52 protein-coding genes, 9 tRNA genes and 1 pseudogene (2 of these 62 only partly in view) are annotated in these 56,065 nt (G+C 65.4%); 26 read left to right on the top strand and 36 right to left on the bottom strand.

Going from position 1 to position 56,065, the window contains the following annotated elements; genetic code table 11:
* On the bottom strand, nt 1-1,038 hold the beginning of the coding sequence (locus tag QMX81_RS01255) for a hypothetical protein (RefSeq protein WP_282257609.1). 1,161 nt of this gene lie to the left of the window's left edge; the window shows 1,038 of its 2,199 coding nt (coding positions 1-1,038); it begins with the start codon at nt 1,036-1,038; its stop codon lies beyond the left edge, outside the window.
* Nucleotides 1,039-1,141: 103 nt separating this feature from the next.
* Nucleotides 1,142-2,290: an NAD(P)/FAD-dependent oxidoreductase gene (locus QMX81_RS01250; RefSeq protein WP_282257606.1), complete on the bottom strand. Its 1,149-nt coding sequence runs from the start codon at nt 2,288-2,290 to the stop codon at nt 1,142-1,144.
* A 50-nt stretch (nt 2,291-2,340) separates the two neighbouring features.
* Here QMX81_RS01250 and QMX81_RS01245 point away from each other — a divergent pair, with 50 nt between their 5' ends.
* Nucleotides 2,341-2,793, top strand: a complete 453-nt coding sequence (locus QMX81_RS01245; protein WP_121037128.1) for a MarR family transcriptional regulator — start codon at nt 2,341-2,343, stop codon at nt 2,791-2,793.
* Nucleotides 2,794-2,816: 23 nt separating this feature from the next.
* Here the strand turns inward: QMX81_RS01245 and QMX81_RS01240 are convergent, their stop codons facing one another.
* Nucleotides 2,817-3,209: a hypothetical protein gene (locus tag QMX81_RS01240; RefSeq protein ID WP_121037130.1), complete on the bottom strand. Its 393-nt coding sequence runs from the start codon at nt 3,207-3,209 to the stop codon at nt 2,817-2,819.
* A 220-nt stretch (nt 3,210-3,429) separates the two neighbouring features.
* Between QMX81_RS01240 and QMX81_RS01235 the strand changes: the two genes are divergently transcribed.
* Together QMX81_RS01235 and QMX81_RS01230 are read left to right on the top strand one after the other, a co-directional pair.
* Nucleotides 3,430-4,554 (top strand): histidine kinase, encoded by a 1,125-nt coding sequence (locus QMX81_RS01235; protein WP_152151277.1) that lies wholly within the window; start codon nt 3,430-3,432, stop codon nt 4,552-4,554.
* Nucleotides 4,551-5,327, top strand: a complete 777-nt coding sequence (locus tag QMX81_RS01230; RefSeq protein ID WP_121037134.1) for a response regulator — start codon at nt 4,551-4,553, stop codon at nt 5,325-5,327. Before QMX81_RS01235 ends, QMX81_RS01230 begins: the two co-directional genes overlap by 4 nt.
* Before the next feature lie 29 nt (nt 5,328-5,356).
* Here QMX81_RS01230 and map read toward each other — a convergent pair whose 3' ends face one another.
* The 10 genes from map to QMX81_RS01180 all read right to left on the bottom strand — a co-directional run bounded on the left by map (nt 5,357) and on the right by QMX81_RS01180 (nt 16,347).
* The gene (map, locus tag QMX81_RS01225; RefSeq protein ID WP_282257602.1) at nt 5,357-6,124 is read right to left on the bottom strand and encodes a type I methionyl aminopeptidase; all 768 of its coding nucleotides are present in this window, start codon (nt 6,122-6,124) and stop codon (nt 5,357-5,359) included.
* Nucleotides 6,121-6,333, bottom strand: a complete 213-nt coding sequence (locus QMX81_RS01220; protein ID WP_088433419.1) for a ParD-like family protein — start codon at nt 6,331-6,333, stop codon at nt 6,121-6,123. The genes map and QMX81_RS01220 overlap by 4 nt, the downstream gene beginning before the upstream one ends.
* Nucleotides 6,334-6,407: 74 nt before the next feature.
* The gene (locus QMX81_RS01215) at nt 6,408-6,839 is read right to left on the bottom strand and encodes a RidA family protein (RefSeq protein ID WP_282257596.1); all 432 of its coding nucleotides are present in this window, start codon (nt 6,837-6,839) and stop codon (nt 6,408-6,410) included.
* Nucleotides 6,840-6,953: 114 nt separating this feature from the next.
* Complete coding sequence (locus QMX81_RS01210; RefSeq protein WP_152151273.1) at nt 6,954-7,856, bottom strand: cation diffusion facilitator family transporter; 903 nt, start codon at nt 7,854-7,856, stop codon at nt 6,954-6,956.
* Between the two features lie 28 nt (nt 7,857-7,884).
* Nucleotides 7,885-10,173 carry an Orn/Lys/Arg decarboxylase N-terminal domain-containing protein gene (locus QMX81_RS01205; protein ID WP_282257594.1) on the bottom strand — a complete coding sequence of 763 codons (2,289 nt, stop codon included), beginning with the start codon at nt 10,171-10,173 and terminating at the stop codon, nt 7,885-7,887.
* 21 nt (nt 10,174-10,194) lie between these two features.
* Nucleotides 10,195-11,544, bottom strand: coding sequence for an arginine/agmatine antiporter (adiC, locus tag QMX81_RS01200; protein ID WP_121037144.1), 1,350 nt, complete (start codon nt 11,542-11,544; stop codon nt 10,195-10,197).
* A gap of 51 nt (nt 11,545-11,595) precedes the next feature.
* A complete protein-coding gene (locus tag QMX81_RS01195) occupies nt 11,596-13,029 on the bottom strand; it encodes a DcaP family trimeric outer membrane transporter (RefSeq protein WP_282257593.1) in 1,434 nt (477 codons plus the stop codon).
* Between the two features lie 487 nt (nt 13,030-13,516).
* The gene (dsbG, locus tag QMX81_RS01190; RefSeq protein ID WP_121037148.1) at nt 13,517-14,329 is read right to left on the bottom strand and encodes a thiol:disulfide interchange protein DsbG; all 813 of its coding nucleotides are present in this window, start codon (nt 14,327-14,329) and stop codon (nt 13,517-13,519) included.
* A 39-nt stretch (nt 14,330-14,368) separates the two neighbouring features.
* The gene (locus tag QMX81_RS01185; RefSeq protein WP_282257592.1) at nt 14,369-15,169 is read right to left on the bottom strand and encodes a TlpA disulfide reductase family protein; all 801 of its coding nucleotides are present in this window, start codon (nt 15,167-15,169) and stop codon (nt 14,369-14,371) included.
* Between the two features lie 113 nt (nt 15,170-15,282).
* Nucleotides 15,283-16,347 (bottom strand): helix-turn-helix domain-containing protein, encoded by a 1,065-nt coding sequence (locus QMX81_RS01180; RefSeq protein WP_121037152.1) that lies wholly within the window; start codon nt 16,345-16,347, stop codon nt 15,283-15,285.
* A 205-nt stretch (nt 16,348-16,552) separates the two neighbouring features.
* On the opposite strand from QMX81_RS01180, the gene QMX81_RS01175 reads away from it, so the two are divergent.
* The 10 genes from QMX81_RS01175 (at nt 16,553) to QMX81_RS01130 (ending at nt 20,635) form a co-directional block, all read left to right on the top strand.
* Nucleotides 16,553-16,951, top strand: coding sequence for a heavy metal-responsive transcriptional regulator (locus tag QMX81_RS01175; RefSeq protein WP_121037154.1), 399 nt, complete (start codon nt 16,553-16,555; stop codon nt 16,949-16,951).
* Nucleotides 16,948-19,281: a heavy metal translocating P-type ATPase gene (locus tag QMX81_RS01170; protein WP_282257586.1), complete on the top strand. Its 2,334-nt coding sequence runs from the start codon at nt 16,948-16,950 to the stop codon at nt 19,279-19,281. The genes QMX81_RS01175 and QMX81_RS01170 overlap by 4 nt, the downstream gene beginning before the upstream one ends.
* An 82-nt stretch (nt 19,282-19,363) precedes the next feature.
* Nucleotides 19,364-19,439, top strand: a tRNA-Ala gene (locus tag QMX81_RS01165).
* A gap of 53 nt (nt 19,440-19,492) precedes the next feature.
* Nucleotides 19,493-19,568, top strand: a tRNA-Glu gene (locus tag QMX81_RS01160).
* 224 nt (nt 19,569-19,792) lie between these two features.
* A tRNA-Ala gene (locus QMX81_RS01155) sits at nt 19,793-19,868 on the top strand.
* 51 nt (nt 19,869-19,919) lie between these two features.
* Nucleotides 19,920-19,995 (top strand) — tRNA-Glu (locus QMX81_RS01150).
* 134 nt (nt 19,996-20,129) lie between these two features.
* Nucleotides 20,130-20,205 (top strand) — tRNA-Ala (locus QMX81_RS01145).
* Nucleotides 20,206-20,254: 49 nt separating this feature from the next.
* Nucleotides 20,255-20,330, top strand: a tRNA-Glu gene (locus tag QMX81_RS01140).
* A gap of 104 nt (nt 20,331-20,434) precedes the next feature.
* Nucleotides 20,435-20,510: transfer RNA gene (locus QMX81_RS01135), tRNA-Ala, on the top strand.
* A 49-nt stretch (nt 20,511-20,559) separates the two neighbouring features.
* Nucleotides 20,560-20,635, top strand: a tRNA-Glu gene (locus QMX81_RS01130).
* 49 nt (nt 20,636-20,684) lie between these two features.
* Here the strand turns inward: QMX81_RS01130 and QMX81_RS01125 are convergent.
* Nucleotides 20,685-21,101 carry a GNAT family N-acetyltransferase gene (locus QMX81_RS01125; RefSeq protein WP_282257584.1) on the bottom strand — a complete coding sequence of 139 codons (417 nt, stop codon included), beginning with the start codon at nt 21,099-21,101 and terminating at the stop codon, nt 20,685-20,687.
* A gap of 105 nt (nt 21,102-21,206) precedes the next feature.
* Between QMX81_RS01125 and QMX81_RS01120 the strand changes: the two genes are divergently transcribed.
* Complete coding sequence (locus QMX81_RS01120; protein WP_282257583.1) at nt 21,207-22,163, top strand: SOS response-associated peptidase family protein; 957 nt, start codon at nt 21,207-21,209, stop codon at nt 22,161-22,163.
* A gap of 7 nt (nt 22,164-22,170) precedes the next feature.
* Here the strand turns inward: QMX81_RS01120 and QMX81_RS01115 are convergent, their stop codons facing one another.
* Nucleotides 22,171-22,551, bottom strand: a complete 381-nt coding sequence (locus QMX81_RS01115) for a response regulator (protein ID WP_121037162.1) — start codon at nt 22,549-22,551, stop codon at nt 22,171-22,173.
* 124 nt (nt 22,552-22,675) lie between these two features.
* On the opposite strand from QMX81_RS01115, the gene QMX81_RS01110 reads away from it, so the two are divergent.
* Nucleotides 22,676-22,762 (top strand) — tRNA-Leu (locus QMX81_RS01110).
* Between the two features lie 253 nt (nt 22,763-23,015).
* Here the strand turns inward: QMX81_RS01110 and QMX81_RS01105 are convergent.
* Nucleotides 23,016-24,011, bottom strand: a complete 996-nt coding sequence (locus QMX81_RS01105; protein ID WP_282257577.1) for a DUF4238 domain-containing protein — start codon at nt 24,009-24,011, stop codon at nt 23,016-23,018.
* Nucleotides 24,012-24,114: 103 nt separating this feature from the next.
* On the opposite strand from QMX81_RS01105, the gene QMX81_RS01100 reads away from it, so the two are divergent.
* The 5 genes and pseudogenes from QMX81_RS01100 to QMX81_RS01080 all read left to right on the top strand — a co-directional run bounded on the left by QMX81_RS01100 (nt 24,115) and on the right by QMX81_RS01080 (nt 31,752).
* Nucleotides 24,115-24,825 carry a recombinase family protein gene (locus tag QMX81_RS01100; RefSeq protein ID WP_282257575.1) on the top strand — a complete coding sequence of 237 codons (711 nt, stop codon included), beginning with the start codon at nt 24,115-24,117 and terminating at the stop codon, nt 24,823-24,825.
* A 43-nt stretch (nt 24,826-24,868) separates the two neighbouring features.
* On the top strand, nt 24,869-26,419 hold the full coding sequence (locus QMX81_RS01095; RefSeq protein WP_282257572.1) for a class I SAM-dependent DNA methyltransferase: 1,551 nt from the start codon (nt 24,869-24,871) through the stop codon (nt 26,417-26,419).
* A 10-nt stretch (nt 26,420-26,429) separates the two neighbouring features.
* Complete coding sequence (locus QMX81_RS01090) at nt 26,430-27,641, top strand: hypothetical protein (RefSeq protein ID WP_282257571.1); 1,212 nt, start codon at nt 26,430-26,432, stop codon at nt 27,639-27,641.
* A pseudogene (locus tag QMX81_RS01085) lies at nt 27,638-30,817 on the top strand (type I restriction endonuclease subunit R). Before QMX81_RS01090 ends, QMX81_RS01085 begins: the two are co-directional and overlap by 4 nt.
* A 53-nt stretch (nt 30,818-30,870) precedes the next feature.
* Nucleotides 30,871-31,752, top strand: coding sequence for a hypothetical protein (locus QMX81_RS01080; protein ID WP_282257570.1), 882 nt, complete (start codon nt 30,871-30,873; stop codon nt 31,750-31,752).
* A gap of 427 nt (nt 31,753-32,179) precedes the next feature.
* Here the strand turns inward: QMX81_RS01080 and QMX81_RS01075 are convergent, their stop codons facing one another.
* The 11 genes from QMX81_RS01075 to QMX81_RS01025 all read right to left on the bottom strand — a co-directional run bounded on the left by QMX81_RS01075 (nt 32,180) and on the right by QMX81_RS01025 (nt 44,208).
* Complete coding sequence (locus QMX81_RS01075) at nt 32,180-32,614, bottom strand: DUF4189 domain-containing protein (protein WP_282257569.1); 435 nt, start codon at nt 32,612-32,614, stop codon at nt 32,180-32,182.
* A 72-nt stretch (nt 32,615-32,686) separates the two neighbouring features.
* A complete protein-coding gene (locus tag QMX81_RS01070) occupies nt 32,687-34,549 on the bottom strand; it encodes a methyl-accepting chemotaxis protein (protein WP_282257568.1) in 1,863 nt (620 codons plus the stop codon).
* A gap of 280 nt (nt 34,550-34,829) precedes the next feature.
* Nucleotides 34,830-37,028, bottom strand: a complete 2,199-nt coding sequence (locus QMX81_RS01065) for a PAS domain-containing protein (RefSeq protein ID WP_282257567.1) — start codon at nt 37,026-37,028, stop codon at nt 34,830-34,832.
* A 250-nt stretch (nt 37,029-37,278) separates the two neighbouring features.
* On the bottom strand, nt 37,279-39,654 hold the full coding sequence (locus tag QMX81_RS01060; protein WP_282257566.1) for a Tex family protein: 2,376 nt from the start codon (nt 39,652-39,654) through the stop codon (nt 37,279-37,281).
* A 207-nt stretch (nt 39,655-39,861) separates the two neighbouring features.
* Nucleotides 39,862-40,077 (bottom strand): hypothetical protein, encoded by a 216-nt coding sequence (locus tag QMX81_RS01055; protein WP_282257565.1) that lies wholly within the window; start codon nt 40,075-40,077, stop codon nt 39,862-39,864.
* A 159-nt stretch (nt 40,078-40,236) separates the two neighbouring features.
* Nucleotides 40,237-40,695: a hypothetical protein gene (locus QMX81_RS01050; protein ID WP_282257564.1), complete on the bottom strand. Its 459-nt coding sequence runs from the start codon at nt 40,693-40,695 to the stop codon at nt 40,237-40,239.
* A complete protein-coding gene (locus tag QMX81_RS01045) occupies nt 40,692-40,895 on the bottom strand; it encodes a PspC domain-containing protein (protein ID WP_282257562.1) in 204 nt (67 codons plus the stop codon). Before QMX81_RS01045 ends, QMX81_RS01050 begins: the two co-directional genes overlap by 4 nt.
* Before the next feature lie 47 nt (nt 40,896-40,942).
* Nucleotides 40,943-41,314, bottom strand: coding sequence for a YfeK family protein (locus QMX81_RS01040; protein ID WP_282257560.1), 372 nt, complete (start codon nt 41,312-41,314; stop codon nt 40,943-40,945).
* On the bottom strand, nt 41,311-42,381 hold the full coding sequence (gene phaC / locus QMX81_RS01035) for a class III poly(R)-hydroxyalkanoic acid synthase subunit PhaC (RefSeq protein WP_282257559.1): 1,071 nt from the start codon (nt 42,379-42,381) through the stop codon (nt 41,311-41,313). The genes QMX81_RS01040 and phaC overlap by 4 nt, the downstream gene beginning before the upstream one ends.
* Nucleotides 42,378-43,541 (bottom strand): class III poly(R)-hydroxyalkanoic acid synthase subunit PhaE, encoded by a 1,164-nt coding sequence (gene phaE / locus QMX81_RS01030; RefSeq protein ID WP_282257558.1) that lies wholly within the window; start codon nt 43,539-43,541, stop codon nt 42,378-42,380. Before phaE ends, phaC begins: the two co-directional genes overlap by 4 nt.
* A 52-nt stretch (nt 43,542-43,593) precedes the next feature.
* Nucleotides 43,594-44,208, bottom strand: a complete 615-nt coding sequence (locus QMX81_RS01025) for a CDP-alcohol phosphatidyltransferase family protein (protein WP_070474651.1) — start codon at nt 44,206-44,208, stop codon at nt 43,594-43,596.
* Nucleotides 44,209-44,584: 376 nt separating this feature from the next.
* On the opposite strand from QMX81_RS01025, the gene QMX81_RS01020 reads away from it, so the two are divergent.
* Nucleotides 44,585-45,235, top strand: a complete 651-nt coding sequence (locus QMX81_RS01020) for a methyltransferase domain-containing protein (RefSeq protein WP_282257552.1) — start codon at nt 44,585-44,587, stop codon at nt 45,233-45,235.
* 19 nt (nt 45,236-45,254) lie between these two features.
* Here the strand turns inward: QMX81_RS01020 and QMX81_RS01015 are convergent, their stop codons facing one another.
* From QMX81_RS01015 to QMX81_RS01005, 3 genes are all read right to left on the bottom strand, one after another.
* Entirely contained in the window at nt 45,255-45,743 is a 489-nt protein-coding gene (locus QMX81_RS01015) for an 8-oxo-dGTP diphosphatase (RefSeq protein WP_026069931.1), read from the bottom strand.
* A 71-nt stretch (nt 45,744-45,814) separates the two neighbouring features.
* On the bottom strand, nt 45,815-46,324 hold the full coding sequence (locus QMX81_RS01010; protein ID WP_121037347.1) for a DUF1249 domain-containing protein: 510 nt from the start codon (nt 46,322-46,324) through the stop codon (nt 45,815-45,817).
* Nucleotides 46,325-46,469: 145 nt separating this feature from the next.
* Entirely contained in the window at nt 46,470-47,291 is an 822-nt protein-coding gene (locus QMX81_RS01005) for a pyruvate, water dikinase regulatory protein (RefSeq protein ID WP_019184148.1), read from the bottom strand.
* Nucleotides 47,292-47,434: 143 nt separating this feature from the next.
* Here QMX81_RS01005 and ppsA point away from each other — a divergent pair, with 143 nt between their 5' ends.
* Nucleotides 47,435-49,813: a phosphoenolpyruvate synthase gene (gene ppsA, locus QMX81_RS01000; RefSeq protein WP_282257543.1), complete on the top strand. Its 2,379-nt coding sequence runs from the start codon at nt 47,435-47,437 to the stop codon at nt 49,811-49,813.
* 71 nt (nt 49,814-49,884) lie between these two features.
* Here the strand turns inward: ppsA and QMX81_RS00995 are convergent, their stop codons facing one another.
* The 5 genes from QMX81_RS00995 to mntR form a co-directional block, all read right to left on the bottom strand.
* Nucleotides 49,885-51,006 (bottom strand): alkene reductase, encoded by a 1,122-nt coding sequence (locus QMX81_RS00995; protein WP_282257539.1) that lies wholly within the window; start codon nt 51,004-51,006, stop codon nt 49,885-49,887.
* Nucleotides 51,007-51,124: 118 nt separating this feature from the next.
* Nucleotides 51,125-51,985, bottom strand: a complete 861-nt coding sequence (locus QMX81_RS00990; protein ID WP_121041096.1) for an EcsC family protein — start codon at nt 51,983-51,985, stop codon at nt 51,125-51,127.
* 114 nt (nt 51,986-52,099) lie between these two features.
* Entirely contained in the window at nt 52,100-52,669 is a 570-nt protein-coding gene (gene orn, locus QMX81_RS00985; RefSeq protein ID WP_152151230.1) for an oligoribonuclease, read from the bottom strand.
* Nucleotides 52,670-52,769: 100 nt separating this feature from the next.
* Complete coding sequence (gene tadA, locus QMX81_RS00980; RefSeq protein WP_088435395.1) at nt 52,770-53,294, bottom strand: tRNA adenosine(34) deaminase TadA; 525 nt, start codon at nt 53,292-53,294, stop codon at nt 52,770-52,772.
* Nucleotides 53,287-53,745, bottom strand: coding sequence for a manganese-binding transcriptional regulator MntR (gene mntR, locus QMX81_RS00975; protein ID WP_121037359.1), 459 nt, complete (start codon nt 53,743-53,745; stop codon nt 53,287-53,289). The genes tadA and mntR overlap by 8 nt, the downstream gene beginning before the upstream one ends.
* A 241-nt stretch (nt 53,746-53,986) precedes the next feature.
* On the opposite strand from mntR, the gene QMX81_RS00970 reads away from it, so the two are divergent.
* The 4 genes from QMX81_RS00970 to QMX81_RS00955 all read left to right on the top strand — a co-directional run bounded on the left by QMX81_RS00970 (nt 53,987) and on the right by QMX81_RS00955 (nt 55,373).
* A complete protein-coding gene (locus tag QMX81_RS00970) occupies nt 53,987-54,601 on the top strand; it encodes a TlpA disulfide reductase family protein (RefSeq protein WP_282257522.1) in 615 nt (204 codons plus the stop codon).
* A gap of 106 nt (nt 54,602-54,707) precedes the next feature.
* The gene (locus QMX81_RS00965) at nt 54,708-54,902 is read left to right on the top strand and encodes a hypothetical protein (protein ID WP_121037365.1); all 195 of its coding nucleotides are present in this window, start codon (nt 54,708-54,710) and stop codon (nt 54,900-54,902) included.
* Between the two features lie 54 nt (nt 54,903-54,956).
* Nucleotides 54,957-55,136, top strand: a complete 180-nt coding sequence (locus QMX81_RS00960; RefSeq protein WP_121037368.1) for a hypothetical protein — start codon at nt 54,957-54,959, stop codon at nt 55,134-55,136.
* Nucleotides 55,137-55,193: 57 nt separating this feature from the next.
* Entirely contained in the window at nt 55,194-55,373 is a 180-nt protein-coding gene (locus tag QMX81_RS00955) for a hypothetical protein (protein WP_121037371.1), read from the top strand.
* A gap of 45 nt (nt 55,374-55,418) precedes the next feature.
* Here the strand turns inward: QMX81_RS00955 and QMX81_RS00950 are convergent, their stop codons facing one another.
* Nucleotides 55,419-56,065: the 3' portion of a hybrid sensor histidine kinase/response regulator gene (locus tag QMX81_RS00950; protein ID WP_121037374.1), read on the bottom strand. 472 nt of this gene lie beyond the right edge of the window; 647 of the gene's 1,119 nt are visible here — the last part of the coding sequence; its start codon lies off the right edge, out of view; the stop codon is at nt 55,419-55,421.

The raw sequence follows: 56,065 nt of genomic DNA, 5'->3' as shown, positions 1-56,065 counted from the left end.
GCCAGACAGCCGTGGAAGCAGTTCGGCCGGGGCCTGGAACGGAATCTTCCGGCCGGTCACGCGCAGATCGGCATTGAGTTCGCTGCCCGTTTCCGGGTCACGCGGGAGCCGCGCTTGGACCCGCATGTCCTGCGCCACGTCCAGCTGCAGTGCCAGCAGACCGCGGTCATCGGCGTGGACGCCGGCATGCAGCGGCAGCCGCCAGACCAGTCGGCTGCCGGGGCGCAGCGCGCCTTCCTCCAGCGTTACATCCGCGGTCAGGCGCGCGTTGGAAACCGCGCTGCCCACCTTGACATGCGGGCCACCCGTATCGATGCGAAGGCCCTGGCTGCGCGCGTCGATCTGCAGCTGCGCCCAGGTGATGCCGAGTTTCTGCAACCCCGGCGCGTCGTCACGATAGTGCCGCGGGAAGTGGAAGCGCGCGGCGATCTGGGCATCGTCCAGCACATTGACCCCGTCGAAACTGACCTGGGCATCATCGAAGCCGGCCGTGGAATCAAACAGCTCCGACGGCCCGCCCTTGAGCTGCTTGAGGAAACCGACATTGCCGCGCCCCTGGCCGACGATCAGCAACTTGCCGAAGCGCCCACTGCGGATCGTCTCGCTGTGGATCGCATCGAAGCGCAGGGTCCAGCCGCAGTCACCCCGCGGCGGCGGTGGGATGGCCTTTTCGACACGCTCGACCTCGGCTTCAACCCCCGTGGCATCAATGCGCGGAATGCGCACTTCCTTGCGCAACAGCGCTGGCAGATCGATCCAGGCACTCGCCCGGTCGGCGCGGAACACATACTGCGTTCGATTGGCCTGGCCACGCATCCGGATATTCCAGACCACGGCCTGCCCGGGCATCAGGGTCAGCGCGGGCCCGGTCTGCATCGTGAATTTTTCAGGTTTGCGGTTGGTCACCGCATCGAACAGCGGCGTATTGAGGAACACATTGCCCGCCAGCAGGTACAGCGCATACAGCGCCAGCAGCGACAGCAACGCCACGCGCCACGGCCGGGGCCAGCGCTGCACGCGCTCGGGAATCAGGGGCATGTGGGTCCGCAACAGGAAGCAGGATGACGGCCCACTATCGGCAAGATGCAGCCGTCATCGCGTGAAGGCCCTGCCGCAAGACCTTTCATGACCCGACCACGGCTCAGGAACGTCGTGCTGCCTGCTGCGCCTGGAAGAACGCTACCGTCGGGGCCAGGCCCAGATGCGAAAGCTGGGTCGCAGCGCCCTCGGCCGAGCCCTGCGCAGCCTCGATGACGCGCTCGAACATGTGCGCCTCGTAGGCTGCCACGGCGCGCTGCCAGTCCGGCCCCTGACCGAGTTGCGCGGCCAGCTCCGCGGCATCCAGCATCGCCGCGTTGACACCCTCACCGCCGAAGGGGGACATCAGGTGCGCCGCATCGCCGATCAGGGTCAGCCCCGCACGTGGATTCCAGCGGTGTCCGACCGGCAGCGCGTGGATCGGACGCGCCACGAATCTGGTGTTGCAGGCCCGGAACAGGTCGCGGATCGTTTCGGCGAATCCCTCGAATTCTTCCAGCAGTGACGTGCGCATCGCCTCGGGCGAGGTGAAATCGAACCGCGTCGCCGCCCAGTCGACGGGGACGCGGAACACCGCGTAGCCGCGCACGTGCGAATGGCCGTTGCGCTGGGCGATGATCATGCGGCCGTCGCCTTCGATGCCGACCTTGCCGCGACCGACCAATGCAGCCAAGCCGGGATGGGCCCGGTCGATGTCGTCGATGCCGAACTCGATGAAGGTCAGCCCGCTGTACTGCGGCCGATAGGGCGAGAGTAACGGGCGCACCCTGGACCAGGCGCCGTCGGCGCCGATCACCAGATCGAACGGTCCTTCCACACCGGTGTCGAACACCAGCTCCCAGCGGTCGTCCGCACTGCTGCGTACGTCCACCAGTCGCCTGCCCCACTGAAGGGTGTCGGCAGGAAGCGAATCGATCAACAGAGCGCGCAATGCCGTGCGATCGACCTCGGGGCGGCTGCGATCGGCGCCTTCGTTGTCCTCGAACAGCACCTGACCGGTCTTGTCGAGGAGGCGCTCGCCCTGGTCGTCGTGCCGTGCGATCGCCTCGAATGCCGCGCTGAGTCCGGCACGCTCAAGCGCCAGCAGGCCGGACTCGGCGTGCAGGTCCAGGCTGCCCCCTTGCGGGCGTTCATCGGGATCGCGCTCGGCCTCATAGACGGTACTCGGCAGACCGTGGGTGTGGAGAATCCGCGCCAGGGTCAGGCCTGCGGGGCCGCCGCCGACGATGGCAATACGAGGGGGGCTGGGCATGGCATCCATCCGGGACTAACATAGGGGCCTATATTTATAGATAGCCACCTATGGAAAGTCAATCCTCACCTCCCCCGCTGTCCACCGACAAGCCCCTCAAGCTGCTGGGCGTGGCCTACCGCGGCTTCCAGAGGATCGTGGATGCACCGTTGCGCGAACTGGGTTTCGCGATGAGCCAGCTCCCCGTCCTGGTGTCACTGAAGCATGGCAACGCCCTGCCGCAGAGCGAACTTGCCCGGATCGCCGGTGTCGAGCAGCCGAGCATGGCGCAGCTGCTCAATCGCATGGAGCGCGACGGGCTGATCCAGCGTCGCCCGGACCCGGACGACCGCCGCAGCCGGTTGATCGCGCTGACCCCGCAGGCACGCGAACGGCTGCCTGCCGCACAGGCGGTCATGGAAGCGGCCAGCGCAACAGCGACCGCCGGTTTCAGCGCCGCCGACATGGCGCAGTTGCAGTCGCTGATGGTGCGCCTCAACGCCAACCTCGAGGCGAGCGGCTGATCAGGCCAGGCTGATCGCATCCATCAGCGCGGCCGTTGCTGATCGGCCACCCGGAGGTCGGGACGCGCCTGACCCGCACGGTCCTGCGGCCAAGGCTGGATCGCAAGCCTGCTGCCACGGCAGGCATCCACGTCCTGGTAGACCTGGGTCCTGCCGTTGACGAAGGTGAAGCGCAGATCGAAGCGGCAGCCCTCGCCAGCCAGGTCCACCGTCACCGCATCGCCGCCCCCGGACAGCCTGCGCACCAACGCACGGGGCGCGAACGCGTCACTGCCGGCAGGCGCGACCTCCACCGCACTCACGCTGTCATGCGCGCGGTTGACCAGGGTCAGATAACGGGCGTTGGCAGCGCCGGCAAGCGGTACCGTCATGGTGGAGAGCAGTCCGGCAAGGGCAACGGCGCGGGTCAGGGTCATGGCAGCGGTCTCCAGCAAGGAAGGGATACCGGCAGCGGCTGCATCGCAGGGCGCGTTCCGGTCGTCCCATCTCGCCGTCGCGACGGCGGCCCGGCAACCGGTCCGGGACCAATCGTCGCCACGCGCGGACCAATCGTAATGAGGCCTCATGGCGCTTCCCGCACGCACGTCCGCCTGCCTAAGATGACGTCCGCCAGAAGCGCCTGGCCCGGAACCCACCATGCACATTCGCCTCGGCAGCACCCGGATTCGCCTGTCCCGCTACCTCGCCCTGTGGACGGCGGTGGCCGTGGTGTTCGCCCTGCAGACCTCGATCAACGCCGGCCTGCCGAACAGTCAACAACCCCTCTGGGATCTCCTGCGCTGGTCGCTGATCCAGTGGTACACGTGGGCTGCCCTGGCACCCACGGTCTTCCGCCTCGCCGAGCGCTTTCCAGTACGCGGCAGCGGGCGCCTGCACGGGCTGGGCGCACAGGTGGTGGCCAGCCTGTGCATGACGTTCATTGCGATGGTCGTGGGTGCGATGGTCTCCACCCTGTTCGAGCCCAGCGGTTTCTTTCAGCAGTTGGGCTACTTCCTGGAGCAGCACTTCGCCATCGGGCTGCTGACCTACTGGACGCTGTTCGCGATCCAGCAGGCCATCCATTTCCATGCCGAAAAAGCCCGGCGCGAACTGGAAGCCAGCCAGCTGGCCACCGAGCTGGCGCAGTCGCGGTTGCTCTCGCTCAAATCCCAGCTGCAGCCGCACTTTCTGTTCAACACGCTGCACGCGATCATTACCCTGCTCGACGAGGACAAGGTCTCGGCCGAAGACATGTTGCTGCGCCTGAGCGAACTGCTGCGCGCCTTCCTGGAAGACTACGACGGCCAGGAGATCAGCCTGCGCCAGGAACTGGACCTGATCGAGCTGTATCTGGGCATCCAACGCACCCGCTTCAAGGATCGGCTCACCACCCGCACGTATATCGCCCCGGACACGCTGGCCTGCGCGGTGCCCAGCCTGATCCTGCAGCCGCTGGTGGAGAACGCGCTACGCCATGGCATCGGCCAGCGCGTGGGCAGCGACACCATCGAGATCGAGGCTCGCCGCGATGGCGACACGCTGTGCATCGAAGTGCGCAACCGCAACAGCACCCTCTCGGCCGAACCGACCGCATCGGCGGGGCACGGCATCGGCATGTCCAACACTCGCCTGCGCCTGAAGGAACTGTACGGCGATGCCGCCGAGGTAAGGCTGGACCTGATGTGGCCGGAAGGTGTCGTGTGCCGCATCCGCGTTCCGTTCCGGGAACTGGAGATCGCCGACGATGCACCGGAATTCTTCCCGGGCACTGCGCCGGCATGAGCCTCACCGTCCTCGTGGTCGATGATGAGCCGATCGCGCGGCATGCGGTCATCCGGTTGCTGCGCGATGATGCGGATATCGAGATCGTCGGCGAATGCGGCGATGGCGTATCGGCGGTCAACGCCATCCGCAACCAGTCGCCGGACCTGGTGTTCCTGGACATCCAGATGCCGGCGATCACCGGCCTGGACGTGGTCGCCACCATCGGTGCCGAGCGGATGCCGGCCACCGTGTTCGTCACCGCCTACGAGCAGTACGCCGTGAAGGCTTTCGAAGCCAATGCCGTGGACTATCTGGTCAAACCGTTCAGCCGTGAGCGCTTTGCCGCCACATTGCAGCGTGCCAAAGCGCGGTTGTCCACATCCGCCGCGTTGGGCGCACAGGCCTCGACGCAGATCCTGCAGGCGTTGGATGCGCTGCGGCAGCGTGACGACTACCTGCAGCGCATCCCGGTGCGCGTGGATGAGCATGTGGTGCTGGTGGCGGTCGATGACATCGTCTGGATCAAGGCGGCGCGCAACACGGTGGAGATCCACCTGGTCGGGCACATGCATGAGCTGCGCGAGACCATGGCCACCCTCGCCGCCCGGCTGGACCCGCGGCACTTCGCGCGCGTGCATCGCTCGGCGATTGTCAATGTGCGCCGGGTCAAGGCGATCCACCCCTGGTTCAACGGCCACCACGTGGTGACCATGGACACCGGTCAGCAGCTGCGCATGAGCCGCTATCAGAACGAGGCGTTTCTCAAGCTGGTGTCCACCCGTAGCGAATGAGGCCGCCGAGCATGGCCCGGCGGCCCGGCTCAGTCGGGCATCCGCTCGCCCGTGCGCAGAGTCAGGACCTCAACGCCATCGGCGGTCACCAGCACCGTGTGCTCGGCCTGCGCCGACAGCTTTCCATCACGGGTGGTCACGGTCCAACCGTCGTCGCTCATGTCGATGGCGGCGCGGCCCTGGTTGATCATCGGCTCGATGGTGAAGGTCATGCCTTCCTCCAGTTCCAGCCCATCGCCACGCCGACCGTAGTGCAGCACCTGCGGCTCTTCGTGCATCTCCTGACCGATGCCATGACCGCAGAATTCGCGCACCACGCTGTAGCCATGCGCTTTTGCATGCTGCTGGATCGCAAAACCGACGTCGCCCAGCGTCGCGCCCGGGCGCACCACGCCGATCCCCTTCCACATGGCTTCGCGGGTCACACGCACCAGCCGCTTGGCCGCGTAGTCCACCTCGCCGATCAGATAGGTCTTGCTGGAATCGGCGATGTAACCGTCCTTCTCCAGGGTGATGTCCAGGTTGACGATGCTGCCGCTGCGCAGGATCACATCCGCTGAGGGCACGCCGTGGCAGACCACGTTGTCGATCGAACTATTGAGTACGTAGGCAAAGCCGTACTGGCCCTTGCTCGCCGGGCGGGCGTGCAGCTGATCGACGATGAAACGCTCGACCCAATCGTTCACCTGCAGCGTGCTCATGCCCTCCAGCGGCAGCTCGTCCAGCGCGTCGAACACCTGCGCCAGCAGGCGTCCCGATGCGCGCATCAGCGCCTGTTCTTCAGCGGTCTTGATCATGCTTCGGCCACCCGCAACGCGCCCGGTTCGACCCCGGCGGCACGCAGTTCACGGCTGACGATCTCCTGGTAGCTCATACCCGGATTCATCTCGCACAGCATGCCGATCTTGATCCAGAACCCCGCCTGGGCATTGATCGAGCGGCCCGAGACGCCGCTGGCGCGGCGCAGGTTGTCGTGCAGTTCGTCATCGATGTTGACGATGCCCATGGGCGAGCCCTCTGAAGTGATATACACATCATATATGTTTCGTATATCGCATGAGAAGGCCCGCCCCGGATCGCTCAGCCGGTGTAGGCCGTTGCCTCGATCTCGAACAGCATGCCGTCCAACGCAAGCCGCGGCACCGGGATGAGCGTGCAGGTCGGCGCACGACCCAAGGGCCAGCGGCGGCCGATCTGATCCGAGAGGATGCCGAGCCGGTCCTGATCGTGATCCACCACCAGCACGGTCAGCTTGGCCACGTCGGCCAGGGTGGCACCGGCCGACGCCAGTGCGAGGCTGAGGTTGTCCAGCGCCTGGGCGACCTGCGCCTCGAAGCGCGGCGACAACGCGCCATCGGCGGTCTCCCCGCCCTGCCCGGCGATGTGGATCACGCGGGCCGGCAGCCGTATCACCGCAACGTGGGAATAGCCGTTCGCGGTCGGGTCGTACAAACCGGACGGATTGATGAAGCCGAACAGGCCGGCGGGCGCAACAGGGGCATAGGTCAACATGGGGGGAGACGTCGTCGGGGAGTGGGTGCGCAGTCTCCGGCCTCAACCGAGGTTGAGGTCAACGCAGCGCCTTGGAACGCTGCGGCGCTGTCGTTGACGTTCCGCTTGCGCGCCTCAGGTCCAGGCCGGATCGGCCGTGAAATCGATGGTCAACCAGAACTCACTGCCGCGCGCATCCAGGCGCTCGGCGATCTCATCACGCAGCCGATCCACATTGCCGATGTTGCCGATCACCGTTTCCGGGTGAGTGAGGATGTGAATTTCGACGAACCGCATGCGGCCCATCTTGGCCACGTGGCTGGTGAAATCCAGATAGCCGTGCTCGGCGACGAAGTCCTTCATCACCGCCTGGACGCGCGCATCCAGCGTATCCGGCGCCACCTGCAGCACTTCGCGCATGGCCTTCCAGGCGCTGCGCAGCGGTACCGGCAGCACCGCGACACTGATCGCGGCCAGCACCAGTGGATCCAGGTAGGGAATCCAGTGGGCATGCTCACCACCGCGCAGCAGCAGCGCGATCGCAAACGCCAGCACCACGGCCAGGCTCATCAGCCCGCTGAGCAGCCAGGCGCGCACGTCCAGCCACAGCAGGGCCGAATGCAACTGCATCGCACGGGTACGCACGAACGCCGCCATGGCCAGATTGCTCACGCACAGTACGGCGGCCCACAGCAGCGCAGGCCCCGCCTTGACCTCATGCCCCCCGGTGGTCAGCCCGATCACCGAGTTGGCCAACGCATAGATGCAGGCCAGCGACAGGATCGCCCCGCCAAGCGCCTCCACCATCGGCTCCAGGTGCCAGTAGCCATACTGGAAGCGCGGGCTTTCTTCCCGCGCCACCAGCCGCAGCACCGACAACGCCACCAGGGTCAGCGCCACGTCCACCAGGCTGTAGACACCGTCGAACAGAATCGCCTGCGACCCCACCAACAGGCCGCCGATGAAGCCGATGGCGCTGACCGCCATCGTCACCCCGATGGAGAATGTGAGGACCCGCTGCTCGCGTGCTGTATCCATCGCTGGCCGAGGGTCCTCCGCGCGGGCGTCAGACCTTCAGCACCTCCACCTTGTAGCTCGGCGCATCGCCGTCGGTATCGATGATAAGCCCGTGCACATCCGACTCGAAGCCCGGGAAGCGCGCATTCTGCTCGCGGGCGATCCGCAGCGATTGGATGATCGGCTCATCGCTGGCGCCGAAGCGCTCGCCCGGCATGATGGTCGGGATGCCCGGCGGGTAGGGCACCAGCATGGTGCCGGCGATGCGGCCGCTGATCTGCTCGATGTCGACCCGTTCGATCTGGCCGCGGACCAGATGGTCGTAGGCCTCGGCCGGGGTTATCACCGGCTCGGGCAGGTCCACGTACATCGCGCGCATCACCTGGGCCACGCCGAACTCTTCGTTGAAGGCGTGCAGCGCATCGCACAGATCGCGCAGACCCCAGCCGGCGTAGGCGATCGGGAACTCGGCGGCGAGCTGCGGCAGCGCACGGGTCAGCGGCGCGTTGCCGTCGTAAAGCTCCTTGAACGCCATCAGCTCGGTGACCAGGGTGCTCCACTTGCCCTTGGTGATGCCCATCGAGAACAGGAACAGCACCGAGTACAGGTTCGTTTTTTCCACGGTGATGCCACGCGTCCACAGGAACTTGCTCAGTACCGCAGCCGGGATACCCCGCTTGCCCATTTCGCCGTCCATCGACAGCCCGGGCGTGAGCAGGGTCACCTTGATCGGATCGATCAGCACGTAGTCGTCGACCAGGCCATCGAAGCCGTGCCAATGCGCATCCGGCTGCAGGTACCACTCGCTGCGCTTGGCCACCATCGGGGCCGGGGCATCGCCCTTGGCCAGCGAGCGCTCCAGCTTGTCCGGCTGCCAGACGCTGAACCACCAGTCGTCGCGGCCCAGGTCCTCGCGCACGTGCAGCATCGCGCGGCGGAAGGCGATCGCTTCGTCATGCATCTCCTGCACCAGCGATTCGCCTGCCGCGCCCTCCATCATCTTGGAGGCCACATCGCAGGCCGCGATCACCCCGTAATGCGGGCTGGTCGTGGTGTGCATCATGAAGGCTTCGTTGAAGCGCTCGGCATCCAACTCGCGGGACGCCGCATTGCGCACGTGGATCATCGAGGCCTGCGAGAACGCGGCCAGCAGCTTGTGCGTGGAGTGCGTGGTGAAGATGATCGCATCCTGCTCGCGCGGCTTGCCCTTGGCCATGCCGTAATGGTTCTCGTAGAACGGATGGAACGCGGCGTAGGCGTACCAGGCTTCGTCGAAATGCAGGAAGTCCACCGCGCTGCCGATCTCCTCGGCGATCTTCTCTGCGTTGTAGCAGAGCCCGTCATACGTCGAGTTGGTCACCACCGCGATGCGCGGCTTGGACCCGGCCTTGTACGCCTTGCTGGCCAGCGGGTTGGCGGCGATGGCCTGTTGCAGCGCCGCGGGGGTGAACTGATCCAGGCTGATCGGGCCGATGATGCCGTGTGCGTTGCGGCTCGGGGTGAAGTACACCGGAATTCCCCCGGTCATGATCAGCGAGTGCAGCAGCGACTTGTGGCAGTTGCGGTCGACGAACACCACATCGCCGCGCCCCACGGTCCCGTGCCAGACGATCTTGTTGGCAGTGGAGGTGCCGTTGGTGACGAAGAAGGTATGGTCGGCGCCAAAGTTGCGCGCCGCCTCGTTCTCGGCCTCCTTGATCGGGCCGGTGTGGTCGAGCAGCGAGCCCAGTTCCGGCACCGAGATCGAGAGATCGCTGCGCAGCGTGTTCTCGCCGTAGAACTGGTGGAACGCACGCCCGACCGGCGACTTGGTGAACGCCACGCCGCCGGCATGCCCCGGCGTGTGCCAGGAGTAGTTGGACTCGGCGGTGTGGTGGATCAGGGCCTTGAAGAACGGCGGCAGCAGATTGGCCATGTAGTCTTCGGCCGCACGCATCACCTGGCGCGAGATGAAGCTCTTGGTGTCTTCGAACAGGAAGATGTAGCCGTGCACGAACTTCAGCAGCTTGCTCGGTACCTTCTCGATCGTGCGCCGTTCGCCGTACAGGAAGACAGGCAGGTTGGCGCGGCGGGCCGTCTGTTCGCGCAGGAAGCCCAGCAGGCGCTGGAACTGCTCCGGATTCTCCTCGGTGCCATCGATGGAGATCAGCACTGCCGAGGCCGCCACATAGGTGCGCGCACCGGCCTGCGCGTCGGCCAGGGTCAAGCCGCACAGCACGCGCTGGTCGTTCTTGCGCAGCTCGTCCACCAGCGCACGGATCAGGATGCCGCCGATGCGCGGGGATTCGTAGTCGTCGTCGATGACGATGATCGGGTAATCAAGGGACTTGAAGTACACAGGGATTCTCCTGGGGGAAGATCACGAAAGCGTCGTGCGGACGGCGGCGTCGAGCGCGGGCAGCTGGCCGCGCTGGCGGCGACGCTCCTCGCTGAAGAACGGATAGAACACCGTGATGAACAACACGAACAGGAAGGCGTACTGCACGATGTTGCCGGCCGAGCCGAAGATCGCCCACAGGCAGTACACGACGGTGACACTGGTCAGCAGCCAGAACGCGCCGGTATGCACCAGCGTGTGCGAGCGCTCCACCACGAAATAGCAGGCCACGCACGAGTAGATGTAGGGCAGCAGGGTCAGCACCACCGCGGCCGAGGTGATCACGTCGAACTGGGCCGAGGCGGTCTTGGAGGTGGAGGTGACCAGTACCGCCAGGGTCATCAGCACGGCCACGATCAGCACGCCTTTGACCGGCACATCATCCTTGTTGGTCTTGCTGAAGATGCTCGGGAACAGGCCGTCATCGGAGGCCGCCTTGGCACTCTGCGCGGTGAGCAGGATCCAACCGCCGAGCGAGCCGGCCGCACCCACGAAGGCACACAGGCTCACCAGCGCACCGCCCCAGCCACCCACCGCATTGGCAGCAGCCAGTGCAAACGGCGCATCGGAGACCTGCAGGTCGCCGTTGGGCACCATGCCCATGATCACCGAGGAGCTGGCGATGTAGGCGATCGCCGCCAGGAACACGCCGGCCAGCGTCGCGCGGGCCACGTTCTTCTCCGGGTTCTCCACCACCCCGGCGGTGACCGAAGCCGATTCCACGCCGATGAAGGCCCACAGCGTCAACGCCGCTGCGCTGGAGATCGCGCCGAAGTTGGATTCACCGGAGACGTTGTAGGCGCCCTTGAAAATGGTCGGATCGAAGAAGAACCAGCCGAAGATCGCGATGCCCAGGATCGGTACCAGGGCGAAGCTGGTGGTCACCGTCTGCAGCTTGCTGACGAACGACGGGCCGATGACGTTGGCGAAGCTCAGCGCCCACACCAGTGCCAGCACCGCGATGCAGCGCGGCAGCGGCTCGGAGAGGATCGGGAAGAAGTAGCTGAAGTAACCCACTGCCGCGATCGGGATGGCAACGTTGCCGATCCAGTTGGCGAACCAGTAGATGGTGTTGGTCTGGAAGCCCATGTAAGGGCCGAACCAATCGCGTGCATAGGCATACGGGCCACCGGCCTTGGGCGCGAGCCTGCCGAGCTTGGCGAACACGAACGCCAGCAGCAGCGCGCCGGCCGTGGTGATCAGCCAGCCCCAGATGGAGGCGGTGCCGATCTTGGCCAGGCTGGAGGGCAGCAGGAACACCCCCGACCCCATCATGTTGCCGGCCACCAGGAAGGTGGCACCGACGACCCCGATTTTCTTTGCTTGTGCCATGACGTTTGCTCCTTTGCCAGGCAGGGACCCGGTCGTGCCGGGCGGTGGGAGTTACTTGATGAAGTTGTATTGCAGGCTGCCCTGCAGCCGCATCGTGTCGCCGCGTTGCCCGCTTTGCTGTTCCAGTTGTCCGTAGAGCAGTTCCATGCCCATCGTCCAGGACGGTGCCGGGCTCCAGAGCAGGTTGAAGACGCCATAGCGGCTCTGGCGGAATGCATCGGCAGCCAGTGCCGCGTTGCGCCCGCTGGTGAGCTGGCCGTAGATCAGGTTCGAACGCCATAGCGGCGACCAGTAGTGCGTGTACCCGACGAAGCCGCCGTACAGCGACAGCGCCTGCAGGCGGCCATCGGCGGTCACCACCGCATCCATGCCCGAGCCGGTCAGGTCGGCTGTATAGCGGGCCAGGCCCTTGCCACCGAGCATCCCGAACAGCAGCAGGTCCTGCTCGCCCACCGCGGCCGAGCCACTGAGTTGCAGGCCACCGGCGAAACGGCGGCCATCCCCTGCATCGCCGTCGTAGCCCAGGCTGCGGGCGACCGCGCCCAGCTGCAGATGGCCCCAGTCGCGCTCCATGCGGGCGGTAACGGTGACATCCGGCAGTTGATCGGCCGGCATGATCCCCTCGGCGGGGGTGCTCAACTGGGTATCGGGATCTTCGGCAGCCACGGTCAGCGTGTTGCCCTTGCCCATCGCGAAGCTGTGGTGGATGCCGGCCACCAGCAGGTAGCCCGCCCCACCCGGCCCGGCGAAATCCAGCGTATCGGGCAGGCTGTCGGCATCCATGAAGGTCGAATAGCCATAGCCGGCGTAGGTATTGCCGAGCTGCCCGTAAGCATGGCGCAGGCGGAACTGATAGCTGTCGCTGGCGCCGAAGAAGTCGTTCTCCAGATAGAAGCGCAGGTTGCCATGGGTGGTCGGCCGCCGCGCTTCAAAGCTGAAGCGGGTCTGCTTGGCGTGCAGGGTGAAGTTGGAGACATCCCGGTGCGCACTGCCGACGGGGATCGAGGAGGTAATGAACTGCTCCTGGTCGCCGGCCGCGCGTGAATCAGCGATCGCATCGAGCTTGGCGTAGCCGCCGATGCGGATCAGGGTGTCGGTGTTGGGGATCGCGAAGAAGCCTTTCAGCTCGGGATCGGTCGGGCCAGCGGCGCTGTCCGGGCGGGATGCGGCGGTGGACGGATCCGCAACGGAGTCGCGTTGCGGGAGGATGGCCTGGCCCATGCCGGGCACCTGTGCCTGGGCGGTCAAGGGCGCTGGCGAGAGTGCGGGACGTGAGCCCATGCTCGGCGCAGGCGCCGCCGTGACCGTCGGTGACGCGGGCGGAGGTTTGCCGGATTCGATGGCCTGCAGGCGCGCTTCCATCTGTTCCAGCGCCTGCCGCAGCGTCTGGATGTCCTGCCGCAACGCGGCAGCCGAATCCTGCGCATATACCGGCGCCGCAGCCAAGGCTGCCACGCATGCGACCGTCAACACAGCCAAGCGCATCACGTCCTCCTTGAACCGTACACAGTCCCGCGGGTCCACACCGGCTGACGACCAGAACGTCGCAGGTGGTGAGCACGCAGCCCGGCACTGCAATGCGGGCGACCTCTGCCGACGCGCGGTCCGGTGGCGGTCACGCCATCGGACACATCGCCTGCATGGGTACGCTCGCACGGGATCCCCTCATCCCTGATGACCGCCGCGTTGACGCGCGGCAGCCAGCGCTCTGAGTACCAATCGCAAAGTGAGAACCCCGTGAACGTTCTCAGGCAGTTTTCTGACTGGGCGGCCACGCGTCCGCCTTGTGCGGGGAAATCCAGGAGATAGCGCATGCAGGGCAGCGTAGCGACGCAGGCGATTTCAGCCTTGATCCAAATCAAGCCGAATGCGACAGCGTGTGACGTCCCCCACTACCAGGCGGATATCCGGCCGCCCAAACGCAACGCGCCGGGCATTGCCCGGCGCGCTGTGGCACTACGGTCGCCAGTACTCAGCGCGGGCCGAGCACCACGGTCATATCATCCCCCTGCGGCATGCCGGAACGGCGCTGCACCATTCCCTGGGCGTCCTTGAACAAAATGCCCGGTGTGCCCTGGAATCCGAGCTCGATCATCAGCACCTGATTGGCATCGAGCTTGTTGGCGACCTCCGCCGTCAACGACGCTGCCGGCTTGATACCGCCCTTGTCGAACAGGCGCTCGTTCTCCAGCAGCGCAGCGCTGGGGTTGGGCGCGGTGAGGATGGCAGCCGCCTTGGCAGGGCTGTCTTCGCGGATCACACCGACCATCACGTGGCGCAGCTGCACCTTGCCCGCGTCCACCCACGGCCGCGCGGCCTCCCAGAAGCGGTGGCAGTACGGGCAGTTCGCATCGCTGAAGGTATAGACGACGCGCGGCGCGTCGGCCTTGCCGTCACGCACCCACGCACTCTCGTCGAGCTTCTTCCACGAGCGCTCGGACATCGGCTTGGCCACCAGCTTCTCCAGCGGCGCGGCGCCCACATCCTCGCCGTTGGCATCGAACAGACTGCCCACCACGACGTTCTTCCCATCAGCCGTCACATACGCCGCCGCCGGTTGTTGGCCACCGACCACACCGGCGAAACCGCGCAGGCCGCCGGGTGCGTCGAACTCGCCGATCACCTCGAACCCATGCTTTTCGATGCCCTTCAGCACCGCCGGCCGTTCACCGCCGGCCTTCTCTGCCGGGGCCTTCGGCGTCTGCGCCTGGCTGCAGCCGGCCAGTGCGATCAGCAGCGCGGCGGACAGCGCGGTGATCAGCGTGCGCGAGGATTTCAACGTCATGGAGACTCCTGGATTCATGGAATAAACGACCCGCGACCCTTACAGGTCGTCGAGCTTGGATTGCAGGCCGGCGGCCGTCAGCTCGCCCAGGTGCAGGTGCCGCAGCCGGCCCTGCCCATCGAAGAACAGGGTAGTCGGATACGCATGTACCTGCAGCCGTTCGGCAACACGTGCTTCTTCGTCGAGCAGCACATTGCGCAGCGACAGGTGTTCGGCCGCCATGAAGGCATCCACTTCGTCGCGCGTTTCGCCCTGGTTGACGAACAGGAAGCGGATATCAGGATGGCGCTGCTGTGCGCGTGCCAGTACCGGCATCTCGCGGCGGCAGGGCCCGCACCAGCTCGCCCAGAGGTTGATCACCACCGGCTCGCCCCGGGCCTCGTCAAGCGCGACGGGCGCGCCCTGCAGCGATGTCAGGGTGATCGCAGGCAATGACACCCACGATTGCTGCAGCCAGCCGGCGCCGGTGGACAGCACGGCCCAACCGAGAAGGCCTGCCAGCGCAGCGGCAGCCACGGGGCGGCGCAGTGTGGGCCAGCGACGCAGGCGCCACCCGCCCCACCCCAGCCCGACCAGCAGTGCCGGCCACAGCACAAACCCGCCATCGCCGATACGCAGCACTGCCCAGGGATCGGCCACATAGTCGGCTGCATGCCAGATCACGAAACCTGCCCGCCCGGCGAGCAGGCCCAGCAGCAGCATGTCCACCACCACCGATCGCGGACGCGGTGCGCCCTCGATTGCCGGGGCACGCACCACACTGGCCACCAGCATCGCCATGCCCAGACCCACCAACACCCACACGACCGCAAGCGGTACCGGGCCTACACTGCTGATCATTGCTTCTCTCCGCCGTCGCCCGGGACACGCCAACTGCGACGGCTGTTGCATCGGGCCCGCCCGCATGGTCCCAGCAAGGCATCAATGGATCAAGCGTGCCGGTACCGCTCGATTCAGGCCACCGAACGGATGGCCTCGACCCCTCGGCCGACCGGTCGTACTGCTGCATGCTCGCGCTGCTGCGCCGCCAGCTGGCGGCGATAGCGTGCCGGCGTCAGCCCGACGATGCGCAGGAACAACCGCCGGAACGCACTCTGGTCGGAATAGCCCACCGCACACGCCACCTCGTCCACGACCCCGCCCGCCTGCAGCAGCAACTGCGCCTTGGCGATGCGCAGGCGCTGGCAGTACTCGATCGGACGCATGCCGGTGGCTTTCAGGAACCGTCGCTGCAGCGTCCGCGGCTCCAGACCGGCCTGTGCGCAGATGTCGTCCAGCCCCACGCCGCGTGCGGCGATACCGTGCAGCCAGCGCTGTGCCTTGAGGATGCAGCGGTCGCCGTGGGCGAAATTCGGGCTGAAACGTTCCAGATCATCCAGTTCGGTGCGCGGGATCACCAGTTGCAGCTGCTGGATGACTGTGTTCATCACACCCTGCCCGTACACCCGTGCCAGCAGGCGCAGGCTGAGGTACTTCCAGGCCTCCTGGCCTGCTGCGGTCAGCAGGTCACCGTCATCGACCAGCGTGCGCTCGCTGGGCAGCCAGCTGGGCACCATCGTACGCAGCGCCGGACAGCGCGCGGGATCGGGAACGCTGACCGAGCGCCCGGCCAGCACGCCGGCGGCAGCCAGCAGCAGCCCGCCCTCGTCGCAGCCGGCGAGCAAGCTGCAGCCATCATGACATTCCCGCACCCAGGCCAGCAGGCGCTCGTCCGGCGGCGCCATGGTCCAGCTCGATTCGCTGCCTGGCACGACAATGATCGCCGGCAGGGCCTCGCCGAACAGCTCCGCCCCCGCGACCCGCTGCATGCCACGGGCGGACATCGTCCAGCGCGTGACCAGCATGCGTGGGCCGGTGCGGCGCCCGGCCGCCACGGTGCGGTTGCAGCGCTGCGCCAGCTCGGACAGTACGGGCGCGGCGGCACGCAGGCTGCCGGGGAATTCCACCACGGCGACTTCCATCAGGGTCGGCGTGTCCGGCCGGCGGTCCGGCTGCAACGTGTTGCGGGGTGCGTCCATGGCCCTTCTCCTGGGACAGTGCCTGCCGGCGTGGGGCCGGGCAGAACAGGTCGATACATAAGATCGCCTGAGGCTACGGGCGTCCCGGGAGAACGACCATGCAACTAGTTGTAAATTTCACGCCAACTGAATTTCCAGTGGGGTTCCGGCTTGACTCTGGAGCAGACTCCAAGGTTCAGAATGGAGCGTCATCCACGAGGTGCTCATGAACATTGGACAGCTCGCGCGCCAGGCCGGCGTGCCCATCGACACGGTGCGCTACTACGAACGGCAGCAGCTGCTGCCCACCGCACGGCGCAGCGCCGGCGGCTACCGGGTCTTCAGCGAGAGCGACCTGACCCGCCTGCAGTTCATCCGCCGCGCCAAGGCACTGGGTTTCAGCCTGGATGAAATCGCCGATCTGCTGGCCTTCAGCGATCAGCGTGGCCAGGACATGGCGCAGATCCGCGACAGTGCGGTGAACAAGCTCACCGACATCGAACAGCGCATCAGCGAACTGCAGCGGATGCACGGCGCGCTCAAGCAGCTGGTCGATGCCTGCCCCGGGCATGGCGATCAGCAACAGTGCCCGATCCTGACCGCGTTGACCGAGTCACGCCAATGAACGCCAGCCACGGCCACAGCAAGGTCTCCCGTGCGGACGACGGCCCTTCCACCGACCCGGTCTGCGGCATGACCGTCGACCCGGCCGCCACGGCCCACCATGCCCGCCATGACGGCAGCGACTACCACTTCTGCAGCGATGGCTGCCGGCGAAAGTTCATCGCCGACCCCCAGCGCTATCTGGAACCGGCATCACACATCGGCGACCCGGCCCCCACCGGCACGCTGTACACCTGCCCCATGCACCCGGAGATCGTGCAGGAAGGCCCCGGCACCTGCCCGCTGTGCGGCATGGCGCTGGAGCCGAAGATGCCCAGCCTGGATGAGGGCGAGAATCCCGAGTTGATCGACTTCCGTCGCCGCTTCTGGTGGAGCCTGCCGCTGAGTGTGGCGACGATGGTCCTGGCGATGCTGGCGATGACACCCGTGCTGCACGGCCTCGCGCCCGATCTGAGGGTGTGGATCGAGCTGGCCCTGGCGACGCCGGTGGTGCTCTGGGCCGGTTGGCCGTTCCTGCAGCGCTGGGCGCAGTCGATCGGCAACCGCAGCCCGAACATGTGGACCCTGATCGGGACGGGCGTACTGGCGGCGTACGGCTACAGCGTGGTCGCCACCGTCGCGCCCGGTCTGTTCCCGCCGTCGTTCCAGCAGCATGGACATGTCGGCGTCTACTTCGAGGCGGCGGCGATGATCATCTCGCTCACGCTGCTCGGCCAGTTGATGGAGCTGCGCGCACGGGCGAAGACCTCCGCCGCGATCAAGGCGCTGCTCGGCCTGGCACCGAAGACCGCGCGCGTGCTGCGCGGGGATGGCCGCGAGGAAGACGTCGACATTACCGCGCTGCAGCCCGGCGACCGCGTGCGCGTGCGCCCGGGTGAGAAGGTGCCCGTGGATGGCACGGTCGTCGAAGGCCGCTCCTCCATCGATGAATCGATGCTCACCGGTGAGCCGGTGCCGGTGGCCAAGGCCGTGGGCAACACGGTGATCGGCGCGACACTCAACGGCACTGGCAGCCTGGTCGTGCGCGCCGATCGCGTTGGCGATGACAGCATGCTGGCGCAGATCGTGCAGCTGGTGGCGCAGGCGCAGCGCTCACGTGCCCCCATGCAGCGCATGGCCGACACCGTCGCGTACTGGTTCGTGCTGGTGGTGTTGTCGGTGGCGGTGCTGACGTTCTTCGGCTGGGGGCTGTTCGGTCCGGCGCCCTCATGGACGCATGCGGTACTGAGCGCGGTCGCAGTGCTGATCATCGCCTGCCCATGCGCATTGGGGTTGGCCACACCGATGACGATCATGGTCGCCACCGGTCGCGCCGCGCAGAACGGCGTGCTGTTCCGCGATGCCGAGGCGATCGAGGCACTGCGCCAGATCGACACGCTGGTGGTCGACAAGACCGGTACGTTGACCGAGGGCAAGCCAGCGTTCCGCGACGTGCGGGCGGTGGCGCCCTTCGCTGCCGCCCAGATCCTGCAGTGGGCGGCCAGCCTGGACCAAGGCAGCGAGCATCCGTTGGCGGCTGCGATCGTGGCCGAAGCGCACGCGCGCAGGATGCCGCTGGCCAGCGTGGACGATTTCGATTCCCTGACCGGCATGGGTGTGCAGGGCGTGGTGGACGGCAGGCGGCTGCTGCTTGGCAATACCGCGTTGATGGACGAACACGGTGTCGCACTGGAGGCGCTGCGCGAAGATGCCGAGCGCTTGCGCAGCACCGCGGCCAGCGTGATGTACCTCGCCGTCGATGGCCAGCTTTGGGGCCTGCTCGCGGTGGCTGACCCGATCAAGGCCTCCACCGCCGAAGCCATCGTGCAGCTGCACCGCGATGGCCTGCGCATCGTCATGGCCACCGGCGACGGCGCGGCCACCGCGAAGGCCGTCGCGCGGGAACTCGGCCTGGATGACGTCCACGGTGAGATGCGCCCCGCCGACAAGGCCGCCTTGATCCGTTCGCTGCAGGCACAGGGCCGCAAGGTGGCGATGGCCGGCGATGGCATCAACGACGCGCCGGCGTTAGCGAGTGCTGACGTTGGTATCGCGATGGGCAACGGCACCGATGTGGCGATGTCGAGCGCACAGGTCACGCTGGTCAAAGGCGATCTGCGCGGCATCCTGCGTGCGCGCCAACTGTCCACCGCGAGCGTGCGCAACATGCGGCAGAACCTGGGCTTTGCGTTTCTCTACAACGGCCTCGGCATTCCCGTGGCGGCCGGCGTGCTGTATCCGCTGGGCATCGTGATGTCGCCGATGTTGGCGGCGGTGGCGATGAGTCTGAGTTCGGTCTCGGTGATCAGCAATGCACTACGGCTGCGCCATCAACGACTGCCCGGCGAGTGACAACGGATTGCATGACGATATTTCTTCACTTTTTTCTTGCCAATCGAAAACGTCGTCGCTATGATTTCGCTCCTCACGACGTGGGGCCATAGCTCAGCTGGGAGAGCGCCTGCATGGCATGCAGGAGGTCGGCGGTTCGATCCCGCCTGGCTCCACCAATCCGATCATTAGGCCGATCAGATTGCAGTGACAAAATTTGAAGTTTTCGTGCGTCCCCATCGTCTAGAGGCCTAGGACATCACCCTTTCACGGTGGCGACCGGGGTTCGAATCCCCGTGGGGACGCCAGTTTCAAACAAACAGCCCTGACTTCGGTCGGGGCTTTTTGTTTCTCACGCATCGATCAACGCTCGGCATTGGCCGCCTGTTATATCGCGTGCGTGTCGATGCACTCGCTCTGGCAAAGGTCAGCCTCTGCAGATGGATGCCTGCGTGCATTCTTTCTTCGGTATTTCGGAAAAAAGACTTGGCGAATGCTTCACGGCCGCGTAGAATTCCGCCTCCAGCATCGTGGGGCCATAGCTCAGCTGGGAGAGCGCCTGCATGGCATGCAGGAGGTCGGCGGTTCGATCCCGCCTGGCTCCACCACTCCGGACCTTAGGCCGTTCGGGTGTGCTGAACAATTTGATGAGTTTATGCGTCCCCATCGTCTAGAGGCCTAGGACATCACCCTTTCACGGTGGCGACCGGGGTTCGAATCCCCGTGGGGACGCCACTCATCAGAAGAACACCGAGGCCCGGCATGCCGGGTCTTTTTGTTCACCGCCTACTGCGGTTGCGATGCGGATGCCCGAAAGGCTTCCACAAACGTGAACAGGCAGATACACTAGGCGGCTCGCGGTACAACGTGGGGCCATAGCTCAGCTGGGAGAGCGCCTGCATGGCATGCAGGAGGTCGGCGGTTCGATCCCGCCTGGCTCCACCACTTCTCCGGACACAGGCCGTCCGATAGAAGCCAAAATTCGGTTTAACGCGTCCCCATCGTCTAGAGGCCTAGGACATCACCCTTTCACGGTGGCGACCGGGGTTCGAATCCCCGTGGGGACGCCAGCTTCAAACAGACAGCCCTGACCTCGGTCGGGGCTTTTTGTTTGACGAGCCCCTTCCCATTCGGCAAGACCGCCGCTATGATAGGCGGCTCGCAGCACAACTGTGGGGCCATAGCTCAGCTGGGAGAGCGCCTGCATGGCATGCAGGAGGTCGGCGGTTCGATCCCGCCTGGCTCCACCACTTCTCCGGACACAGGCCGTCCGATAGAAGCCAAAATTCGGTTTAACGCGTCCCCATCGTCTAGAGGCCTAGGACATCACCCTTTCACGGTGGCGACCGGGGTTCGAATCCCCGTGGGGACGCCAGCTTCAAACAAACAGCCCTGACTTCGGTCGGGGCTGTTTGTTTATGGGCCTACGCCACCACCTTCGCCATGCCCACCGAGCGCGGCGCGGTCACGGTGAAACCGAACTGCGCATACAGCCGGTGCGCCTGGCCATCGGCGATCAGGCTCACATAGGCACCTTGGGCATTGGCGTGCAGCCAGGCATCGAGCTCGGCCATCACCGCCTTGCCCAGGCCCTGACCCTGGCGGTCCGGGACCACGGCGATATCCACCACCTGCAGGAAGCAGCCGCCGTCGCCGATGAGCCGCCCCATCGCCAGCAACCGGTCTCCCTCGCGCAGGCTCACACCGAAGACCGTGTTGGGCAGGCCACGCGCCGCCGCATCGGCCGTTTTCGGACTCAGGCCGGCCAGCACCCGCAGCGCGCGGTATTCCTCCACGCTCGGCGCCAGGGGAATGCAATGAACACCAGCAGGCAGCAACATGAGACCGGTCCGGCAATGAATGGACGCTCAGCATGCCCGAACGTATTCGCAGCATGTGCGATCCACCGGCCTATCCTGTCCCCCTGCCCACCCTGTTATGCCGCCATGTGCTATTCCGCCCAGATCCGCGCCGATTACACCAAGCTGGTCCGTGAGTACGGCGCCATGCTGTCCCTGGACGAGTTCGCCCAGCTGTATGCCCATGACGCCGGCAAGCAACGCCCGAAAACCCCCAAGGCAATGGACGATGGCTTCGCCGGCGCGCGCACCGCGCAGGGCCAGCAGATCGTGGCGCGGATACAGCAATGGCATGCCGAGGAGATGCAGGCGCTGGATGAGGAGGTGCGCCTGCAGAGCGCCCGGCTGAAGGCGGCCGAAGAACACCTGGCCGCCCGTCCCACGCAGAAGGCGCGCAATGAACTGCGCGTGGCTGGCAATCGGATTGAACGTGCGCAGACGCGCCTGTCCGATCTGCAGCGTGCCGGCCTGGTACCGCGCGACAGCCGCATTTTCCCCGGCGTCTACGCGCCGGTGATCGTGTCCGAGCAGGGCCAGCGCGTGATCAAGCCGATGCGCTACCAATGCCGGCTGCCGGACAAGCCCGCGCGCAACGACGTGCTGTATCCGGGCACCTACAACGCGCGCCGCGACAGCCTGGAGGCGTACTGGAAATCCGCGTTCGGCCACCAGCATGGCGTGGTGGTGGTGCAATCGTTCTACGAGCACGTGCCGCGGCATGCACTGGAGCAGCGCCCGCTCTCACCCGGCGAGAAAGCCGAGAACGTGGTGCTGGAATTCAGCCCGCAGCCACCGCGCGATCTGTTGATCGCCTGCCTGTGGTCGGCGTGGGAAGGACCGGAAGGCCGCCTGCTGTCGTTTGCCGCGATCACCGACGCGCCACCGGCCGATGTGGCACGCACCGGCCACGACCGTTGCATCGTACCGATCCGGCGCGAACATCTGGATGCCTGGTTGAACCCGGACCCCCGCGACCTCGCTGCGCTGTACCGGATCCTGGACGATCGCGAGCCGGTAACACTGGCGCACGCCGAAGCGGCGTGAGCGCTGCTCAGCCGGCGACCGAATCGCCTATCCGTGCCCGCCCCAGCGCGGCATTCAACTCGGCCGTCAGGTAGGGCTTGGTCAGGATGATGCCTGCCCGGAAGGCCTCGGGCAGATGCTCGGTCGCCATGCCGGTGGCCAGCACGAAGGGAATCTGGCGCGCGGCCAACGCCGCAGCAACCGCTTCACTGGTTTCATTGTTGGCCAGGCGGTAATCCAGCAGCACCACGTGTGGCTGGGTCTCGCCGAGCAGCCGCAGCGCCTCGGATACCGACGCCGCCAGCCCCACCACCACCGCGCCGGACTGCACCAACTGCATCTGCAGCAGGGCGGCACTCATTTCGTCGTTCTCCACCACCAGCACCCGAAGATCCTGCAGCGCGCTCATGACGACTCCCTGTATGGTTCAGCGCGATGAGTATAGCGTCCTGCGTAGGTGAAACCCTGACAGGAACTTAAGCATTCAGGTCTGCACAAATGCCGACATCTTGTATACACTACGCGGCCAGCCAGCCGAAGTGGCGGAATCGGTAGACGCAGCGGACTCAAAATCCGCCGCCCTTAAAAGCGTGTGGGTTCGAGTCCCACCTTCGGCACCAAGTGGGAAAAACTCATTAAATTCAATGAGTTATATGGATCGCATAGTTTTCGCTAAGCGACTTGTTATGCGCCCTCGCAGAGGGCCTCGGTGATCTCGCCGGGGCCTTTTTGCTTTAAGGGGCGCCACTTTCTCTAGCCAAGTAGCGGTTCGCCGGAATGTTGGGAGAAAATTTCCGTGGGGGTATCTGAGGATGAACCGTGCGCTTCATCCCCTCGTGGGGTGGCCCCAAGGGTTGACTGCCCTTGCGCAGTTCAATGGATAACGAACGCCGGCTCAGGCGTTGAACCGGCAATCAGTCCAGAGGCACGCGAGATCGAGGAGACCATCGGATCATCGCGCCCAATAACGTATCGAACACACCTTGCCGCGAGCTGCCGGTTGACGTACCGAATCACTTCGCTCCGGAACAATCCATGTCCCAAGCGTGCGTCGTTGCCGTCCATGACCAGTAGGTGAGAGGCATCAAGCGGGAAGAAAGTGCGCGTGCCGGGGCTGCCGAACCCTATCGGTCCCAGGTGCCGCGGTGTATGCCCATCGGGGACCACGATCACGGGCGCGTCGGTTGTCACCAAGGAGTGCCTTGCCGGCGTCTTGAGAACACTCCAGTCACGTTGCGCAAAGATCGGAGCTAGGGAGAGCGCTTGAGGCATTGCTTGGGTCACCGCGTGCTGATGGTCGATTGATGCTCGCAAGCCGCCTCCGGTCACGAGGGCAGCGATTCCCTCTGCCTCGGCCCTGATCTCCGCCTCTGATGCGTCCTGCCCCTTGAAGTCCCGCAGCGCCTGAGCGCCGCGCTCTGCATCGCCGAACATCATCAGCGTGAGGTGCTCGACCAACTGCGCCTCCATGCGCTTGACGTTCTCGATCATCCAAGGAGTCCGCACCGCCATCACGGCTATGAAGAGTGCGAAGCTCTGCCTCTGTTCGTCCTGCAACGGCTCCCCTGCGATCAACCGAGGTATCACCTCGGCGCCCACCGATTCGATTTCAGAGAGGGCCCTTTCAAGCTCGAACCGTTGGCGGCCATCCGGGTCGACCATCGTGTAGAAGTGTCCGACGACAGCTGTTGACTCCGGCTTCTGCCTCCGCAGAGCGCCATTCTGCCGGTCGTATACCGCGACGCACTCATCGGCTCCTGCGAAACCCCGTAGATAAAACCTGGGCAGGTAGTGCTGCCTCTTAGGCCCCTTTAGCAAGGGCGGCGAAGCCGTCGAAACCTCTGTTGGGTTGTCCTGCACGCTTTCCATAGCTTCCCCTGGTGTCGCCTAAGTTTGCCTTGGAATCGGTTGACCTAAACGCCGCAACCGAAGTACAAATTGGCGTACCCAACGTCACGCAGCTCTGTACCTCATGAAGATTGTTGTCTACCTTCGCGTGTCCACCGCACGGCAGGGCCGCAGCGGGCTCGGTCTGGAGGCCCAACGGGCCGCCACGGATGCCTTCGTTGCCCAGCGGTGTACCCAGGTCCTCCAGAGCTTCACCGAGGTGGAGAGCGGAAAGGACGACAGTCGGCCTGAGCTTGCCAAGGCGCTGCATTTGGCGCGGGTCACAGGGGCAACCTTGCTGATCGCCAAGCTGGACCGACTATCACGCAATGCGGCGTTCCTGCTGGCCTTGCGGGACAGTGGGGTAAAGTTCGTCGCGGCGGACATGCCGGATGCAAACGAGCTCACGGTCGGGATCATGGCGCTAGTGGCACATCAGGAAAGCGAAGCGATCTCCAAGCGCACCAGGGAAGCGCTCCAGGCAGCCAAGGCGCGCGGCCAGCGGTTGGGTAATCCCAACGGAGCCGCAGCACTTCGGCGTGCTGGCAGAGGCAACCAGGCGCCCTGGAGGCCATCCGGTGCGGCGCTGACGCCCATTCCGAGCGTCTCAGGGGCCTTATGGCAGAACTGGTCAGGAACGGCGTCACGTCCCTCGGGGCCATCGCGGCTGAGCTCAATGCTCGGGAGATCCTCACGCCCCGCGGAGGGACCTGGCACAAGTCGTCGGTGCGGAACCTCATGGCACGGCTGGCAACCTGATGCTGGTCTTTCGGGTACCCGGCGGCGATACTTCTGATCTATCGCCGGAACGAGGCGGAATTGAGTGGTGTGGGGAATAGATGTCTTCTGATCTTGTTGCGGTCGAGAACCGCTTGTGGGCCGCGGCCGATCAGCTGTGGGCCAACACCGGGCTTCGTCCGGCTGATTTCTCGGAGCCGGTGCTTGGGCTGATTTTCCTGCGATACGCAGACAAGCGTTTTGCCGAGGCGCACCAGCTCCTCCTCGACAAGGGCTGGGAAGCGGACGAACTAGAAGAAGATGACTATCAGGCTGAGGGCGTGGTCTATCTGCCAGAGGCCGCACGGTTCGATGCGCTGCTGCAGCTCACTGAGGGCGACAACGTCGGCAAGGCGCTGAATGAGGCCATGCTGCTGATCGAGGGCGCCAACGGCGAACTCAAAGGCGTGCTGCCTCGCAACTACAATCGCCTGCCGAACGCCACGCTAGTGGAGCTGCTGCGCCTACTCAGCCCGTTGGACATGTCTGGCGATGCGTTCGGCAAGGTGTACGAGTTCTTCCTGGGCAGTTTTGCCCGGGCCGAGGGTTCTAAGGGAGGCGTGTTCTACACGCCCACCAGCATCGTCCGGCTAATCGTCGAGGTCCTGCAGCCCTTCCACGGTCGCATCTTCGACCCGGCCTGTGGCTCGGGCGGCATGTTCGTTCAGTGCGCGGATTTCGTGGAGCGTCACCACCGCAGTGCTACCAACGAGCTGACTGTCTTCGGTACCGAGAAGGACGCCAAGACTGTCAAGCTCGCCAAGATGAATCTCGCCGTGCACGGCCTCTCTGGCGACATCCGCGAGGCCAATACCTACTACGAAGACCCACATAAGGCGGTAGGTCGCTTCGACTTCGTGATGGCGAATCCGCCGTTCAACGTCTCCGGCGTGGACAAGGATCGACTCAAGGAGGACCGGCGTTTTCCCGTAGGCCTGCCGACCACGGACAACGGCAACTATCTATGGATTCAGCTCTTCCATACCGCGCTCAGTGAGCAGGGGCGTGCTGGCTTCGTCATGGCGAACTCGTCGGGTGATGCGCGCGGTAGCGAGCTGGAAATCCGCAAGCGGCTGATCCAGTCCGGCGACGTGGACGTGATCGTCAGCATCGGTTCGAACTTCTTTTACACGGTGACCTTGCCTTGCACCCTGTGGTTCTTCGACAAGGGCAAGCCAAAGCAGCGTCGAGACACGGTGCTGTTCGTGGATGCGCGGCCGTACTTCAAGCAGGTCACCCGGGCGATTCGCGAGTTCACGCCGGAACAACTGGAGTTCATCGCCAACATCGTGCGCCTGTATCGCGGCGAGAAGCCTGAGTTCGAGGCCGAGAGTAAGTCGCTACTGAAGGAGAGGTTTCCGACGTTCGCGTATGCCGATGTGGCCGGCCTGTGCAAGACCGCGACGCTAGCCGATATTGAGGCGCAGGGCTGGAGTCTGAACCCCGGGCGCTATGTTGGTGTCGGCGAGCGAGCGGCGGATGCGTTCGACTTCACGGAGCGGCTGGAGGAGCTGAGCGAGGAATTGGACACGCTCGATGCGAATGCATGCCAGCTACAAGACCTAGTGTCCATGAATCTCTCGGAAATTCTTGAGGTGGCTCGTGGCGGTTGAGCAGCCACTGATGTTGCACGAAAACGAGTTGACGCCTCTTCCCGAGGGATGGGTCTGGAAGCGGAGTGATGACCTCGTAACCAAGCTCAAACCTGGAAAATTGTTCGACTCAAGGAGCACTGAGGCAAGCGGCGAGGTGCCAGTCCTGAATCAGTCGGAACACGGCTATCTCGGCTTTCATGACGAAGAGGCAGGAGTACAGGCGTCACCTTCGAATCCCGTTGCCACGTTTGCCAACCACACTTGCGCGATGCGCCTCGTCAAGAGGCCATTTTCTTGCATCCAGAATATCTTTCCAAAAATTGGCATTGAAGGAATTTCCGATACCGCTTGGTTCTACTACGCGATGCAGGGGCGCGTAAGAATCAGCGAATACAAAGGGCATCACCCTCTATACCGGGAGGCATTCGTTCCGACGCCGCCCTTGAGTACTCAGCGCCGTATCGCCTCTATACTCGCCGCGTACGACGACCTGATCGAGAACAACACGCGGCGCATCGCGATCCTGGAGGAGATGGCCCGGCGCATCTACGAGGATTGGTTCGTCCATTTCCGCTTCCCCGGCCACGATAACGTGCGGATGGTCGAGTCCGAGCTGGGGCTAGTGCCGGAGAGGTGGGCCGTGACGAAGGCGTCTACGGCCATTCATATCAATCCGCAGACCAAGGTCGCTAAGGACGGCATTAAGCCGTTCGTCGCGATGAACTGTCTCTCTGATGCGTCAATGCTTATCGGTAAGCCGGAGCAACGCACAGGCAATAGCGGATCGAAGTTCCGTAATGATGACACCCTGTTTGCACGAATCACGCCTTGCTTGGAGAACGGTAAGACAGGATTCGTGCAGTTCCTCCCGGACGCGGAATCCGCAGCGTTCGGATCGACCGAGTTCATCGTGCTTCGATCCCACTCTCTCACGCCTGAGTTCGTCTACTTGTTGGCTCGCTCCACGCCGTTCCGAGACAACGCGATCAAGAGCATGTCGGGCGCCTCGGGACGACAGCGTGTTCGGGATGCGTGCTTCGACACTTTCATGCTGACGCAGCCAGATGCCAGGACATTGCGCGCGTTTGGCAAGAAGGTGCAGCCTATGTTCCGGCTGATACAGACTCTGGCGATGAAGAACGCCAACCTCCGCACTATCCGTGACCTCCTACTCCCCAAGCTCATCTCCGGCGAGCTGGACGTGTCGGCGACGCCCGAGCCGGAGGCAGCCGCCGCATGAGCCCCACGCTTGGCATCAAGGAGATGTCCGCCAGCTACGGCGAGCTGATGCTCGTCGAGCAGCCTGCGATTGAACTCCTTGAGACGCTGGGCTGGACGCACGCGAACCTCTACACCGAGACCTTCGGCGTAAACGGCTCCGAGGGCCGCGAGAGCGAACATCAGGTCATCCTCAAGCCCCGGCTACGTGCAGCGCTGAAGAAGCTTAATCCCGGCCTGTCGGCGGATGCCTACGAGCAAGCCATGGAGCAACTCTCACGGGACCGCTCCAAGCAACTCGCCGTCAGTGCCAACAGTGAGGTCTACGACCTAATCAAGGACGGTGTGCGGGTGGTGGTGCTCGACGAGCAAGGCGGGCAGACCGCCGAAACGCTGCGGGTAATTGACTGGACCACGCCCGGCAACAACGATTACTTCCTTGCGTCGCAGATGTGGGTCGCAGGCGATATGTACCGGCGCCGCTGCGATCTGCTGGGGTTCGTCAACGGCTTGCCGCTGATCTTCATCGAGCTCAAGAAGCCCAGCGTGCCGCTGAAGGGTGCGTTCAACGACAATCTGCGCGACTACCGCGGCCAGTCGATCCCGCAGCTCTTCCACCCCAACGCCTTCATCCTGCTGTCCAACGGCTCGGACACCAAGGTGGGCACGCTGACCAGCGCGTGGGAGCATTTCTTCGACTGGAAGCGGGTAGATGACGAGGACGAGGCCGGCAAAGTATCGCTGGAGCGCGCACTCCGCGGCCTGCTGGAGCCGACGAAGCTGCTGGACTACGTCGAGAACTTCACCGTATTTGAGGCTGGCCGCGGCGGGCTGATCAAGAAGACTGCTAAGAATCACCAGCTTCTGGGTGTGAACCGTGCCATCGCCCGTCTGGCGGAACTGCGCGAATCCGACGAGACCCAGCGGAAGCGTCTGGGCGTGTTTTGGCACACACAAGGGTCGGGCAAGAGCCTCTCGATGGTGTTCTTCAGCCAGAAAGTGCTCCGCAAGCTGGCGGGTAACTGGAGTTTTGTGATCGTGACCGATCGCGAGGAACTGGATGATCAGATCAGCAAGACCTTCAAGAGCACCGGCGCAACCTCTCGCGAGGACGTGCGGGCGACCAGTGGCGAGCACCTGAAGGAACTCTTGCGCGGCAATGAGCGCTACATCTTCACGCTGATCCAGAAGTTCCGGAGTGAACCTGGCAAGGCGTACCCGCAGCTGTCGGACCGCTCGGACGTTATCGTGATCACCGACGAGGCTCACCGCAGCCAGTACGACGTCTTCGCGCTGAACATGCGCAATGCGCTGCCCAACGCTGGCTTCTTGGGCTTCACAGGGACGCCGCTGATCAAGGGTGATGACGAGCGCACGCGCGAGGTGTTTGGCCAGTACGTGAGCGTCTACGACTTTGCCCGCTCTATCGAGGACGGCGCCACGGTACCGCTTTACTACGAGAATCGCATCCCCGAGGTGCAGCTCACCAACCAGAGCCTCAACCGCGACCTGGAGGCATTGCTGGAGGACGCGGAGCTGGACGAGGATCAGGAGAAAAAGCTCGAACGAGAGTTCGGCCGCGAATACCACATCATTACTCGCGAGGAGCGGCTGGAAGCCATCGCCGAGGACGTTGTGACGCACTTCACAGGTCGTGGCTACCGCGGCAAGGCCATGATGGTCTGCATCGACAAAGCCACCGCCGTACGTATGTACGACAAGGTGCAGGCGCACTGGAAAGCCGAGGTCGCCCGACTCAAGGTCGAGCTGCTCCAGGCCAAGGGGAATGAGCGCGAGGCGCTGATTGCCCGCATCCGGCTGATGGAAGAGACGGACATGGCCGTCGTGGTCAGCCAAGGTCAGAACGAGGTGGAGGAACTCAAGAAGAAGGGCCTGGACATCACCCGACATCGGCAGCGGATGCTCAAGGATGGCCTCGACGAGCAGTTCAAAGATCCCGATGGCAAGCTGCGGCTCGTGTTCGTCTGCGCCATGTGGATCACCGGCTTCGATGTACCGACCTGTTCGACGATCTACCTCGACAAGCCGATGCGGGCGCACACGCTGATGCAGACCATCGCCCGTGCCAACCGCGTGGCAGCGGGCAAGGAATCGGGATTGATCGTGGACTATGTTGGGATCTTCCGTGCGCTGCAGAACGCGCTTGCGGTCTACGCCAAGCCGGGTGAGCGCGGCGGAGAGCCGATCCTCGACAAGTCGGCGCTTGTGGCTGCGCTGCAGGAGGCGCTGGAGGGCGCGCGTACGTTCGCTGGCGCTCACGGCTTCAACCTGGAGGCAATCGCCGCCTCGCAAGGGTTCGAGCGTATTGGAGGCATCGACGAAGCGGTTGAGGCCATCCTGATCGGTGAGGCCGACAAGAAGCAGTACCTGCAGATTGCCTCGCGGGTCTCACGCCTGTTCAAGGCAATCCTGCCCGATCCGCTGGCGAACGATTTGGCGCCGCTTTCGGTGCTGGTCGCCCACATCGCCGACCGCATCCGTGCTCAAACCGACCCGCCGGACATCTCGGGCGTCATGGGCGATGTGGAGGAGTTACTGAACGACTCCATCGCGACCGAGGGCTATCGCATCGGTCCTGCCAGCCGACCCGAGGCGCTGGTGAATCTGTCCTAGATCGACTTCACCGCGCTGCAGGAAAAGTTCGCCCAAGGCAAGAAGCGTACTGAGGCGGAGAAGCTTCGTCGCCTGATCGAGGGCAAGTTGGTTGAAATGCTCAGGCTCAACGCCTCGCGCGCCGACTTCGCGGAGAAGTTTCAGAAGCTCATCGACTCCTACAACGCGGGTAGTCAGAACATCGAGTCGTTGTTCGCGGATCTCGTGAAGTTTGCTCGCGAACTCACCGAGGAAGAGACCCGCGCCGTGGCGGAGGGGCTCTCTGAAGAAGAACTCGCGATATTCGACATCCTGACCAACCCAGAGCCTGGCTTGGCAAAGGACGAAGTGCTGCAGGTCAAAAAGGTATGTCGGGAGCTGCTAGAGGCACTGAAGCGGGAAAAGCTTGTGCTGGATTGGCGGGAGAAGCAGCAGGCCCGCGCTGCCGTGCGTCAGACGCTGAAGCTCAAGTTTCGGGAATTGCCGCCGGTCTTCTCAAGGGATCTCCGAGAGGAGAAAATGATCGCGGCTTACGCACATGTGTTCGACGCGTACAGCGGCGCAGGAACGAGCCGCTATCAGTGAATCTCCGGGGCTTCCTGCGGCCTGGGATAAGGGTTGTCGAGTTTTAGAAAGCGATGGAAGTTGACGATTGGACCGGCCTCAAGCGGGATCGTATGTTCGAGCCGCGACGGGTGCCGTTCTCACCTGCCGCCAAGGCCCTTGTGGCTCACGTGCAGGCCCGCATGGAGGCCGTGGAGGAACGCACTCGGACGCGGAAGGCGGTAGACCAGGCAATCTTCGAGCGCACCGTAGTGGCGCTAGTGTCCGACCTAATAGCCACCGCGCCGCAGGATGAGAATCGCTGGACCAGCGTGGAGATGTCCAACCAGAAGCTGACCCCAGCCAAGCGCCGCGCGGACTTCATGACAGAGCGGTTTCCCGAGGTCGTTCGCCTACTGGCTGATGAGAGGCTCGCCCTTGTCGAGCTGCGGACAGCGCCGCCTGGGACGCGACATGGCCTCCAGTCCACGATGCGCGCGCTTCCTGGGCTGCTGCAGGAGGTCCGCGAAGCCGGCCTCACAAGCACTGACTTCCGCACGACCGGGCGACAGAGGAAGAAGAATGGCGCCGTTTTAGAGCTGCGGGGGCGCAAAGTGCCAGTATTCAAGGGTGGACAGTGGACGGTCCAAGCCCCTCGGTTGGAGTTACCTGACACGGATGAAGTTCGCCTGCTCCGAGATCAGATGGAGGAGATCAACGCTTGGTTGAACACTGCCAAACTTGACTTCTTCTCGGAGCCAGACATCGACATACACATGGAAGACCGCGTCATGAAGCGGGTCTTCAACGACGGCAGTCTGGAAAAGCGTGGGCGGCTTTACGGCGGCTTCTGGCAACAGATGGGCGCGGATGACCGGCTGACAGACATTGCGTGGGGGCACGGCGAGGAGGCGGACGCTACTGCCTCACTTGATTTTGGACAGTCGAGCATCCGGATGGCGTACGCGGAGGTTTGAGCTACGCCGCCGAAGGGAGACCTCTACCGACTGAAAGGGGCGTTCCGCGAATGGGCGAACGAACGCGAGGGCATCAAGGCCGTCATGAATGCCCTCCTCAGTTCCGACGCTGAGCTCAACCGATTTCCAAGGGGAACCAAGCGCCTTTTTCCACAAGGTACGAGGTTTGACCGGGTACTCGGCGACATCTGCCAGCACCACAGGCCCATTGAGGGCCTATTCGGAACTGGTCGGGGCTTGGATGTGATGTATCGCGAGAGCGAGATGCTACAGAGGGTGCTATTCAGGCTTGCTCTCAGGCGCATGTGGGTTCGAGTCCCACCTTCGGCACCATGGAAAACCAGAACGCCCCGGATCGACGGATCCGGGGCGTTTTTTCATTACAAAGCGGCAACCCTGTCTTCGCGAATCGGCAGCGCCGCGATCGCTACTCCACCGGTTCGAACGCTGGCAGTGGATGTGCGGGGATCGGTGGTGCGGGCGGCACGGGCGGCACCGCCGGCTCCTCGCGCCAGAGCAACGCCAGGCGGCAGTCCCCCGCCTTTCGTCGGCACATCGTCTCAGCCTTGCGCTGAGCAGCGCCATCGTCCTGTGCGGACAGGGCAATGCCCACGGCACCGGTGCCCGTGTACAACGCCGAGTAACCGCCCAGCGAAGTACTGGCCTGATTGCTGCAGTTCAATGAGTGCTGTACGCAATACCCCAGTGCCTGCTGCATGGCTGCGCTGACGCTGCGCTTGTTCATCGAATAGCCGTAGGCGCCGGTGTCGGCGTCATAGAACACCGCCGACGCCGCGCCCGCAGTGCATGGCAGGGCCATCCCCATGACCAGCAGCATCCTCAACCGTGGTGCAATCCGCATTGTGATTCTCCGACCTGTCCTTGGAAGATCGAGTATCCCAAAGCCGCGCGCCGTATGCATCCCGCACGGCAGTCAGACCAGACGCAATGCGGGCTGGCCAGTAGTGGGATTGAGGTGCACCGAGCGATGCGTGCCCGCCCCCGCCACCCGGAACGCCGCCACCGTCTGCAGCAACTGGGTGGACTGCTCTTCCATGCTGCGGGCCGCCGCGGAGGCCTCTTCGACCAGCGCGGCATTCTGCTGGGTGCTCTCGTCGATGTGCTCGACCACCTGGTTGATCTGCTCGATGCCCTCGCTCTGCTGCTGGGCCGCGGCGCTGATGTCGGCCATGAGATCGCTCACGCGCTTCACGCTGACCACGATCTCGTCCATGGTGCGCCCCGCGCTCTCGACCTGGCGCGTGCCTGCCCCGACCTTCTCGACCGAGTCGCCGATCAGCTGCTTGATCTCCTTGGCGGCCTCGGCCGAACGCTGCGACAGCGAGCGGATTTCCGAGGCGACCACGGCAAAACCACGGCCATGCTCACCCGCGCGGGCGGCCTCCACCGCCGCGTTGAGCGCCAGGATATTGGTCTGGAACGCGATGCCGTCGATCACCCCGATGATGTCGACGATGCGGCGCGAGGAATCGTTGATCAGCGACATGGTCGAGACCACTTCGTGCACCACCTGCCCACCCTGCGCCGCCACCTCGACCGCGCCACCGGCCAGCTCATTGGCCTGGCGGGCGTTGTCCGCGGTGCGCCGCACGGTTGCGGTCAGCCCCTTCATCGAGACGGCGGTCTCCTCCAGCGAGGCCGCCTGCTGCTCGGTGCGCACGGACAGGTCGCTGTTGCCTTCGGCGATCTCGCTGGCACCCACGGCGATGGTGTCGGCCGCCAGCTTGATCTGGGTGATGATGCCGGCCATCGCTTCGACCAGCGCATTGATGCCCTCGCACAACTCGGCGATCGGGCCGGTCTTGTCCTGGGTGGCGATATGGCCGGTCAGATCGCCACCCTGCGCGGCCGCCACCACTTCACGCGTCTGCGCGACGGCCTGCTGCAGCGCCAGGGAGTCACGCACCTGGGCCGTGATGTCGGTAGCGTACTTGACCACCTTGAACGGCCGTCCGTTCATATCGTAGATCGGGTTGTACGAAGCTTGGATCCAGACCTCGCGCCCGCCCTTTCCCAAGCGCTTGTACTGGCCGGCATCGTACTCGCCGCGGCCGAGCTTTGCCCAGAACGCACGGTATTGCGCGCTCTCGCGATACGCCGGTTCGGCAAACATCGCATGGTGCTGCCCGCGCACCTCCTCCAGTGCATAGCCCATGGCAGCGAGGAAGTTCTCGTTGGCGGCCAGGATGCGGCCCTCGAGGTCGAACTCGATCACGGCCTGCGATGTGTTGATCGCGGCGAGCTGGCCGGCAAAGTCGGCCGCCTGCAATTTCTGCGCGGTGATGTCGGTCGCGAACTTGACCACCTTGTACGGTCGTCCGTTGCTTTCGAACACCGGGTTGTAGGACGCCTGGATCCAGATCTCGCGTCCACCCTTGCCGATCCGCCGGTACTGGCCGGCGTCGAACTCACCGCGGCCCAGGTTGGCCCAGAAGTCCCGGTACTCCCCGCTCTTCGCATACTCGGCATCCACGAACATGGCGTGGTGCCTGCCCTGGATCTCCTCCAGCGTGTAGCCCAGTGTCTGCAGGAAATTGTCGTTGGCATGCACGATGGTGCCATCGAGGTGGAACTCGATGACGGCCTGGACTCTATGCAGCGCCTTGATCTGCTCTTCGAGCTCGGCCTGCCGTTGCAGCGCGGCCGATGCCGCGCTGCCATGGGCCGCGCGACGGGAAACGAACCATGCCGTGAGCGTTCGCCACAACGACCCGGCGTCGGCGTCGGCGTCGCTGGCGCGACCTGGCACATGCGTGTGCAAGCCTGAAGTAATCATCGTTAGACCTCGGTGTCCGGTTAGCGAATAGGTCAGCGCCGGGCGGTGGCCCGGTGGCGGTATTCCGTTGGCTGGGACTCACGAAGATCGTCAGTGGGGATGACGCAACTTCGATGGGCTTCAAACACCGGGCGGGCCGGCGAACATGAACCATTTAAAAAAGGTGTACGGCCAGATATCCACGTGAGCAGACGGGCAGCAACTGCGAGTCATATAACGGCGGAGATTCTGAAACCTTTAGGGCGACCATCGGGCCGGCGCCGCGCAGGGCCGGCCGTGCTCATTCGCCACTTTCGCTCGCATCCAGGGCGTCGAGGGGATCCACGGCCCCGAGCGCGTCGGCCTCCACCTGGACGTTGTCGCGTCCCATCGCTTTGGCCCGGTAGCACTGTGCATCGGCCGCGGCGACCGCGTCATCCACGCTCATACCCCCGAACAATGGCGCGATGCCGATGCTGGCGCCCACACTCAACCGCCGCTGGTCCCAGGGGATCGACAACCCCCGCATCGCCTCGAGCAGATCGCTGGCGATGCGGCGGGCACGCTTGAGCGAACAGCCGGCCAGGATCACCGCGAACTCGTCGCCCCCCAAGCGCGCCACGATGTCCGAATCGCGCACGCCGTGCCGCAGCACGCTGGCCACCGCCCACAGCACGGCATCGCCGGCCAGATGGCCATGGGTATCGTTGACCGGCTTGAAGTGGTCCAGGTCGATATACATCAACGAGGCCGACTGCCCGGTCCGCGCGACCCGGGTGATGGCCTGCTGCAGGTGCGCTTCGAAGCCGCGCCGGTTGCTCAGCTCGGTCAGCGGATCGATTTCGGCCAGATGCCGGGCTTCACGCTGGCGCGCACGCTGCTGGGTGACGTCACGGATCACCCAGACCGCGCCGGTGGACTGGCCGTTTTCATCGCGCAGCCAGGCGCGGGTCAGGTCGACCGGCAGCAGATGCGCCCCCACTGACAGCAGCAGGTCCGAATGCAGGTCGACCGCATTGCTGTCCGGGTCGAGCAGCACGGCCACATCCAGCGGGGAGCGCGGCGCGTATTCGGTCGTGAGCTCCATCACCTCCTGCAGCTGGCTGCCCGCCAAGGCCCCGGCGCCCTCCCCGGCCAGCGCGCGGGTGGCCGCGGCGTTGGCGTACTGGATGCCGCCGTGCAGGTCCAGGGTCAGCACCATGTCGGCCACCGCATCCAACGTGACGCGGGTGCGCTGCTCGGATTCGCGAAGTTGCTGGCCGCTGAGCCGCTGGGCGGTCACGTCCTGGATCTGCGAAACGAAATGCAGCGGCTCGCCATTTTCCGTGCGCACCAGCGACACCGACAGCCGCCCCCAGACCAGGTTGCCGGCCTTGCCCAGGTAACGCTTCTCCATGTGGTAATGCTCGCGGCGCCCGGCCAGCAGGTCGCCGAGCAGGGCCAGATCGGTATGCAGATCGTCCGGATGCGTCAGCGTCTGGAAATCGATCTGCAGCAGTTCGGCACGGGTGTAGCCGAGGATGCCGCACAGCGAATCGTTGACGTCCAGCCAGCGCCCTTCCAGCGATACCAGGGCCATGCCCAGCGCCGCCGAAGAGAACGCGCCGGCGAACTTCTCCGCCGCGACGAAGGCCTGCTCACGCACCTGCAGCAGGGGCGTAAGGTCAACCGCCATGCCGACGTAGCCGATCCGGTTGCCGCCGGCGCAGTCCAGCGGGCTGATCGACAGGCGCACCTGGCGCCGCTCGCCGTCCTTGCGCAGGAAGGTCCACTGGTGCGACCAGGTGCCCTGCGCGGCGCGCGCGGTCAGCGCTTCGAAAATGGTCGGCATGCGCCCATCCGCGCCCACCTGGGGCTGCAGGTAGGCGCGCATCTCATCCGGATCGTGGAACAGCCCCGGGTTGACCCGGCCGATCACTTCATCGGGGCGGTAACCGAGCAGCTTCTGCGCACCGGTGTTGAACAGATTGACCACCCCATCGACATCGGTGGCGATCACCGCCACCTCATCAGACGCATCCACCACCGCCTGCAGGCGTTGGCGCATGTTGGCCGCCTCCTGGCGGGCCTGCTGCAGTTCGGTGACGTCGGCGTGGGCACCGGCCATCCACAGCGGGCGGCCCTGCGCATCGCGCTCGTAGACGCGGCCACGGTCCTGCACCCAGATCCAGTGGCCCTGTTTGTGGCGCATCCGGCACAGGCTGTCGTAATGCGACGAGCGACCTTCCAGATGATCCTCGAGCAGCGCATTGGACTGGGCCAGATCGTCGGGATGCACCAGCTTGAAGAATGTCTCCGGCGTGATCGGCGCAAGTTCCTCGCGCGTATAGCCGACGATCTCCGCCCAGCGCTCGTTGACCCGCATCTGGTTGCCCGGGATGTCCCAGTCCCAGGTGCCCGCCGCGGTGCCTTCGATGATCATTTCCAGCCGATGCCGCTGCTCGGCCATGTCGCGCAGCGCGGCAGCCGCATCAAGGGGGGCGTCCGGTTGCCGGCTCATGCGTGCGCTCCGGTCCGACACGCCGCGCACAGCCCTGCGCCAGCGCGGTGATCGGCGCTGCGGCCCGCCCGGCTGCCCGGTCCTGCCTGGTCGTCTGTCATCTGGGCTCCCCGCCGTCCACCCACCCTACGGGCATTCAAGGGGAAGTGTGCGTAAACGCGCGTCAAACCAGAAGTGCCCCCGGCCACCGGGACCCCGGAAAACGCCAAAAGCCGCCCGAAGGCGGCCCCTGGCAGCACCAACAGCGCTGTCAGCCGCCGCGCTTGGCCCGGGCGAAGGCGTCTGCCAGCGCGTTGTTGGCCGGCGGTGCGGCGCTGCCCGGGCGCGGCCCGGACGGGTTGCCACGACCGCCACCGCGCGGACCATTGCCCGCCCCGCCGTCACGGCGGCCACCTCCGGCCGGGCGCGCATCGCGCTCACCGGGAGCCTTGGCCGGGGCGGGAGTGTCATCCAGGCGGCGGGTCAGCGCGATGCGCTTGCGCGCCACGTCCACCTCCAGCACCTTCACCTTGACGATGTCACCGGCCTTGACCACGTCACGCGGGTCCTTGACGTAGGTATCGGACAGCGCGGAGATGTGGATCAGTCCATCCTGGTGCACCCCGATATCCACGAAGGCACCGAACGCGGCCACGTTGCTGACCACGCCTTCCAGGATCATGCCGACCTTGAGGTCTTTCAGCTCCTCGACCCCGTCGGCGAAACGGGCCGCCTTGAACTCCGGGCGGGGATCGCGGCCGGGTTTTTCCAGCTCCTTGAGGATGTCGCGCACGGTCGGCACACCGAAGGTGGCGTCGGTGAACTGCTCCGCCTTGAGCCCGCGCAGGAAGCTGCCGTCGCCAATCAGTGCCTTGATCGGGCGTGCGGTGGCGGCCACGATGCGCTCCACCACGGGGTAGGCTTCCGGGTGCACCGAGGAGGCATCCAGCGGCTGGTCGCCATCGGCGATGCGCAGGAAGCCGGCGCACTGCTCGAAGGTTTTCTCGCCCAGGCGCGGCACCTTGAGCAGGTCCTTGCGGCGCTTGAACGGGCCGTTGTCGTCGCGATGCCGCACGATGTTCTCGGCCACGGTGGACGACAGCCCCGACACGCGCGAGAGCAGCGCCGCCGAGGCGGTGTTGACGTGCACGCCGACCGCGTTGACGCAGTCCTCCACGCGCGCATCCAGCGCACGCGCCAGCCGGTACTGGTCCACGTCGTGCTGGTACTGGCCCACACCGATCGCCTTGGGCTCGATCTTGACCAGCTCGGCCAGCGGATCCTGCAGGCGGCGCGCGATCGATACCGCACCGCGGATCGACACGTCCAGGTTCGGGAACTCCTTGGCCGCGAATTCCGACGCCGAGTAGACGGATGCGCCGGCTTCGCTGACAACGATCTTCTGCAGCTTGGTGTCGCCCAGCGCCTTGATCACGTCACCGGCCAGCTTGTCGGTCTCGCGGCTGGCGGTGCCATTGCCGATCGCGATCAGTTCCACGTTGTGCTGCACGCACAGCTGCTTGATCGTGTGCAGCGACTGGTCCCACTGGCGGCGCGGCTCGTGCGGGTAGATGGTGTCGGTGGCGACCAGCTTGCCGGTGGCATCGACCACCGCGATCTTGCAGCCGGTGCGGATCCCCGGGTCCAGGCCGAGCACAGCCTTGGGGCCGGCCGGGGCCGACAGCAGCAGATCCTTGAGGTTGTCGCCGAAGACCGAGATGGCTTCGGCCTCGGCCTTTTCGCGCGCCTGGTTGAACAGGTCCAGCAGCAGGTGCATGTGCAGCTTGGCGCGCCAGGTCAGGCGGCAGGCGTCCAGCAGCCAGCGATCACCGGGGCGGCCGGCATCACGGATCCCCGCGTTGTGCGCGACACGGCCTTCGGCATACAGATTGCCGGCCTCGGCATCGCTGCCCGGGTCCAGTTCCAGGAACAGGATTTCCTCGCGGCGCGCGCGGAACAGTGCCAGCAAGCGGTGGGACGGAATCTTCGCCAGCGACTCGGCGTGTTCAAAGTAATCGCGGTACTTGGCGCCCTGCTCTTCCTTGCCCTCGGCGACACGTGCGCGGATCACGCCGTTCTCGCCCAGCCAGGTGCGCAGCTCGCCGACCAGCGCGGCATCTTCGCCCCAACGCTCCATCAGGATCGCGCGCGCACCTTCCAGGGCCGCCTTGACGTCGGCCACGCCCTTGTCGCTATCGACGAAGGTCGCGCCAAACACCTGCGGGTCCAGGCCCGGATCGGCCAGCAGGCCATCGGCGAGCGGCTCCAGGCCGGCTTCGCGCGCGATCTGGGCACGGGTGCGGCGCTTGGGCTTGTACGGCAGGTACAGATCTTCCAGGCGCGACTTGGTGTCCGCGCCGAGGATCTCGTTACGCAGTTCGTCGCTGAGCTTGCCCTGTTCGTCGATGCTGGACAGCACCGCGGCGCGGCGGTCTTCCAGCTCGCGCAGGTAGGTCAGGCGCGTTTCGAGGTTGCGCAGCTGGGTATCGTCCAGGCCGCCGGTGACTTCCTTGCGGTAGCGGGCGATGAACGGAACGCTGGCGCCTTCGTCCAACAGGGCGATGGCGGCGAGGGCCTGGGCGGTCTGGGCACCGATCTCATCGGCGATGGTCTGGGCGATCTGCTGCGCGAGCTTGATGTCAGGCATTGCTTCCGGCCGGAGCCGCTTTTGCGGAAAGAACCCATTCTGGCGATGCGCGGCGGCGGGGGAAAGCCGTTGACAGGTCGGGCCGAACCTGTCGCCCCGTGGCGATGACCACACGAGGGGTCCTGCGTTCACGCCGGCATCCTGCGTGGGGCTGGGATGCCGGCGCGGGCGCCCGCGACAACCGGGCACCTCTGCGGTGTGACTGGCTTACCGGTAATGCACGGCCGCGCGTTGGTAGACGATCTCGTCGTGCATCGACTCCAACGCCATCACCCGCACCTTGCCCACACCCTGCAGTTCCATGAACCGCTCGGTGTAGATCTCCGGACCCAGCTCGGTATCGGCCTGGGACTTGCTGAAACCATGGGGCACCAGGCCCTTGTCGCCATCCTTGCTACCACCGACATAAAGAACGATTGCCATGTGATGTATTCCTCCAGAAAAACGGTTGCTCATACAGCGCTGCAAGCTTACCCCGGTAAACCTGACTGGTTCGTCATGCAGGCTAATAACGTTTTTTTGCATGCAGATGACGTCGCGTTGTCGACGTTTTTCTTACATGGATTTAACGCTGAGATAACGTCACTGCGGATTACGAATGGATGGCCACCAGCCCCGCCCCTGCAGCGCATAGACATCGGCCGCGCGCTCGAACGGATTGCGCGCGCTCACCCCACCGCACAGCAGGTAGACGGGCAGATAGAGCGGCCCCAACACCAGATACTGGTACACGTGCGCCCGCTCATGGTCGTGCAGGCCGATCACCGGTTCGGTGGCGTGGCCGGCCTGATGCGCATACGTCCGGCACGGCACATCCAGCACCGGCCCCGTGTGCAGGATGACGTTGCCCAGTGTGATCGCTCCGCCCGGGCCCCACGGAAATTCGCGGAACACGATCGCGCAGTCGCGCCCGTTCCATGACGGGCGCGCACCGGCCAGCATGCCGGCGGTGCCGGCGGCCAGGCCGATCAGGGTGTTGGGTGAGGTCCACAGCGCCCCGAGCACCTGCAGCGCGCGCAGCAGCACCGGTGACAGGCTCAATCGGCCTCGTTGGGGATCAACAGCCACAGGATCAGATAGATCAGAATGCCCGGGAAGGCCGCCGAGCTGATCGAGATCAGCACGAACAGCACCCGCACCAGGGTGACGTTCCAGCCGTAGCGATGCGCGATACCGCCCATCACCCCGGCGATCATGCGGTCGTTGAGCGAACGGGACAGCGGGCGCGGCGGTGTGTTCATGCACGGGGTCTCGGTCCGGAATGCGCCGACTCTAGCGCGAACCGTGTCTACGGGGTGCGTTGGCGCAGGGCCTTCAGGCGCGCGCCGAACCACACCGCTGCGGTCTGCTCGGGCTGGCCCGGGCAGGCGATCCGGTAGGGCTTGCCGCTCATGCTGCTCTGGCTGGCGGCACGTTCGATGAACTGCTCGGCCGTGTCGACCTTGTCCTTCTTGAGCAGGTAGTCGTACTTGCGCTGCAGATGGGCCCGCGCCTCGGGCGCATCGTGCCAGCTGCCATTGCGCTGGAAGCGGCAACTGGAGCCATCCAGCGCGCCGATCAGGCCGGCGATCTCGCGGCGGGCGGTGTCGGTCGGGGCGGCCAGCGACACGCTGGGGGCGATGAGGGCCAGTGCGAGCACGGCTCGGGTGCGATGGGTCATGCGGAACGTTCCTTCAACCAATCGTTGATCGTACCGGGGACCTCGCGCTGGGCCCGCCCGGAGACATAGATACCGATGTGGCCACCGCGGAAACTGCTCTCGGTGTAATCCGTGCTGCCGATCCGGCTGCGCAACGCGCGTGACGCATCCGGCGGGACCAGATGGTCCTGCTCGGCATAGATGTTCAGTACCGGCAACGTGACCTGCTGGAGGTGGACAGTGTCCTCGCCGATGCGCACGCCGGCGTGCATCAGGCCATTGCCCTGGTAGAACTGCTTGATGAAGTCACGGAACGCTTCGCCGGCGAGATCGGGCGAGTCGAAGATCCACTTTTCCATGCGCAGGAAATCTTCCAGCGCGTCCTTGTCGTCCAGGATGTCCAGCAGCCCCACGTATTTCTGCACGTTGAGGCGGAACGGCTTGAGCATCAGGTAGCTGGCATTCATCAGATCAGCCGGGATGTTGCCCAGCGTGTCCACCAGCAGGTCCACGTCCACCTGGCGCGCCCAGTGCGAGAGCATGTTGTCCGGCGTGTGGAAATCGACCGGGGTGACCATCGTGATCAGGTTGGCCAGCTTGGCCTGGCGCAGCGCGGCATAGCACAGCGCGAACACGCCGCCCTGGCAGATGCCGAGCATGTTGATCGGCTCGCCACCGTTGTGCGCCTGCAGGTGATCCACCGCCCCATCCACGAAGCGCAGCAGGTAATCCTCCAGCGTCTGATAGCGCTCGGAGCGGTCCGGGTAGCCCCAGTCCAGCACATACACATCGTGGCCCAGGGTCAGCAGCTTCTGCACCAGCGAGCGGTCGGTCTGCAGATCCACCATGTACGGCCGGTTGACCAGCGCATAGACGATCAGCAGCGGCGTGGCATGCACCGGCGGCTCGCTGCCGACGAAGCGGTACAGCGTGACCTTGCCGTCGCGCCAGACCTCCTCGCGGGTGGTCGCGCCGTAATCGACATCGTCCACCGCAGGCAGCAGCTTCAGGCCATCCATCAGCTTGCGCTGCATGGCCAGGGTTTCCTGCAGAAGGTCTTCGGCGTTGAAGCCCAGGGGGCCCTTCATACGCTGCGCTTCCTTGGCTTGGCCGGCTTGGTCGGCGTGGTGGCGGGCTTGGTGACCTTGGAGGGCTTGGTGGGGTTGGTGACGGGCTTGGTGACCTTGGTGACCTTGGTGACCTTGGTGACCTTGGTGACCTTGGTGACCTTGGAGGCCTTGGAGGGCTTGGCGGTGGCCTTGGCCGGCCTGGAAGCGCGGGTTGTGCGCTGGCTCGCGGCGGCGGGTTTCACTGCGGGCTTGCGCACCTTGGCCGCACTGGCAGGTGCCGCACCCGCAGCCGCGCCGGCGGCCATGCGCCGCACCAGCCGCTCCAGCTCGGCGATCCGCCTATGCGCCGCGTCCATTTCGGTGCGTGTCGGCAGCCCGAAGCTCTCGGTCAACCGTTCGATTTCCTGCTGGGTGGCCGCGCGCAGCCGCATCTGGGCGTTGCCCAGCGCGGCGTAGACCGCCTGGAACGGCTCGGACAGCGCGACCTTCGCGTACGCCTCTTCGGCCGCGTCGATCCACAGATCGAACATCGCCCGCGCACTGGTCAGCTGGTTGCCGGGCTGTTCGTGCTCGGCCAGGCGCTGCTCGAACAGGGTGAACGCATCGTCCAGCGCCTGCTTGATCTGTTCCACGTAATCGCGCGAGCGTGCCTGGAAGTCCTGCTGGGCGCGCAGCAACGCCTGCCAGCGCGCCTGGTGCTCGCGGCCGGGGCCGAACGCCGGGCTCTGCAGCCACGGGCCAAGCTGGCGCTGCAGGGTTTCCAGCAGTTGCAGCAGGTCCGGCCCCTCGGCATGGGTGTGCCCACGCGCGCCTTGCAGCATCCACTGCAGCAACCCGTCGCCCTGGCCCAGCACTGCCGTACGCCACGCCTGCGCGACTTCCGCACTGGTGGTGTCGCGGCCGGCAAACTGCGCGGCCACCTGCTGCATGGTGCCGTACCAGCCACCGGCCTGCTCACGGAAACGGTGCACGGCTTCATCGGCCGGGCCGCTGGCGGCGTTGGGCATCATCTGCGCCCACCAGTCGATCGCCTGCTGCCAGTTGCCCTGCCCCTCGGGGCCGGCGGTATGGCCGGGCGGTGCCGCAGCATGCCGCAGGGCATCGCCCCAGGCACTGAAATACTGCCGCGCCAGGGCCTCTACATCGCCTGCGCCGCTGCCGCTGCCCGCCGTGGTCATGACCGTCCTCCCGTCTCGGGAAACGATGATAGCAATGCCGCGCTGCCCTGCCTCACGGCTTGGGGATGCGCAGGGTCTTGCTGATCATCAGCGAGCCGGACAGCGCGAACAGCAGCACCAGCGGGTGCAGCTGCCACGGGCCCAGCTGCCACTGGCCCAGCCACAGATCCGCGCCGGTGGCCCCGACGCTCGCCGCCACGGCCAGCACCACCACCAGCGCCAGGCTGGTCGGGATCGGGGTGCCCTCGAAGTACGGCACCTTGTCGCCCTCGCCGGCCAGTGCTTCGGCGGTCACGTTGTAGCGGGCCAGGCGGCTGACGCCGCAGCAGACGAAGTAGCTCAGCACGAGCCAGTCCCAGCCGCCCTGCATGCCGCAGGCGTAGGCCAGCGCGGCCGGGGCGACACCGAAGGAAATGATGTCCGACAGCGAATCCAGCTCACGGCCCAGCGTGGAGCTGGACTTGCGCCAGCGCGCGATGCGCCCGTCCAGCGCATCGAAAATGAAGGCCAAGGGGATCAGGGCCATGCCGAACAGCAGATAGCTGCGCTCGCCATCCTGCAGATACCGCATGGCGGCAAAGACCGCCCCGGTGCCACAGAACGCGTTGGCCAAGGTGAACCAGTCAGCCAGGTGGAACTCGCGCAACATCGAGAAGTGACGTTTCATGAAGGATCAGGTGGCGGCAATCGCAAGAGAGTACCGCGAGCGGCCCGCGCCGGGACAGCGTTCCCTACGCCACCGTACTCCCGCTTGCCGCGCCGTTCACGCCAGCACGACCTGCGGTGAATTTTTGGCCACCCATCTTGACAGCGAGTACCGGCGGGGGCCGGCGCGGCTTATCCACAAACTTGCCCACGAGTCATCCACACCCCCTGTGGACAACTCGATCTCAATAGACGCGACGCTGGTGATTTCTTGATCACCGATCCTCATTGCTGCGGCGCGATCCCCCTTCACGCGCGCGCCCATCGGTGCCATCCGTGGGCTAAGCTGGTGGATGGACTCCGCCGCCGCCAGGTCCTGCCGCCCACCGACAGGAGTCTTGCGCGTGCTTTCCCCCGACCATCTGGCCGCCCAGCTGCGCCACCCGCACGGTGAGCACGCGCTCGTCGTGGCCGAATCGATGAACCGCAGCAACGGCGACCTCAACCGGGCCGCCATCGCCCTGCTGTCAGTGACCCCCGGCGAACAGGTCCTGGAGATCGGCCCGGGCAATGCAGCCTTCGCACCCGATCTGTTGCGTACACCGCACAGCCGCTATGTGGGCGTCGATGTTTCAGCGGCGATGGTCGAGGCGGGCACTGCGGTGCTGGCCATGCATGGGCTGCAGGATCGTGCCGAGGTCCACCTGGGCGATGCCCACGCCCTGCCCCTGGATTCGACCTGCATCGATGCGGCGCTGGCAGTGAACACGCTGTACTTCTGGGACGAACTGAAATTCCCGTTCGCCGAGCTGGCCCGCGTGCTGCGGCCCGGCGGCCGGCTCTGCCTGGCCTTCGGCGATGCCGCTTTCATGCGCACGCTGCCGTTCACTGCGCATGGGTTCCACCTGCACGAGCTGGCCGAGGTCGAGCAGGCCCTGCGCAGCGCTGGGTTGACCGTCCAAGGCTGGCGCGCCCATCACGAAACCGGGCGCAGCAACGATGGGCGCGAGGTGACCAAGCACTTCCATCTGCTGCTGGCCCGCCGGTAGTAGCGGCCGTTGGCCGGACCTACAGCCGGGTGTAACTCCAGGACTGCATGGCGCCATCGCGGTACGGCATCACGCCATGGAAGGCGCGCGGCTCATCGTCGAAGACCAGCGGCAGGAAGCTGCGGTCGCCTTCCCACAGCGGCAGGCTGTCGATCTTGTCCACGTCAACCCACTCCAGCGTGCCCTCCGGATTGGAGGTCAGCGGCGTGCCGGTGAAGTCATCGATGACGAACACGAAGCCGAACCAGTCCTCGCCGTTCCTGCCGAAACCCGGCCAGCTGATCGTGCCGCGCAGGCGCATGGTGCCGCACTCGATGCCGGCCTCTTCGCGGATCTCGCGGCGCATGCAGGCGGCGGCGTCTTCATCGCGCTCCATCTTGCCGCCCAGGCCGTTGTACTTGCCCAGGTGCAGGTCACCGGGCCGGGCGTTGCGGTGGATCATCAGCACTTGCTTGCCGTCGGCGGACAGCACGTAGCCCAGGGTGGCCACGATGGGGGTATAGGGCATTTCGCACAGGCTCTGGAACACAGACCCCCGATTATGCGCGATCCGCCCGGGGCCGGCTCAGCACACCCGGCTCAGGGCACCACGCTGGTGCGGCGCGCGTCGGCCGGTGCCGCCACCGCGCCATCGCGGTGCAGCGTGGCCACGCCGTGGCCGCGCTCGGCCAGGTATTCCAGCCATTTGCCGAGGAAGGTGTTCATCCGCATGCGGTGGCTGATCAGTTCGGCCGGCGGCGGGTACATGCCCATCACGTCCTGCCAGCGGCGACCGACGTAGCAATGCGTGGTCTCGGCCTGGCGGGCGTCACGGTACAGGCGCACATAGGCCGAAGGATCCGGCTGCCCGGTGACCGGGTCGGCGAAGTCGTAGGTCAGGCGCAGCTCGACCGTATAGCGGTGGCACTCGATCACGTCCAGGCGCACATCGAGCCCATCGCCGATCGAGGAGACGTAGCTGCCGGGCATCAGCTCGGACGGTGCGAACAGGCGCACCAGGTGCTGGTAATTCTCGGCGTACAGGCCCATCAGCCAGCTCAGGCGGCTGAGCCGGGGGATGCGTTCGATACGGGGCGATGCCTGGGCCATGGGTCGATCCTACACGTTGATCTCCCAACGTGGGGGCGGCACCGGCCCGGCCAAAGGGGCGGCCCGCAGCCGGTTCACGGACGCAGGGTAGTCCCGGCCCCGGACGAAGGAAGAGCCCCCTTGTTGTTCAAGGGGGCGCGCCGGATCAGTACATCTCGCGCTGCAGCCCCAGCGTGCCCAGCACCTTGCTCGAGATTTCCTCGATCGAGGTATGGGTGGTGCTCAACGTCGGGATCCGCTCCATCCGGAACATGGTCTCGGCGGCGGCGACCTCGCGGCGGCAGGTCTCCAGATTCGCGTAGCGCGAGTTCGGGCGGCGCTCCTGACGGATCTGTTGCAGGCGGTCCGGGTCGATGGTCAGACCAAACAGCTTTTTGCGGTACGGGCGCAGGCGCGGCGGCAGGCGGTCCTGCTCCAGATCCTCATCCGTCAGCGGGTAATTGGCCGCGCGGACCCCGTAATGCAGGGCCAGGTAGATGCAGGTCGGGGTCTTGCCAGCCCGGGACACGGCGACCAGGATCACGTCGGCATCGTCGTAATTGATGGCGATGCCATCGTCATGGGTCAGCGCGAAGTTCATCGCGTTGATGCGGCGGTGGTAGGTCTCGAAGTCGACCATGCCGTGGGCCTGGCCGACCCGGGAGTGGCGGTTGACCGCCAGCTCGCGCTCCAGCGGCTCGATGAAGGGGGCGAACACGTCCAGCATCAACCCGCCACTTTCGGCCAGGATGATGCTCAGCCCGCTGTCCACGCAGGAACTGACCACAATGGGCCGAACCTGGTATCGCTCACCCGCTGCACGGATCCTTTCACAGGCTTCCCGCGCTTTTTCCGGATCATCGATGAACGACATCCGGTCGGTGATGAAGCTGAACCCGGAGAACTGGGTCAGGAGGCTATGCCCAATGGTTTCAGCGGTGATACCGGTTCCATCGGACACGTAGAACACCGGACGGATCGTCGACATACGGCTTTTACCCCCTCCGAAGCTTAAAAAGGCCGTCGATACAAGCTTGTGCCGACAGCGGTCTGCCCGGCATCATATCGGCTTCTTCCTACGGACGTGGCCATCCAGCCCGCCTCGGGCGATGGCCAAACGGAGCATCGCGCTTGAACGAGAACATCCTGTGGTTGCACGAACTGCGCCTGGCCGACCTGGCCCGCGTAGGCGGCAAGAATTCGTCGCTTGGCGAAATGATCGGCAATCTTGCCGGTCTGGGGGTGTCTGTCCCCGGCGGTTACGCAACCACCTCTGAAGCCTTCAAGGACTTCATCGCCCACAACGATCTGTCCAAGCGCATCTTCGACAAGCTGGCCACGCTGGACGTGGAAGATGTCGGTGCCCTGACCGTGGCCGGCAAGGAGATCCGCGGCTGGGTGATCGATGCCCCGCTGCATCCGGCACTGGACCAGGACATCCGCACTGCCTATGCCAAGCTCTGCAGCGAAAACGGCGGCGGTGACGTGGCCGTTGCGGTGCGCTCTTCGGCCACCGCCGAAGATCTGCCCGATGCGTCCTTCGCCGGCCAGCAGGAGACCTTCCTCAACGTGACCGGCGCCGACGATGTCGTGCTCAAGGTCAAGGAAGTGTTCGCCTCGCTGTACAACGACCGCGCGATTGCCTACCGCGTCCACCACGGCTTCAAGCACGAGGACGTGTTCCTGTCGGCCGGCGTGCAGCTGATGGTGCGCTCGGGCGTGGGGTCCTCCGGCGTGCTGTTCACCCTGGACACCGAGTCCGGCTTCCGCGACGTGGTGTTCGTCACCTCCTCGTTCGGCCTGGGCGAAATGGTCGTGCAGGGTGCGGTCAACCCGGACGAGTTCTACGTCTACAAGCCCACCCTGAGCGCGGGCAAGCCGGCGATCCTGCGCCGCTCGCTCGGCAGCAAGGCGATCCGCATGGTGTATTCGGATGTCGCCGGTGAGCGCGTGCGCATCGAAGACACCCCGGCCGAGCTGCGCAACACCTTCTCCATCAGCGACGAGGACGTGCAGGAACTGTCCAAGCAGGCGCTGGTGATCGAAAAGCATTACGGCCGCCCGATGGATATCGAGTGGGCCAAGGACGGCGTCAGCGGCAAGCTGTTCATCGTGCAGGCGCGTCCGGAGACCGTGAAGTCGCGTGGCCATGCCACCCAGATCGAACGTTTCGCACTGAATCAGAAGGACGGCAAGGTGCTGGCCGAAGGCCGCGCCGTGGGTGCCAAGATCGGTGCCGGTACCGCCCGCGTGGTGCGCACCCTGGAGGACATGGCCCGCGTGCAGCCCGGCGACGTGCTGATCGCCGACATGACCGATCCCGATTGGGAGCCGGTGATGAAGCGCGCCTCGGCCATCGTGACCAACCGTGGCGGCCGTACCTGCCACGCGGCGATCATCGCGCGTGAGCTGGGCGTGCCGGCCGTGGTCGGCTCGGGCAACGCCACCCAGCTGATCCAGGATGGCCAGGAAGTGACCGTCAGCTGCGCCGAGGGTGACACCGGCTTCATCTACGACGGGATCCTGGAGTTCGAGCGCACCACCACGGACCTGGGCAACATGCCGCCAGCGCCGCTGAAGATCATGATGAACGTGGCCAACCCGGAACGTGCCTTCGATTTCGGCCAGCTGCCGAACGCCGGCATCGGCCTGGCCCGTCTGGAAATGATCATCGCCAGCCATATCGGCATCCACCCCAACGCGCTGCTGGAGTACGACCGCCAGGACGCAGCGACCAAGAAGAAGATCGACGAGAAGATCGCCGGTTACGCGGATCCGGTCAGCTTCTACGTCGGTCGTCTAGCCGAAGGCATCGCCACGCTGACCGCCTCGGTCGCCCCGAACCCGGTGATCGTGCGCCTGTCGGACTTCAAGTCCAACGAGTACGCCAACCTGATCGGCGGTACGAACTACGAGCCGCACGAAGAGAACCCGATGATCGGCTTCCGCGGCGCCAGCCGTTACGTCGATCCGAGCTTCTCGGCCGCCTTCGCCCTGGAATGCCAGGCCGTGCTGCGCGTGCGCAACGAGATGGGCCTGGACAACCTGTGGGTCATGATCCCGTTCGTGCGCACCCTGGAAGAAGGCCGCAAGGTCGTCGAAGTGCTCGAACAGAACGGCCTCAAGCAGGGCGAAAACGGCCTGAAGATCATCATGATGTGCGAAGTGCCGTCCAACGCACTGCTCGCCGATGAGTTCCTGGATATCTTCGACGGCTTCTCGATCGGCTCCAACGACCTGACCCAGCTGACCCTGGGCCTGGACCGCGATTCCTCGATCGTCGCGCACCTGTTCGACGAGCGGAACCCGGCGGTGAAGAAGCTGCTGTCGATGGCGATCAAGTCCGCGCGCGCCAAGGGCAAGTATGTCGGCATCTGCGGCCAGGGCCCGTCCGATCACCCGGACCTGGCCGAATGGCTGATGCAGGAAGGCATCGAGTCGGTATCGCTGAACCCGGATACCGTGGTGGATACCTGGCTGCGTCTGGCCAAGCTCAAAGCCAAGGGGTGATCCTTTCGGCAATGTGATGAACAACAGAACCCCGCTCAGGCGGGGTTTTGTTGTTGAGCGTGGCACTACCGTCAGGCTTCAGCGGGCTCGACCACCTCGGCCGCCGGGTAGTCGGTGAATCCTTCCGCCCCACCCCCGAAGAACGTCGCTTTGTCCGACGGGTTCAACGGCAGGCCCTGCTGCAGCCGCTCCGGCAGGTCCGGGTTGGCGATGAACGGACGGCCGAAGGCGATCAGGTCGGCCCAGCCCTTCGCCAGGGCCTCTTCCGCACGTTCCACCGTGTACTTGCCGGCGTAGATCAGCGTGCCGCCGTAGATCATGCGCAGCGCTTCCTTGAAGGCCACCGGCATCACCGGGGCGTCTTCCCAGTCGGCTTCGGCGATATGCAGGTAGCCCACCCCGATTGCGTCGAGCAGATGCGCAGCGGCCAGGTAGGTCGCCTGTGGCGTGTCGTCCACCGCGCCCTGCAGCGTGGTCAGCGGCGCCAGACGCACGCCGACGCGCTCGGCACCGATCTCCTCGGCTACCGCTTCGGCCACCTCGCGCAGGAAGCGCAGGCGGTTCTGCAGCGAGCCACCGTAGGCATCGGTGCGCTGATTGGCCTGGGAATCGATGAACTGGTTGATCAGATACCCGTTGGCACCGTGCAGTTCGATGCCATCGAACCCCGCCGCGATCGCATTGCGCGCGGCGGCCGCGTAGTCGCGCACGATCCCGGCGATCTCGTCGATGGCCAGTGCCCGCGGCATCGAGTGCTGCACCATCTCGCCGACGCCCCTCAGCGGGCCACGGCCCTCGGGATCGACGAACACCTTGACGCCCTCGGCCAGCAGCGCTGACGAGGACACCGGGGCGGCGCCGCCCGGCTGCAGGGCCACATGCGAAACGCGGCCGACGTGCCAGAGCTGGGCGACGATGCGCCCACCGGCAGCGTGCACGGCATCGGTGACGCCGCGCCAGCCGGCCACCTGGGCCTCGTCGTGGATGCCCGGTGTCCAGGCGTAGCCCTGGCCCTGCTGGCTGATCTGGGTGCCTTCGCTGACGATCAGGCCGGCCGAGGCCCGCTGGGCGTAGTACTCGGCCATCAGCGGCGTCGCCACGTTGCCCTCCCCGGCCCGCGAGCGGGTCATCGGCGGCATCACGATACGGTTGGGCAGCGCCAGGGCGCCGCGGGTATAGGGGGAGAACAGCATGGGAAATCCTTGATCGGGAGAACCGCCGCAGCGGTGATGCCGACAAGGATGGGGACAGTGCAGACCGGTCAACAGAGCTGCGGCGGCAAAACAGTTGTGCCGCCAGTGCAACGATCGCTCAGCTGCGCTCGGCCGCCAGCATCGAGTAGGCCGCCCGCACGGTCTCATACCCGTAGGTTCGCTCCAGGCGGCGCACGATGAAATGGCCGCGTGCCACGTCCTGGTAGTAGTCGGTGAACATGGTGTTGAGCGTCGCGCCGGCCACCGCCCCCACGATTGGCACCGCCTGCGCGGCGAACTTCTCGGTGACCACCACGCCGAAACGCGCGGCGACCTTCTCCACGAGCTTGGCCAGCCACTTGCCCGCTTCCTTCGGGGTCAGCCCGATCATCACCGGGCTGCCGCCGACCGCGCGGCCGGCCAACTCGGCCGACAGGTGACGCATCACCTCCGCAGTGAAGCCACGCGTGATGTAGTAGCCGGTCTCGCTGGCATCGTCCTTGCCGGAGTTGCCACCGAGCGCAAACACCTCCAGGCAGGCATGCCGGGTGCTCATCTCGCGCAGGTCGAAGCCTTCGCTGCGTGCCACGTCAGCTACCGAGCGCATCATGATCGTGGTGGACACCGGCAGTTCGATGAACAGCGTGGTGAAACCGAAGGCGCCGCCGACCGCACCGGAGGTGGCCGCGGCCAGCTTGTGCCAGCGGGTGGACGCCGCTTTGCCCGGGGTGTTGTCCATCGTCCACAACGCCGCCTGGGCGGATTTGAACAGCGCCGCTTCGACCGCGCCGTGGATGCGGCGGGACACCGAATCCGGCAGGCGTTTGACCGCGAACTCCAGCGGCGAACCGATCAGGTTGGCCATCTTGGCGGTCAGCGTGGGCGATTCCAGCAGGTCCACCGCACGCTGCAGGTCGCGCCAGTCCTGCGAGGTGGGCAGGATCGAGGACTCCAACGGCGGTGGTTGTGGCGAGGTCATGGCGTTCATGGCCGCGATCATAGCGCCGCCGATGTATACCGCTCGTTGCCTCGCCTGCCAGTGGCTGAACGCCCGCGTACAGGCCGCGTTGCCGGGCGACGCCCGGCATTCGGGTCAGGCCGGCAGACCCGACAGCGCGCCCATGAACTGACGGTAATGGCGCAACTCTTCGATGGAATCATGCACATCGCTCAGCGCGGTATGGCTGGCGGTCTTGCCCACGCCGGCGGCCACGCCCGGGGCCCAGCGCCTGGCCAGTTCCTTGATCGTGGAAACGTCCAGGTTCCGGTAATGGAAGTACTTTTCCAGGCGCGGCATTTCACGGTGCAGGAAGCGACGATCCTGGCAGATCGAGTTGCCGCACATCGGCGAGGCGCCCGCCTTGATCCACTGCTGCAGGAAGGCGATCGTCTGCGCTTCGGCCTGCCCGAGCGTGACGGTGCTCTCGACCACGCGCTGCCACAGGCCGGAACGACGATGCTGGTTACGGTTCCACTCGTCCATCGCTTCCAGCCGCTCGACCGGATGATGGATCGCGAATTCCGGGCCTTCGGCCAGCACCTTCAACTGCGCATCGGTCACCACGGTGGCGATCTCGATGATCGCATCGTTGTCGGTGTCCAGACCGGTCATTTCCAGATCGATCCAGATCAGTCGCTCGCCTTCTGCGCCGTTGTCCGCCATGTGTTCGCCTTGTGCTGGGCCGCCGCTTGCGCCGCGACCGGAAATGGATAAGGCGCCCATGATACCGCCAACCCGTCACGACCCTGTCGCTGTGGAGGCCTTATTCCAGCAGCAGCGGCGGCTTGCCGCGCTTGGCGCGGAAGTAGTTGGTCAGCCGGGTGCTGGCGTCCTTGGCGAGCACGCCACCGTGGATCTCCACGCGGTGGTTGTGGCGCGGATCGCCGATCAGGTCGAACACGCTGCCGCAGGCACCGGTCTTGGGGTCTGTGGCGGCATACACCAGCCGCGCCACGCGTGCGTGCACGATGGCCATGGCACACATCGCACACGGCTCCAGGGTGACGTACAGCGTGCTGCCGATCAGCCGGTGGTTGGTGATCGCCCTGCCCGCCTGCCGCATCGCCACGATCTCGGCATGCGCGCTGGGGTCATGGTCGGCGATGTTGAGGTTCCAGCCTTCGCCGAGCACGGTGCCATCGGCACCGACCAGCACCGCGCCGACCGGAATTTCATTGAATTCACGCTCGGCACGCTCCGCCAGGCCCAACGCGTGGCGCATCCAATGCTCATCCTGGTCGTGCACCGGCACGCCCAGTGGTGGTGGCGGGGCGAGGCGCTCAACCATGGCCGTTGGCCGTGCGCACGTAGGCCTCGAATGCGGCCAGGGTGGCCTCGCTGACGTGGTGCTCGATCCCTTCCGCGTCGCGGCGCGCCGAATCGGCGTCCACGCCCAGTGCCAGCAGGAACTGCTCCACCGTCTGGTGGCGGGCGCGCATCTCCACCGCCAGCTGCTCGCCGGCCGGGGTCAGGAACACGCCGCGATATGGCCGCTGGATCGCCCAACCCTCCTTGACCAGCCGCTTGAGCGCCTTGGCCACCGTGGGCTGCGCAACCCCGAGCCGGGTGGCGATATCCACCTGGCGGGCTTCGCGGCCATCGGCGATCAGGTCCGCGATCAGCTCCACGTAATCCTCGACCAGCTCGGACCGGCGCGCCTCACGCACCTGCACGAAGCCCTCGACATGCACCTGGGCATCGATCAGGGGCGAGGTGGCTTTACGGGTCGAGGACGGCATGGTGGCTCCAGCAATAGGCCGGTGGCGAAGGGCTGCGGCGCCCGCACAGTTTACCTCACGGGGGTTTGCGACTGATCCGGGCCGGCCTGGGGCGGCCGGGGCGCCCCGGCCAGCGATAGATGGAGAGCAGAATCAAACCGACGTCTCATTCACAGGATCTTTTGTTTGACAAATGATTTTTGGTGCCGGATATATACCCCACCTACTCAGCCATGGACCCGGCCGAAGGCCAAGGAGCAGCATGGACGCATCCGCGCTACGGAAGTACGGCAGCCTCGCTCTGATCATCGTGTTGGCCGCGCTGATGACGGCGCTGGCCGTGCAGAACCGGCAGCTCCGCCAGCAGCAGGCCCTGCTGGTGAGCAAGGTCGAACAGATCTCCAAGGCCGCTCACGGCCTTCCGGAAGGCGCCCAGCCTGAAGCACTCCAGAGCACCGCACTGGACGGCCAGGCGGTCACCCTCGCCGGCCCGGCCAGCGGCCGCCAGGTCCTGTATTTCTTCTCTCCCGCCTGCAAGTTCTGCCTGGCCTCCGTGCCGCAGATCCAGGCGCTGGACGCCGCCGGACGGAACAACGGGAACCGCGCCTTCGAGATGCTCGGCGTCAACCTGCCGCCCCATGAAACCGCTGCGGACTACGCGCGCCAGCATGGCTTTGCGTTTCCCGTAGTGAACGATACCGATGACCGGATCCGGCAGCGCTACACCGCGACCATGGTGCCGATGGTAGTGGTGATCCAGGACGGCAAGGTGATCTATCGCCACGTCGGCCAACTCAAGGACAGCTCGGTCAATGCCATCACCGGCGCCTTCGTGGTGAACGCTGCGCGCAGTGCGGTGCCCGCCCCGGCAGGCTGAGTCCCTCTGACGCCGCTCCCGGCGGCGTACCCAAGGTCTGTCCGCACCGGCTCATGGAGCGGATCGACAGTTCGTCGATTTTCCTTCCCATCCGAGGAGTTGAACGATGACGTCGAAACACACGCTGTCCCTGCTTGGCGGCCTCGCCGTCGCCGGCATGCTCGCCTTTGCTTCGGCCCAGGCCTTCGCCACCGCTGCCACGCCCGCCGCGTTGTCCGGCTGCAAGGCGGCACCGCACTGCGACTATGGCGCCAATCCGGACGGCACGTGCTGCCCGCTGACGGATCCACCGGCCCGGTAAACCGCATCGCGCACCACCCGTTGCATCCGCATGATCCACAACAGGAGAAACACCATGAAGTCCAAGAAAGTCGTCTCGGTCTTTGGCGGTATCGCTGTTGTCTGCGCCTTGGCATTTGCTTCGAGCCAGGCGGTGGCAACCTCCAGCCAGCCCAAACAGCTGGAAGGTTGCCCCTACAAGCCCGGCTGCACCTATGGCGGGCACAGCGAGATCCGTTGCTGCCAGCCGGTGTAACACCCCAGCTGCAGCCACACGCTCCGCCCGCATCATCCTTGCAAGGAGAGAGTGACCATGATGTCCAGGAAACTGTTGTCGGCCTTCGGTGGCATGACGCTGATCTGCGCACTGGCTTTTGCCTCCGGCCAGGCGCTGGCGACCTCCAGCCAGCCCACGCCACTGGCGGGCTGCGAAGATCAGCCCGGCTGCACCTACGGCGGCCACGGCCTGTATCTGTGCTGCGAGCCGCTGTAAGCACCACGACCATCCCGGCGCCATGCCGGGATGGTTCTACCGGCGTCAGCGTGGTCGACGCTGAAGTGCAGTCTCAAACAGCACGGTACCTTCGCGATTCTGCGCCACCAGTGTGCCGCCATGCGCACGCGCGAACTCGCTGGCGATGAACAGGCCCAGCCCCAGCCCGCGGCTATCGTGGAAACTGGCCTTGAACGGTTCGAACAACCGCGGCAGCAACGCCTCGGGAATCTGCCCGGCATTGCGCACCTGCAACCGCAGCGGCGCGCTGCGCTCGCCCTCCAGGCGCACCACCACCGGTGCATCACCACCATGCAGCACCGCGTTGCCGATCAGGTTGGACAACAGCTGCGCCAGGCGATCTGGATCGCCCTGCAGGTGGGCATCACCCTGGACCTGCAGCTCGATGGTCGCCTGCGGATGCGCACGCCCGATCTCGGCCACGACCGATGCGGCCACGTCCGCCAGATCGCATTCGGTGCTGTGCAGGCGCAGGCCACCGGTGCGGATCTTCGAGAAATCCAGCAGCTGATCCACCATCCGCGCCATCCGCTGCGCACTGTTCTCAAGGTGGCCAAGCGTGCGCTGCACCGCGCCATCGTCGGGCAGGTCCAGCGACAACTTATCGGCGCACAGCAGGATCGATGCCAGCGGCGTGCGCAGATCGTGCGTCAACACGGCCATCATCGTCT

Origin of the sequence: Stenotrophomonas sp. PS02301 (assembly GCF_029959485.1) — a bacterium.
Lineage (GTDB): Bacteria > Pseudomonadota > Gammaproteobacteria > Xanthomonadales > Xanthomonadaceae > Stenotrophomonas > Stenotrophomonas maltophilia_Z.
This window is presented reverse-complemented; position numbering and strand designations above follow the sequence as displayed.

Coding starts and splice junctions, on each gene's coding strand:
- QMX81_RS01250 (WP_282257606.1), bottom strand. CDS start 2,290: ATGCCCAGCCCCCCTCGTATTGCCATCGTCGGCGGCGGCCCCGCAGGC.
- QMX81_RS01210 (WP_152151273.1), bottom strand. CDS start 7,856: ATGGATACAGCACGCGAGCAGCGGGTCCTCACATTCTCCATCGGGGTG.
- QMX81_RS01090 (WP_282257571.1), top strand. CDS start 26,430: ATGTTGCACGAAAACGAGTTGACGCCTCTTCCCGAGGGATGGGTCTGG.
- QMX81_RS01115 (WP_121037162.1), bottom strand. CDS start 22,551: ATGAGCGCGCTGCAGGATCTTCGGGTGCTGGTGGTGGAGAACGACGAA.
- QMX81_RS01120 (WP_282257583.1), top strand. CDS start 21,207: ATGTGCTATTCCGCCCAGATCCGCGCCGATTACACCAAGCTGGTCCGT.
- QMX81_RS00995 (WP_282257539.1), bottom strand. CDS start 51,006: ATGCTGTTCTCCCCCTATACCCGCGGCGCCCTGGCGCTGCCCAACCGT.
- QMX81_RS01075 (WP_282257569.1), bottom strand. CDS start 32,614: ATGCGGATTGCACCACGGTTGAGGATGCTGCTGGTCATGGGGATGGCC.
- QMX81_RS00955 (WP_121037371.1), top strand. CDS start 55,194: ATGATGTCCAGGAAACTGTTGTCGGCCTTCGGTGGCATGACGCTGATC.
- QMX81_RS01025 (WP_070474651.1), bottom strand. CDS start 44,208: ATGAAACGTCACTTCTCGATGTTGCGCGAGTTCCACCTGGCTGACTGG.
- QMX81_RS01170 (WP_282257586.1), top strand. CDS start 16,948: ATGAACGCCAGCCACGGCCACAGCAAGGTCTCCCGTGCGGACGACGGC.
- QMX81_RS01215 (WP_282257596.1), bottom strand. CDS start 6,839: ATGTTGACCTATGCCCCTGTTGCGCCCGCCGGCCTGTTCGGCTTCATC.
- QMX81_RS01005 (WP_019184148.1), bottom strand. CDS start 47,291: ATGTCGACGATCCGTCCGGTGTTCTACGTGTCCGATGGAACCGGTATC.
- dsbG (WP_121037148.1), bottom strand. CDS start 14,329: ATGACGTTGAAATCCTCGCGCACGCTGATCACCGCGCTGTCCGCCGCG.
- QMX81_RS01015 (WP_026069931.1), bottom strand. CDS start 45,743: ATGCCCTATACCCCCATCGTGGCCACCCTGGGCTACGTGCTGTCCGCC.
- QMX81_RS00960 (WP_121037368.1), top strand. CDS start 54,957: ATGAAGTCCAAGAAAGTCGTCTCGGTCTTTGGCGGTATCGCTGTTGTC.
- phaE (WP_282257558.1), bottom strand. CDS start 43,541: ATGACCACGGCGGGCAGCGGCAGCGGCGCAGGCGATGTAGAGGCCCTG.
- QMX81_RS01245 (WP_121037128.1), top strand. CDS start 2,341: ATGGAAAGTCAATCCTCACCTCCCCCGCTGTCCACCGACAAGCCCCTC.
- QMX81_RS01100 (WP_282257575.1), top strand. CDS start 24,115: ATGAAGATTGTTGTCTACCTTCGCGTGTCCACCGCACGGCAGGGCCGC.
- QMX81_RS01220 (WP_088433419.1), bottom strand. CDS start 6,333: ATGGGCATCGTCAACATCGATGACGAACTGCACGACAACCTGCGCCGC.
- QMX81_RS01095 (WP_282257572.1), top strand. CDS start 24,869: ATGTCTTCTGATCTTGTTGCGGTCGAGAACCGCTTGTGGGCCGCGGCC.
- QMX81_RS01240 (WP_121037130.1), bottom strand. CDS start 3,209: ATGACCCTGACCCGCGCCGTTGCCCTTGCCGGACTGCTCTCCACCATG.
- QMX81_RS01230 (WP_121037134.1), top strand. CDS start 4,551: ATGAGCCTCACCGTCCTCGTGGTCGATGATGAGCCGATCGCGCGGCAT.
- QMX81_RS01180 (WP_121037152.1), bottom strand. CDS start 16,347: ATGGACGCACCCCGCAACACGTTGCAGCCGGACCGCCGGCCGGACACG.
- QMX81_RS01045 (WP_282257562.1), bottom strand. CDS start 40,895: ATGAACACACCGCCGCGCCCGCTGTCCCGTTCGCTCAACGACCGCATG.
- QMX81_RS01195 (WP_282257593.1), bottom strand. CDS start 13,029: ATGCGCTTGGCTGTGTTGACGGTCGCATGCGTGGCAGCCTTGGCTGCG.
- QMX81_RS00965 (WP_121037365.1), top strand. CDS start 54,708: ATGACGTCGAAACACACGCTGTCCCTGCTTGGCGGCCTCGCCGTCGCC.
- map (WP_282257602.1), bottom strand. CDS start 6,124: ATGATCAAGACCGCTGAAGAACAGGCGCTGATGCGCGCATCGGGACGC.
- QMX81_RS01235 (WP_152151277.1), top strand. CDS start 3,430: ATGCACATTCGCCTCGGCAGCACCCGGATTCGCCTGTCCCGCTACCTC.
- adiC (WP_121037144.1), bottom strand. CDS start 11,544: ATGGCACAAGCAAAGAAAATCGGGGTCGTCGGTGCCACCTTCCTGGTG.
- QMX81_RS01040 (WP_282257560.1), bottom strand. CDS start 41,314: ATGACCCATCGCACCCGAGCCGTGCTCGCACTGGCCCTCATCGCCCCC.
- mntR (WP_121037359.1), bottom strand. CDS start 53,745: ATGCCGTCCTCGACCCGTAAAGCCACCTCGCCCCTGATCGATGCCCAG.
- phaC (WP_282257559.1), bottom strand. CDS start 42,381: ATGAAGGGCCCCCTGGGCTTCAACGCCGAAGACCTTCTGCAGGAAACC.
- QMX81_RS01065 (WP_282257567.1), bottom strand. CDS start 37,028: ATGAGCCGGCAACCGGACGCCCCCCTTGATGCGGCTGCCGCGCTGCGC.
- QMX81_RS01105 (WP_282257577.1), bottom strand. CDS start 24,011: ATGGAAAGCGTGCAGGACAACCCAACAGAGGTTTCGACGGCTTCGCCG.
- QMX81_RS00990 (WP_121041096.1), bottom strand. CDS start 51,985: ATGACCTCGCCACAACCACCGCCGTTGGAGTCCTCGATCCTGCCCACC.
- QMX81_RS01070 (WP_282257568.1), bottom strand. CDS start 34,549: ATGATTACTTCAGGCTTGCACACGCATGTGCCAGGTCGCGCCAGCGAC.
- QMX81_RS01185 (WP_282257592.1), bottom strand. CDS start 15,169: ATGATCAGCAGTGTAGGCCCGGTACCGCTTGCGGTCGTGTGGGTGTTG.
- QMX81_RS01125 (WP_282257584.1), bottom strand. CDS start 21,101: ATGTTGCTGCCTGCTGGTGTTCATTGCATTCCCCTGGCGCCGAGCGTG.
- orn (WP_152151230.1), bottom strand. CDS start 52,669: ATGGCGGACAACGGCGCAGAAGGCGAGCGACTGATCTGGATCGATCTG.
- QMX81_RS01080 (WP_282257570.1), top strand. CDS start 30,871: ATGGAAGTTGACGATTGGACCGGCCTCAAGCGGGATCGTATGTTCGAG.
- QMX81_RS01055 (WP_282257565.1), bottom strand. CDS start 40,077: ATGGCAATCGTTCTTTATGTCGGTGGTAGCAAGGATGGCGACAAGGGC.
- QMX81_RS01175 (WP_121037154.1), top strand. CDS start 16,553: ATGAACATTGGACAGCTCGCGCGCCAGGCCGGCGTGCCCATCGACACG.
- QMX81_RS01060 (WP_282257566.1), bottom strand. CDS start 39,654: ATGCCTGACATCAAGCTCGCGCAGCAGATCGCCCAGACCATCGCCGAT.
- tadA (WP_088435395.1), bottom strand. CDS start 53,294: ATGGTTGAGCGCCTCGCCCCGCCACCACCACTGGGCGTGCCGGTGCAC.
- QMX81_RS01010 (WP_121037347.1), bottom strand. CDS start 46,324: ATGGCCCAGGCATCGCCCCGTATCGAACGCATCCCCCGGCTCAGCCGC.
- QMX81_RS00970 (WP_282257522.1), top strand. CDS start 53,987: ATGGACGCATCCGCGCTACGGAAGTACGGCAGCCTCGCTCTGATCATC.